This window comes from Paracoccus sp. J55, assembly GCF_000513975.1.
GTDB lineage: Bacteria > Pseudomonadota > Alphaproteobacteria > Rhodobacterales > Rhodobacteraceae > Paracoccus.
The window spans coordinates 1-55,591 of sequence record NZ_AZVA01000030.1; the positions used below are offsets into that span (position 1 = coordinate 1).

Sequence of the window (55,591 nt, forward strand, 5' to 3'; positions counted from 1 at the left end):
GGATCAAGCTTTGGCCGCCTGACCTCGGCCGTCCGTCGGTAGCCCGGTGGCACCGAGAAGGTCATCATCTTCGCAACCGTGTCACGCGAGATGTTGAACACCCGCGCCGCTTCCCGCTGGCTCATGCCTTCCGCGCAAGCCTGGCGAACTCTCAGATATAGGTCCACGCTGTAAATCCTCACGCCCTCCCTGCCGCCGCAGAAAGGGAATAGGTGGACGACTTTTACGCCGCCCGCAGCAGCACCAAGCCACCGCTACCGTGGACGAATTTCTCACCGCCGTTCTCACCCGCCCCGGTCTGTTTAGCTGGCCTCGCGCAGGGCCTGCCGACGCTGCATGCGGCGCAGGTCCCATCTCCACATGTGCGCGTCATCCTTTGCCTTGGCGTGAGCCCACCGCAGTTCCGTCCACGCCTTGTCCGCCGCGTCGTATTCGGGACCCCTCGGGGCCTGCCGCGCCACCCTCCGCGCCGCTTCGACCTGAATCTTGAGGGCTTTCTGACGTGCCATCGCCTCGTCGAGTTTTGCCTGCGTCCTGTGCATTTCAGTTCCCTTTCTTGATGGCCCGCGCGCCTGCGCGGATGGTGATAGCAGTGATCCGCACAAAGGCGGTGATGATGATCATGCTGACGGCCAGACCGGCGAAGAGCGCCCCGCTGATTGCTTGGTTGTTGCGTTGTGCGTCCCGCAGCATCATGCCAGCGCCTCACCGATCCGTGTGGAGGTCTGTTTGACTTGCGTCAGCACCACCCCCAAGGCTTTGATCTGGACCGGGTTCAGAGTGCCCTTTGCGTTGCAGGCCCTTGCGATCTGGTTGAGATTAGACCCAACCCGATTCAAGGCCGCTACGGCCTCGGCATCGACGCCCGCGCGCCGGGCGGGCGGCTCTACGCCCAGAACGACCGACCGCATATAAGCTGCGACGGGCAAGCCCAAGGCGTCGGCCCGGCCTTTGATCTCGGCCCGTTCCGGATCAGTCAGAGGCACTTGCAAAATCCGGTCCCGTTTCATTTTATGCGCGATCATTTCTTTTCCTTCGGAGCGTTTACGCGACAAACCCAGCTGTGGTTCGGATTAAGTCTTTGTGTATGTAATACATAAAAGACATTGCTTGCTTATTAGGCTTTCTTTTCTTATTTATAATATATCACGTAGTAGATACGTATCAAGAAAAAGGTGTAATAATGGCGGATAAATCCACCCACTACTCCGTGATCCGGGATCACCTCAACGCCCTGATATTGGCCGGAAAAATTATTACCATCCACACCCGTAATCGTCCCGATGATATGCATCAAGCCATTAATGGCATGTCGTTTCCGGGTCGATCCATTCCTAGAATAGATGTGTATTATCCATTAAATGGGGGTGATACGCGCGAGGACGTTATTGCTCATGAGTGCGCTCATGTTTGCTATGCCGATATGACGCTGGATAAAATTAATCCGGAAATTGAAGCGATAAAAATTATCCAAGATTTGGAGCCGGAATTGTTGGACCTTTACGCGGGTCGCAATGATATCGGAGAAGAGTGCGTTGTCCGTCTGGCGGATTTCAGGCGGCAGGGTGTGCGGCTTCCGCCGATGTCGCGCCGCCTGTCAGCGATTGTCCGCACCCTGTCAAAACCCAAGCCGGTGCGGGTTGGCATGTGGGGCTTGATGCTGATTGCGGGCATGTCTGCTGTGGCGGTCCCCCTGTCCGGAGTCCTGTCATGATCTTCCGCATCTGGCCCCGGCCCATGCGCCTGTCACCGCTTGGCATGGTGACGCGCACCAGAGTCGTCCGGAAAGGGTCAAGCGGCGGCAAAAAAGACCCGGAATCCGGTTCGGAAACCCGCCCTGCAAAGGGTCTCCGGGTCCTGTTTGGGGGTGACGATGGGCGGCGGCAGAAGGTGCTGGACCAATGGCGCGCGAGCCGCCGCGTGGATTCCGGGAAGGGAAAGAAAAAGGGCGCTGTAGCGGCCGCGTTGGCGGGTGGGGGAAAAGCCCTTCGCGCGGACTTCGATGTAACTGCTGATATGACCCGGAAAGTGTATCGCGACCTCAAAAAACCGATGGCTTCGGGTTGATGCTGCCAGAGGCAGGCGGAAAGAAGATGTTGACGCGAACCAGATCGCAAGATGATGGGGACAATCCACCGCCGGGCACCGGCGGCGGATTGGCGCCAGAGGCGCCAGCGATATGGGGCGGGTCAAACGTAGGGGAAGGTTCCGCGCACCCAGACCGAACGGCCCGGATTCGGGCAAAAATGCAGGCAAGTGACTGCATTTTTAGTTTGGTCTGGGGGACAGATTTTTGCCAGGACGGGCTTGCCCGGCCTAGCGGAAATCTGGGCGTGGAATACCCGGAGAGGACATCTTGTTTCTGCCTGCCGGAAGGTCCGCGATGCGTATAAGATACGTAGGTTATCCCCAAAATTGCGACATTCGGTCTATTTCCGAGCGATTTTGGGGGTCGGGATTTTCCGGATTGCGACATATTCTCATACGCATGAGCAATCGCCCCGCCGCCTTTAAGCAAGCTGATCTGACCCGCGCCCTGAAAGGGGTCGCGGCGGCTGGCATGCAGGTGGCGCGGGTGATTGTCCGTCCGGACGGAGGGATTGAGATCATCCCTGCGGGCGTTCCGGGTGCCAGCGGGGGCGGCAATCCGTGGGATGAGGTGGCGGCATGAGCGCCGGGCGCAAGGGCGCGGCACGGTGGCCGCTGGCAAGGTCATATAAGGACCGGCACGGCAAGCGCCGCTGGCGGTTCCGGTCTGGCTCCTTCAGCAGGGAACTCGGGACGGATTACGGCTCCGAGGATTTCGCCCGCCGGTATGAGGATGCGGCGCTTGAAATGGCCGGGGAGAAAAAGGCCGGGGCGGGTGCATCCCGGACCGTCCCCGGTTCGGTCAATGACCTGATCGCGCGCTGGTATCAGTCGCCCGATTACCGAAACCTCGCGCCCCTGACGCAATACGGATACCGTGGCGTCATTGAGCCGTTTCGGTCAGAGCATGGCGACAAGCCGGTGAAGCTGCTGGCCCGTCGCCATGTGGCGGCGATCCTTGCCAAGAAGGCGGACACCCCGGCGGCGGCGAACAATCTGCGGAAACGCCTGAATCAGGTGTTGGACTACGCAGTCTCGCTGGACTGGATCACGGTAAACCCGGCGCGCCTGACCAAGCCTTACAAGGTCGATGGGGACGGGTTTCATACCTGGACCGAAGATGAAATCGCCCGGTTCTTCGCGGCATATGAGCCGGGAACGCTGGCGCACAGGGCGGTAACGCTCATGCTCTATACGGGCGCGGCTCGTGTGGATGCGGTCGCTATCGGGCCGATGAACATCAAGGGCGGGCGGCTGGAATACCGTCGCCAGAAGATGCAGGGCCGCGACGGGATGCTGATAAGCGTCCCGCTGCATCCGGACCTTGCGGCGGTCCTTTCCGATCTCCCGAAGGATCGGCCATATCTGGCGACGGCTTATGGCAAATCCCGTTCACCGAATGGGCTTGGCAACCTCATGCGCGAATGGTGTAATGCGGCGGAATTGCCTGACTGCTCGTCGCATGGTCTGCGTAAGGCTTGCGCTCGCAGGCTGGCTGAGGCCGGGGCAACGGCGCATGAAATCATGTCCGTCACCGGTCATAAAACTTTGGCTGAGGTGCAGCGATACACCGAAGCCGCATTGCGGGAAGGTCTGGCCGATTCTGCTTTTGAAAAGCTATTGGCAAGGCCGAACAGGGAAAAAACGGCGGTGAACCTTGCAGGAAGGTTCACCGAAAAAACGGCCAAGTGACTGAAAGGAAACGGAAAAATGATGGGGTTTGGTAGGCCCGGAGGGACTCGAACCCCCAACCAAGGCGTTATGAGCGCCCTGCTCTGACCATTGAGCTACAGGCCCTGACCGGCGACACCATTGATCGAGCCGGCCGCCCGCGTCAAGGATCGGATCGCCCCGGCCAGCCGGAAAATGCCGCAACCCGCGCCTTCGGCAACCCCCTTGATCCGGCGCAGCACCTGTGGGCTGATAGCGCATGAAGCCGCAAGCCGCGGCCCGCCCGCAGCCCGAAACCGGAGTTCCGATCATGTCAAGAACCACGCCGCTGTCCCTGCTCGCCCTTGCCCTGGCCGCCACGCCCGCCCTGGCCGAGGACCCCGCCAGCTGCCGCACGGTCCGCTTCTCGGATCCGGGCTGGACCGACATCACCGCCACCAATGGCGTCGCCACCGCCCTGCTGCAGGGACTGGGCTACCGGCCCGATATCCGCACGCTCTCGGTGCCCGTGGGCTATGAGGCGCTGAAGAACGGCGATACCGATGTCTTCCTGGGCAACTGGATGCCGGCTCAGCAGAGGTTCCGCGACGACCTCGAAGCCTCGGGCAAGACCGAAGAGCTGGTGCAGAACCTGGAAGGCGCCAAGTTCACCCTGGCGGTGACCGATGCCGCCGCCGAGCTGGGCGTCGCGGATTTCGCCGATCTCGATGCGCATAGGGAGGCCTTCCAGGGCAAGATCTACGGCATCGAACCCGGCGCGCCTGCCAACCAGACCATCCAGGCCATGATCGAAGCCGACAAGTTCGGCCTCGGCGACTGGGAGCTGGTCGAATCCAGCGAACAGGGCATGCTTGCCCAGGTGCAGCGCAACGATGCCGCCAGGACGCCCTCGGTCTTCCTGGCCTGGGCGCCGCATCCGATGAATGTCACGCTGAACATCACCTACCTGTCGGGCGGCGACGAGGAGTTCGGCCCGGATTACGGCGGCGCCACCGTCCACACCCTGGCCCGCAAGGAATGGATCGCCGCCTGCCCCAATGCGGCGAAGCTGTTCAGCCAGCTGGTCTTTACCGTCGATCAGGAAAACATGCTGATGGCCAAGATCCTCGACGAGGGCGCGGATGCCACCGCAGCCGCAAAGGACTGGATCAGCCAAAATGCCGAGACGGTGGCGAAATGGCTTGACGGCGTGACCACGCTGGACGGAAAACCCGGTGCGGAAGCAGTCATGGCATCGGTGAACTGATTGAAGAAACCTAATATTCTGGTCGTCATGGCCGATCAGCTGTCGGGGGTGCTGTTCCCCGACGGCCCGGCCGAATTCCTGCATGTGCCGCATCTGCGCCGGCTGGCGGAGCGTTCGACACGCTATGCCAACTGCTACACCGGCAGCCCGCTTTGCGCGCCCGGACGCGCCAGCTTCATGTCCGGGCAGTTGCCGCGCCGCACCCGGGTCTATGACAACGCGGCCGAGTTCTGCTCGGACATCCCGACCTATGCCCATCACCTGCGCCGGGCCGGCTATCACACCTGCCTGTCGGGCAAGATGCATTTCGTCGGCCCTGACCAGCTGCACGGTTTCGAGGAACGACTGACCACCGACATCTACCCGGCCGATTTCGGCTGGACCCCGGATTACCGCAAGCCGGGCGAGCGCATCGACTGGTGGTATCACAATCTGGGTTCCGTGACCGGCGCCGGCGTGGCCGAGATCACCAACCAATATGAATATGACGACGAGGTCGCCTATCACGCGACGCGCAAGCTCTACGACCTCGCGCGCGGCGGCGACGACCGGCCCTGGTGCCTGACCGTCAGCTTCACCCATCCGCACGACCCCTTCGTCGCCCGGCGCAAATATTGGGATCTCTATGAGGGCATCCCGGAACTGGAACCGCCCGAGGCGATCCCCTACGAGCGGATGGACCCGCATTCGCAGCGGCTGATGGATGCCAGCGACTGGCGCGGCCTCGAGGTCACGCCCGAGCATGTCCGCCGCGCCCGCCAGGGCTATTTCGCCAACATCTCCTATATCGACGACAAGCTGGGCGAGATCCTGGACGTGCTGGAGCGCACCCGGCAGGAGGCGATCGTGGTCTTCCTCTCCGACCATGGCGAGATGCTGGGCAGCCGCGGCATGTGGTTCAAGATGAGCTTCTTCGAGGGCTCGGCGCGGGTGCCCTTGATGATCGCGGCCCCTGCCATGGCACCCGGCCGCGTGGACACGCCGGTCTCGACCATCGACGTTCTGCCGACGATCTGCGACCTCGCGGGGATCTCGATGGCCGAGGTCGCGCCCTGGACCGACGGCCGCTCGCTGGCGCGGGGCGCCGAGGGGCGCGGGGCGGTGGCGATGGAATACGCGGCCGAGGGCAGCATCGCTCCGCTGGTCTGCCTGCGCGACGGCGACTGGAAATACATCGCCTGCGCCGCCGACCCGGAAATGCTCTACAACCTGGCCGAGGATCCCGAGGAACGGCAGAACCGCGCCACCGACCCGGCGGCGGCCGAGGTGCTGGCACGGATGCGCGCTATGGCCGGCGAACGCTGGGACCTCGCCGCCTATGACGCCGAGGTGCGCGAAAGCCAGGCCCGGCGCTGGGTGGTCTATGAGGCGCTGCGCAACGGCGCCTATTTCCCCTGGGATTACCAGCCGCTGATGAAGGCTTCGGAACGCTACATGCGCAACCACATGGACCTGAACGTGCTTGAGGAATCCAAGCGATTCCCGCGGGGCGAATGATGGTCCCGCTCTCCTCCGGCCGCTATGCCACGATCCGCCTGCGGCCGGGCGAGGACCCGCTGGCGGCCCTGCGCGCCCTGCAGCGCCGGATCGGGGCGCCGGCCATGGCGCTGGTCACCTGCGTCGGCAGCCTGACCCGCGCCATGATCCGCCACGCCAACCGGCCGGGAGGCACCTGCCACCAGGGCCATTTCGAGATCACCGCGCTGACCGGCACCATCGACCCGGCCGGCCAGCACCTGCACCTGACCATCGCCGACGGCGAGGGGCGGGCTTTCGGCGGCCACCTCCTGCCGGGCTCGGCGGTCCATACCACGGCCGAGATCGTGGTGCTGGTCCTCGACGACCTCACTTTCAGCCGCGCGCCCTGCCCGCTTTCCGGCCATGACGAGCTGGTCATCCGGCCGGCCGCCGGACAGGAATAGCCGCCGCGGGCCAGGACCCCGGCATGGCTGCGCTTCTTTCTTGAGAAATATCCTCGGGGGTCCGGGGGCAGACGGCCCCCGGACCGGCGGTTCAGGCAAGGACGCGGGCGAAATCCTGGCGCAGCAGATTCTTCTGCACCTCGCCCTTGCTGTTGCGCGGCAGTTCCACGCCCGGCCAGCAGCGCCATCAGGGCACCCTAAAGCGGAATGCCCATTACCGGCTTCCTCCCTGCCTGTCCGCCCCCCCCCCGTTCCGGCCAAGGCCCGCGCGTAAGGCCGTTTCGTGACCCCGCGTCGCGGCGGGAACCCGCCAGCCCGCGCCGGCGTTGCGCCCCGTCATCAGTCAACAAGGATCCCGCTATGTCCGACCTGCTTGTCATCGCCTTCGACGACGAGGCGACCGGCTTCGAGCTGCGCACCGAACTGGTCAAGATGCAGAAGGAATACCTCATCGAGCTCGAGGACGCGGTGGTTGTCACCCGCCCCTCGGCCGAGGACATCCAGCTGCATCAGGCCGTGAACCTGACCGCCGCGGGCGCGCTTGGCGGCGGCTTCTGGGGCACGCTGGTCGGGCTGATCTTCCTCAATCCGCTCTTGGGCGCCGCGGTGGGCGCGGGCGCCGGCGCCATCGCCGGCAAGCTCTCGGATATCGGCATCAACGACGATTTCATGCGCGATCTGGGCCAGTCCATCCCGCCGGGCGGCTCGGCCGTGTTCATCCTGGTGCGCAAGATGACCGCCGACAAGGTGCTGGCGCGGCTGGAAGGCTTCCACCTGCGCGGCCGGGTGCTGCAGACCTCGCTGCCCGAGGCCGAGGAAGAGCGCCTGCGCGAGGCCTTCGCGGGCGGCAGGCTGGGCGCGGCGCTCGGCGTGCCGCAGATCGATCATCCCGCGCCTGCGGGCACGACGGCGCCCCCGGGCTCGGCCTGACGCTTGACGCAAGGGGCATGGGCGTGACAGGACGCCCCCATGCCCCGACGCATGGAAACCCTTGACGACCCCGAGGCGCTGACCGAGCCGCCGACGACCCGCGCCCGCCGGCGCTGGCGGCCGCTGCGCCGCGCGGCGCTGTGGCTGGGGTCCTGGCTGCGCTGGATCGGCTTGCGGCTTCTGGGGCTGATGGCCGTGCTGGTGCTGCTGTTCTCCTTCGTCAACCCGCCGACCACCTGGACCATCATCCAGGGCCAGCGCGAGTTTCCCGGCCGGGCGGCGCGGCAATGGGTCGATCTGGGCCGCATCTCGCCCCATATGGTGCGCGCCGTGGTCGCCGCCGAGGATGCCAATTTCTGCAACCACTGGGGTTTCGACATGGTCGAGATCCGCCGGGTCATCGCCTCGGGCTCGTCGCGCGGCGCCTCGACCATCACCCAGCAGACGGCCAAGAACGTGTTCTTGTGGCAGGGGCGCAGCTGGCCGCGCAAGGTGATGGAGACGGTCTACACACCGATGATCGAGGCGCTCTGGTCCAAGCGCCGCATCGTCGAGGTCTATCTGAACATCGCCGAATTCGGCCGCGGCGTCTTCGGCATCAAGGCGGCGGCCGAGCATTACTTCCAGACCACGCCCGACAAGCTGACCCTGCGCCAGTCGGCGGCCTTGGCCTCGATCCTGCCGGCGCCGCGCACGCGCAACCCGCAGACCGGCTCGGCCCGCACCCGCTCGATCGTCAGCGGCGCCGAGACGATCCGGGCGGATGGCCGCGATTTCTGCCTGAGGTTGCCGCGCTGATCCGCCCATGCCCGCCATGGCGGTTGAAACCGGGCGCCCCGGGGCGTATCAACCGGAAGCCCGAGAACGAACCGGTTTTCCCCTGATGAACACGCCCTCGCCCAGTTCCACGATCCGCCTTTACCATGTCGCCCTGTCGCCCTTTTGCCGCAAGGTCCGGCTGGTGCTGGCCGAAAAGCGCATCGAGGTCGAACTGGTCGAGGACCGTTTCTGGGAACCGGGCTCGGAAATCATGCGCCGCAACCCGGCCGGCAAGCTGCCGGTCCTGCGCATGGACGGGCGGCTTCTGGCGGAAAGCCAGGCGATCTGCGAATACCTGGACGAGATCCAGCCGCAGCCCTCGCTGATGCCGTCCCTGCCGGCCGAGCGTTACGAGGTGCGCCGGCTCTGCGCCTGGTTCGACGACAAGTTCAACGCCGAGGTGACCCGCCCGGTGATGACCGAACGGGTCTGGAAGAAGGTCATGCGCCTGGGCTACCCGGACAGCCGCACCGTCAAGGCCGGCCTGTCGGCGATCCGCTATCATCTCGACTACATGAGAAGCCTGCTGGAACACCGCCGCTGGCTGGCGGGCGACGTGATGACGCTGGCCGATTTCGCCGCCGCGGCGCATCTGTCCTGCCTCGACTACATCTCGGACGTGGACTGGACCCATTCGGCCGAGGTGCAGGAATGGTATGCCAAGATCAAGTCGCGGCCGGCCTTCCGCAGCCTGCTGGCCGACCACCTGCCGGGCGTCCACCCGGCGCCGCATTATGCGCTGCTCGACTTCTAGGCCGACCGACCCGGCGGAGATCCGTTCCCGGCTGGAACAGCAGGCGCGGGCCGAGGGTTTCTCGGCCCTTGGCATTTGCGTCCCCGACGCCAACCCGCAACTGCCCGAGCGGCTGGCCGCATTCCTGGAACGGGGCCGGCACGGCCAGATGGGCTGGATGGCCGAGCGCGCGCATTGGCGCGCCTCGCCCGCCAGCCTCTGGCCCGAGGCGCGCTCGGTCGTCATGCTGGCCGAGCTCTACACGCCCGAGCACGACCCGATGGAGGCCATCCGCCGCAAGGATCGCGGCGCGGTCAGCGTCTATGCCCAGGGCAAGGATTATCACGACCTGGTCAAGAAGCGGCTGAAGCGCCTTGGCGGCTGGCTGGTCGGGCTGACCGGCTGCGAGATCAAGGTCTTCGTCGACACCGCCCCGGTAATGGAAAAGCCGCTGGCGCAGGCGGCAGGGCTGGGCTGGCAGGGCAAGCACACCAACCTGCTGTCGCGCGAGCTGGGCAGCTGGTTCTTCCTGGGCGCGATCTTCACCACGCTGGACCTGCCGAAGGATGCGGCGGAACGCTCGCATTGCGGCTCGTGCCGGGCCTGCCTCGACGCCTGCCCGACCGGGGCCTTTCCGGCACCCTATCAGCTGGACGCGCGGCGCTGCATCTCCTACCTGACCATCGAGCACAAGGGGCCGGTGGACCCCGAGCTGCGCCCGATGCTCGGGAACCGCATCTATGGCTGCGACGATTGCCTGGCCGCCTGCCCCTGGAACAAGTTCGCCCAGGCCGCGACCGAGCTGCGCTATCACGGCCCGCACGGCGCCCCGGCGCTGGCCGAGCTGGCGCAGCTTGACGATGCGGGCTTCCGCGAGCGTTTCTCGGGCAGCCCGATCAAGCGCATCGGCCGCGACCGCATGGTGCGCAATGTTCTTTACGCCATCGGCAATTCGGGGCTTGCGCATCTGCGGCCGCTGGCCGAATCCTTGCAGCATGACCCCGACCCCGCCGTTGCCGATGCGGCACGCTGGGCCTGCGAACGATTGCCATGATCCACACGCACCCAAGCCCGCTGCGCGGCATCCTGCTCAAATGCCTTAGCGTGCTGGTCTTCACCATCATGGCCTCGATCGTCAAGGCGACCGCCGAGGGCGGCTTGGGCGTGCCGCCGGGCCAGCAGGTCTTCTTCCGCTCGTTCTTCGCTATTCCGGTGATCCTGCTCTGGCTGGCCTTCCGGCATGAGCTGGGCGTGGGGCTGAAGACCTTTCGGCCGATGGGGCATTTCTATCGCGGCATCATCGGCACCGCCGCGATGGGGCTGGGCTTCTGGGCGCTGGCGCTGCTGCCCTTCCCCGAGGTCACGGCCATCGGCTATGCCGCGCCGCTGCTGACGGTGATCTTCGCCGCCATGTTCCTGGGCGAGGACGTGCGGCTGTTCCGCCTGTCCATGGTGGTGCTGGGACTGGTCGGCGTGGTCATCGTGCTATCGCCCCGGCTGAGCTTCGGCGCCGACATGGGCTACAAGGAAAGCCTGGGCGCCATGGTGACGCTCTCCGGCGCCGCCTGCGCGGCGCTGGCGCAGATCTTCGTGCGCAAGCTGGTGCAGGAGGAGCGGACCTCGGCCATCGTCTTCTGGTTCTCGGTCACATCGACGCTGCTCGGACTGCTGACCATTCCCTTCGGCTGGGTGATGCCGGATGCCGGGACGGCGGCGCTGCTGGTGACCATCGGCCTTCTGGGCGGGCTGGGGCAGATCCTGCTGACCTCGGCCTATCGCTATGCCGACGCCTCGCTGGTGGCGCCCTTCGAATATGCCTCGATGCTGCTGGCGCTGCTGATCGGCTGGTCCATCTTCGACGAGGCGCCGACGCTGGTCATGCTGGCGGGCGCGGCGCTGGTCATCACCGCCGGCATCCTGATCATCTGGCGCGAGCGGCAGCTGGGGCTGGAGCGCAACCGCCAGCGCAAGGCCATGACCCCGCAGGGCTGATCAGGGCGGGGCCGGGTCAGGGCGGGGCCGGGTCAGGGTTGGCCGCCGAAGCCGAAGGCGACGTAATCGCGCAGATAGGCCTTCTTCGCCGCGCCGCGCAATTCCTGCTCGTTCAGGAAGTCCGGGAAGGGCTCCGGGTCGGGAAAATCGGCCGGTGCCTTGATCCCGGCGCTGGCGGCAAGCCAGGACAGGTCGCGCGGCAGGTCCGATTCGCGCAGCAGCATGTCGGGGGCGCCGAAGCGTGCGAAACCCGCCAGCACCTCGGACTGGCTGGCCCAGCCGGGAAAGGTCGGCAGCGTGGTCTGGCCGTTCAGGTTGCGGCGCAGGAAGTCCAGGAAGGCCGCAAACAGCTCGGCCTTGCGGCTCTGGTCCAGCGCGCCCAGCTCCGGATCCGGCGGCAGGGCGACGCGATGGATCTGCCGCATCAGCTGGCGCAGCTCGGCATTGCGGCCGCCGATCAGCGATTCGAAGGCCGCCCAGGCGCGCAGCAGCGGGTGGCGCAGCACGGTGAAGCTGCGATGGCCGACATGCTGGCGCTTCCATTGCCGCAGGCTGTTCTGGTTGAAGTCGCCGACGACCTCGCCCATGGCGCGCAGCCAGCGCGTCACGCTGTCCGCAGGCCCGCCCTTGACCGGCATGAAGATCAGCCCCCTGCCCGCCTCGGCCCCCAGGAACGAGGGCACCGCCGGGCCCTTCCTCGGCTCGAAATTCGGGATCTTGCGCAGCATGAACGGGTCGAGCCGCGCCAGTTCCGCCTGCATCTCGTCGAAATTCTCGACCTTCTCGGACAGTTCGCGCGGGTTCTGCGGCACCTGGTCGCTGGCCGGCTCGACCCGTTTCAGGTCGGTGCGGCCCAGCCAATGCAACAGGCCGGTCATCACCTCGGCATCGCGCAGGTCCTCGTAGCCCAGCCAGAAACCGGCCTGGCCGGTCACCTGCAGCCGGTGCATGACCTTCAGCTGGAACTCCTCGATCTCGCCCGCCACCTGCCGGAACTCGGCGCCGTCGAAGCGCACGGCGGCGGGAATCGGCGTCTCGGTCTCGTTCAGCTTCCACTGGTTGGTGGCCCGCGCCAGCGCGGTCGAGACATAGCTGTCCACCGGGTTGCGGGTCAGGATGATCTTGGCGCAGGCCCGGTCCTCGATGATCGCGTCGAAGACCCGCGGGTCGTGGTCGTGGAAATAGCGGAACCCCGGCAGGTGGTTCGGCTTGTCGAAGATCGCCGCCAGCAGCCGGTGCGGATCGGCCTCGCGCTCGGCCATGGTGATGCCCTTGAGCTCATCCTTGTCGGGCCAGCCCATCATGTAGGGGTTGAAGGCCTCGCCGAAGCAGGTGACGCGCTTGATGGCGTTCAGCGTCGCCTCGAGCAGGTTCGAGCCGGTGCGCATCTCGGCGAAGATCACGAAGCTGCGGAAAGACTGGGTCATGGCGCGGTTCTTTCATGGACGGCGGCGGTCGGCGGGTCGGGATCGGTGGCGGGGAAATCCCCCATCAGCTGCGGGCGCAGCCCGGCATTGCGCAGCCTTTGCAGGAACCGCCCCATGCCGGCGATGTCGCGCATCGGCGGCAGGTCGGCCGCGGCCTCGGGCTCGCCGCCCAGCCGCTGCAGGATGCTGCCCAGCACGGCCGAGGGCCGGGCGCAGAAATCGGCCAGGTCCCAGATCTGCGTCTGCGCCTTGAGCCAGACCGAATTCAGCGCCTCCATCTGCGCCAGTTCGGTGCGCTGCAGGATGGCCGCGACGCGGCGGATGTCGTCAAAGGGCATGTCGGAATGCAGAAGCGGCACCGCCCAAGCACCGGTGACCACGAAGATGCGCGCATTGGGATCGGTGGCGAGGAACCAGTTCATCTCCTGCCCGTCGCGCGGGCTGAACTGCCAGACCTGCATGCGCGTGGCGATGCGGATCAGGTTGGCCAGAAAGCCGCGCTGGTCCAGGTCGCGCAGCGGGGCGCTGTCCGAAAGCGCGCCCGGCCCGATCGGCCGGCGGCCGGCGAATTCCACGCCATGCACCGCGAAAAGATGGCCATGCACATCGGCGTCGATCCGGCTGGCCAGCCAGGTTTCGAAGCCGGGGAACAGGTCGGTGAAGCCCTGGAACATGGCATAGGGTGCCGAGGTCTTGCCGTTCTCGCGGTCCTTCAGCGGAAAGCGGCTCTGCATGTAAAGCCCGGGCCGGCCCAGCCGGCGGCGCGCGACTGCATGGCTGATGATGCGGTCCACCCGCTCGGGGCGCGGCTCGGCGGCGGACGGTTGCGCGCCGTCGCCATGGGGGAAATGGTCGTGCAGCCGCCCGGCGCCGCGCCAGATCTTGCGGGCGACGAAGCAGCGCGATTGCTGCAGGATCTCCAGGTGGTCGTCGTAGAAGATATAGGGCTTGCCCTGGTTGTCGAACTTGGCCAGCGTCAGCGAGCGGCTTTCGATCCTCATCGAATGCCGCCGGGCAAGGGTCTGGAAATAGCTCTCGTCCGGGATCCAGACCCGGGCGAAATAGCGGTCGAACTCGGCCCGGCGCGGGTCGGTCAGGATGGCCTGCAGCGTGGCGCGGGTCAGGCACCACCATTGCGAGCCCAGATGCGGCACCAGCCCCTGCGGGATGCGCCGCCTGTAGCCCAGCCGGCGCTGCAATTCGACATAGCGGTCGAACAGCTTGCGCCGGCGCCGGAACGAGAAGGGAAAGCGCAGGGTGAAGCGTTCCTCGTTCAGCCCGCCGACGGTCCAGCCGACATCCTCGGCGGTGACGCTTTCGATGAAGTCGCGCGTCGGATGCAGCGCCAGATAGGCGCAAAGATCCTGCACCGGCCGCAGGGGCAGGCAGGCGCCCGAGACGACCAGCACATGCGTGACCTCGCGGAACCTGTCCAGCAGCAGGCCGGCGGCGTCCTGGGTGGCGCGCACAAGGCTGAAGGTGCCCCATTCGCAGGGATGGCGCCGGCTGAACAGCACCTGCCGCAGGTCGGCAAGGTCGGCCTGCATGGTCTCGACCGCGTCCGCGGGCGCCTTGGCATCGACATGGACCGCGACCGCCGCCCCGCCCTGGGCCCAGACCCGGGCCATGCGCGCAGCGATGGGCAATTCGTCATGGCACAGCATGACCACGCCCAGCCTGACCGGCCCGCCGCTCATGCCCAGTTCCCCTTGGAGATCAGCCCCAGATCCTCGAGCTGGCGCCAGTCCTGCAGCTCGCAGGATTCCTCGCACCAGAAATCCGGGTCGTCCCGCAGCCCGGCGTGATAGGCCAGGTATTCCTGGCTGTTGGCGTAATGCTGGCGCCGGGTCAGTTCCTCGGCGGATTTCTCGACGAAGGTCGACAGGAACTTGGCGTGCAGCAGGCAGCCCGAGGCCTTTTCGCCGCCATTCTCGTCATAGACCATGTTCAGCGAGCGCGGCAGCAGCATATGGGTCGAGCTGACATAGGCATGCCCCCTTTCCCAGCGGACCAGCGGGATCTTGTTCAGCGCCGGGGCGCTTTCGGGGTCGTCCCGGAAGAAAGCCCGCGCCCGCGGCCCGCCCTGGATCCAGAGATTGCCGTATTCGCCGTTCTTGCGGATGGCGTAATTGGCCGGATCGAACCAGCGCGCGATCTGGAACGGGTCCTGCCCGGCGCGATAGGGCTGCGCGGCCAGCGAGCCCTTGGGATACATGTCCAGCAGCATGGCCGAGAACGAGCGGATGTTGCTGGCATCCAGCCAGTCGGTCAGCGCCTGCAGGGGCCGGGTGTCGTGATGCGGATAGACCAGGAACTCGTCGGGATCGACGGTCAGGCACCAATGCCCGCTGCCATGCCGGCGCAGCAGCCCGTTCATCCAGTCCATGCCGAAGCGCGAGGCCTTGTAGCTGGCGCGGGTCAGCCAGACCGAGACATCCTCCTGCTGGCCCAGATAGTCGCGCCCGCCATCCTCCGAGCCGTTGTCGACCACTAGGAAATGCCGGACACCCATCGCCCGGTAGTAGTCCAGGAACCAGGGCAGGCGCGGCGCCTCGTTGCGCATGACCATGAACAGCAGGATATCGCCCGGCCGGATGCGCGCGGTGCGGTCCCATACCGGCCGCAGCCGGCGGCGACGGCGAATCGCGCGCCCCAGCAGCCATTGACGGCGGGCGCGAAGCATCAGCTTTCGCCTGATAATCCTGAACGGGCGCGGCACGGACCTTCTTTACCTTTTACCGGCGTCACATAGCGGCAACGGTCAGGTCGCGCAATGTGTGACACAACCCAGCGTAGCAAAGCCGGAAATGCCCTTGCCAGTCCGGCACCGGCAGGGGCGGCAGCCGCCGGGCCGGCGCGCCGGCCAGCCGCGCCACCTCGGCCGCCCAGTCGGCCGGAGCGTCCGGGGACAGCCAGGTCGCGTAATCGCCCAGCATTTCGCGCGCCGCCGGCAGGGGGCTGGCCAGGACCGGCACGCCGCGGCCGGCGGCCTCGGTCAGGGGCAGGCCGAAGCCCTCGGCCCGGCTGGGCATCAGCAGCCCGTGGCTGCGGCCGATCAGCGCGGCCACCGCGCCGTCGTCCAGGTCGCGCAGCTCGCGCACCGGGCCGCCGGGCGGCAGGCGGTCGAGCCGGGCAAAGACCTCGCGGTTCTCCCAGCCGCGGCGGCCGATGATGAACAGCTGCGGCGGCCGCGCCTGCATCTGCCAGGCGTCCAGCAGCAGCGCGTGGTTCTTGCGCGGCTCGATGGTGCCCAAGGTGACGAAGAACGGGCGCGACAAGTCCAGATCCGCCGGCAGCCCGGCGGGGTCGGGCGCCGCCAGCCGGGTGCCGATGGGCGCGGCGATGATCTCCGCGTGCCCCGGCAGCCCCAGCCGCTCGCGCCAGCGCAGCACGTCGGCGCGCGTCGCCGCCGAGACGGTCAGGATCAGTTCGGCCTGTTCCAGCGCGGCGGTGAAGCGGGCGCGGAACTTCTCTGCCTGCCCGGCGCGGGTGAATTCAGGATGATCAAGCGGGATGGTGTCGTGGATCAGCACCGCCCGCCGCAGAGGGCGCAGGTTCGCAAGCAGGCCCGGCAGCAGATTGGCATGGCCGACATTCGCATAGGCGGCCGGCCCCAGATGCGCCTGCGCCGCGCGGCCAAGGCCCCTGCCCTGGCGCCCGGCCCGCACCAGCGCCATCCGGCGCAGCGCCGCCTCGGCCCGCGCGGGCAGGGTGCGCCGGCCGCGCAGCCGGTCCAGCAGGTCCGGCGGCGGCAGGTCGTCCAGCGCCCCGCCCAGCCAGCGCAGGATCGCCGCGCCGGCGCGGGGCGGCAGCAGCAGCTGGCCGCGCCGCACCCGGCACAGCAGCAGATGCGGGCGGTCCTGCAGATGGGCCAGCCATTCGGCCTCTACCCGGTCGATGCCCGTCGCCGGGCCGCCGCCAAGCCGCGAGATCAGCCGCGAGACATCCAGCACGATCGCCGGATCAGGCCTCATATCCGCCGTTCTGGTGCCAGCGCCAGGCGTCGCCGATCATCTGCGGCAGGGTCGAGCGCGCCGGGTTCCAGCCCAGCACCGAGACCGCCTTCTCGCTGCCCGAGACCAGCTTGACCGCATCGCCGCCGCGGCGCGGCCCCTCGGTCAGCGGCACCGCGCGGTTGGTGACATGCCGGGAATGGTCGATCACCTCGCGCACCGAAAAGCCGTTGCCGGTGCCCAGGCAGAACACCTCCTGCCCGCCATCGGCGACCTTGCCGTCCAGCAGGTATTGCAGCCCCAGCACATGCGCGTCCACAAGGTCCATCACATGCACATAGTCGCGGATGCAGGTGCCGTCCGGCGTCGGGTAGTCGGTGCCGTGGATGGTCAGCGCCGCGCGCTTGCCGTCGATGGCGTCGAGGATCAGCGGGATCAGATGCGTCTCGGGCTGGTGGAACTCGCCCACCTCGGCATCCGGGTCGGCGCCGGCCACGTTGAAATAGCGGAAGATGACCGAGCGCAGCCCGTCCGAGGCGCCGAAATCCTTCAGCATGTCCTCGATGGCGCGCTTGGAGGCGCCATAGGCGTTAAGCGGCGTCTGGGGCGTCGTCTCGTCCAGCACCACGCCGTCATGGTCGCCATAGGTGGCGCAGGTCGAGGAAAAGACGAAGTTCCGCACCCCCGCCGCCAGCGCCGCCTCGATCAGGTTGAGCGAGGCGCAGACATTGCCGCGCCAATACCTGCCCGGCTCGCGCATGGCCTCGCCGACCTGGCTCAGCGCCGCGAAATGCATCACGGCGACAGGGTTGTGACGGGCCAGAACCTCGTCCAGCCGGGCACGGTCCAGCAGGTCGCCCTGCTCGAAAGGCCCGAACTTCACCGCCTGGCGCCAGCCGGTGCAGAGATTGTCGTAGGTCACAGGCTCGAAGCCCGCCGCCCGCAACGCCTTGCAGGCGTGCGAGCCGATATAGCCCGCGCCGCCCGTCACCAGAACCCTGTCGGCCATTCGGGTTATTCCGCCGCCTTGCGCATCGCCAGGACGTCGGAAAGATAATCCGCGAATTCACCCTTGAGGTCGTCGCGCGCCAGGCCGAAGGCCACGGTCGCCTGCAGGAAGCCGGCCTTCGAGCCGCAGTCGAACCGCTGGCCGCGGAAGCGCAGGCCATAGACGTCGCGGCCCTCGGCGATCTCGTCGGCGATGGCGTCGGTCAGCTGGATCTCGCCGCCCGAGCCCTGCTTGAGCTTGTTGAGGTTGGCCAGCACCGACGGCGCCAGGATGTAGCGGCCGATCACCGCAAGGTTCGAGGGCGGGTTTTCCTTGGGCTTTTCCACCATGCCGCGGGCGCGGACGATGGCGCCCATGTCCTCGGCCACGTCCAGAACGCCATAGGCCTGGGTCTTTTCGGCCGGCACTTCCATGGTGGCGACCATGCTGCCGCCGGTTTCCTGATAGGCCTCGATCATCTGCTGCAGGCAGGGCGGCTCGCCCATGATGACGTCGTCGGTCAGGATGACGGCGAAGGGCTCGTCCCCGACCAGACGGCGGGCGCACCAGACGGCATGGCCAAGACCCAGCGCCTTGTGCTGGCGCACATAGGCGATGGCGCCCGAATCCATGTTGGTCGAGCGCAAGATGTCCAGAAGCTCGGTCTTGCCGGATTTCTTCAGGCTCGATTCCAGCTCATGGGCATGGTCGAAATAATCCTCGAGCGCGCCCTTGCCGCGCGAGGTGACAAAGATGAACTCCTCGATCCCCGCGGCGCGCGCCTCGTCGATGGCGTATTGGATCAACGGGCGATCCACCAAGGTCATGATCTCCTTGGGAATGCTCTTCGTGGCGGGTAGAAAGCGGGTGCCCAGTCCAGCCACGGGGAAGATGGCCTTGGTGACTTTGCGCGTCATGAATTCGGTCTCCTGATTTCTGCGCCAACGGCTCGGAGGTTATCCCTCTTTGTCGACGCCTGCGCAACAAGCGCCTGGTTGGCCCAGTCGTTCCTAAAAAATGTTAAAGCGAGTCAATTCTGCCGTTTGCGGCAATATTCTGCTTGTTCACCCCCGGCGTCTAGGCAAATTTCCCCGCTCGCGCAAAATGCGCGCGGTCTTGCTCAGAAATATGACAGGCGAATCTCCGGGGCGCGACGCCCCCCAAAGCCCGCCGCGCTGCTCCCACCAGCCGCCCGGGACCAGAGTCAGCCGATGCGGCAGGAAACTGGGCGTCAGCAGCAGCAGCGCCGCCAGCCGCCCCTCGGCCACCGCCCGCGCCGCGCGGGCACGCAGGGCGCGGGCCTGCCAGTGCCAACCGGCCAGGAACAGCGGCTCCTCCGCCAGGCCCGCCGCCACGCGGGGCATCGGCCGGAAGGCCGGCGGCGCGGCCCGGTCCCAGACCGGCGGCGCGGGCGCCGGCCCCTGCCCCTCGGCCAGGCCGCGATCCAGCGTCGCCAGGATCGTCCGCACCCTGAAGGGATCGAGCCGCCCCGCCACCATATGCCGCAGCAGCCGCCGCCGCTGGCTGTCGCGCAGCCAGCCCGGATCGCCGCCATGCCGCGCGGCGAAAATCGCGGCAGAGCGGCCGATGGCGGTCAGGTCGCACGGCACGCCCGCCTCGCCCCGGTCCGCGCCGGGCGCGACGCCATGGATCACCTGCGCCGCCGGGACCACCGCCGTCAGCCCCTGCGGAAAGCGCGCCGCCATGCGCAGGTTCACGTCGCTTTCGTCCAGATGATAGGCAAAGGCCGGGTCGAAGCCGCCGATGGCGACCAGCGCCTCGCGGCGAAAGCCGCAATTGGTGCCGATGGTGCTGACCGGGCAGCCGTCCTTCGGCCCGAGCAGGGCGGTTCCGGCAACTTCCAGCGGCAGGGCGCGGCCCGAGGGCGCGATCCGTTCGGCCCGGACCTGCCAGCGCAGGCCGTCGGGGCCGCGGGTGAAGCCGGTGGCGGCGATCACGCGCGGATCGGCAAGGGGCGCGGCCAACGCCTCGGCCCAGCCCGGCTCGGCCAGCGCGTCGTCGTCGATGAACAGCACCGCTTCGCCCGCCGCCAGCGCCAGCCCCTCGTTGCGGGCCGCCGAAACATTGGCGCGGTCGAAGGCCAGCCGCTTCAGCGGCAGGTCGGGGCGGATGCCGGCCGCGGCCGGATCGGCCACCAGCACGATCTCGAAATCCGGGTGGGTCTGGCCCGCCAGCGCGGTCAGGCAACGCTCCAGCGCCTGCGGCCGGTGGCGCGAGACGACGACGATGCTGGTCCTGGGCGCCCGGCCGGGCCGCTGCGGCATCAGGCGATGCCCATGCGGCTCATCATCGCCTCCAGCTTGGGCACGTCCGAGGGGTTGTTCAGCTCCCAGAACTCGCGGCCCTTCGCCTCGACCTCGACGCAAAGGATCCGGCGGCCGCGCTCCAGGAAGCGCAGTTGCTCCAGCCCTTCCAGCGCCTCCAGCCGGCCCTCCTCCCAGGTCGGGTATTCGGCCAGCGCCCCGGGGCGATAGGCGTAGACGCCGACATGGTGATAGACCGGCGTCGGGTCGCTGGGACCAAAATCCGCGCCGGCATAGGGGATCACTTCCTTCGAGAAATACAGCGCCCGGCGGTCATGGCCGAAGACCGCGGTGGTGCCGCCGACGCGGCCCGCCACCCGGTCGGCGATCAGATCCGAGCGCATGGCCCCCGAGCAGCGCAGCACCGGGGTCGCCACGTCGGCGCCGGGATCGGCCTTGAGCCCGGCCACCAGCTCCTCGACGAACCAGGCGGGGGTCAGCGGGGCATCGCCCTGCAGGTTCACCACGATCTCATGCGTCAGCCCCAGCTTCGCCACCGCCTCGGCGCAGCGTTCCGTGCCGTTGCGGGCGGCGGTCGAGGTCATGGCGACCTCGGCCCCGAAGCCCTCGGCATGGTCGCGGATGCGCTCATCATCGGTGGCGACGATCACCCGGTCGATGCCCCGGACGGCGCGCGCCGCCTCCCAGCTGCGGCGGATGAGTGACTGCCCCTCGCCGGTGGCACCGCGCAGCTCGACCAGCGGCTTGCCGGGATAGCGCGTCGAGGCGTGGCGGGCGGGAATGACGATGACGACCGACATGGGGATCAGTCCTTGACCAGCAGCACGCCGGGGGCGAAGGCGATGAAGAACGGGTTCTCGAAGCCGGGCTTGCCGTATTTCAGCGCCGTGTGGTCGTCGAAGCGCACCACCTCGCCGCCCGCGCCGCGCAGCACCGCGTCGCCGGCGGCGGTGTCCCATTCCATGGTGCGGCCGAGCCGCGGGTAGAGGTCGGCCTCGCCCGTCGCCACCAGGCAGAATTTCAGCGAGCTGCCCGCCGAGGTCATGTCGCGCACCCCGTAGCGGGCGATATAGTCGTCGGTCGCGGCGTCGCGATGCGATTTGGAGGCGACGGCCATCAGCGCCCGGTTGTCGGGCGTCGAGTTGACGCCGATCGGCGTGACCTCGCCCGGCTCGTCGCCGAAGGGACCATGCTCCTCGACCGAGCCGCCCTCGGCATTGGTATAGAACAGCCGGCCCTTGGCCGGGGCATAGACGACGCCAAGCCGCGGCACGCCGTCCTGGACATAGGCGATGTTGACGGTGAAGTCGCCGCGGCGCTGCACGAATTCCTTGGTGCCGTCCAGCGGATCGACGATCAGGAAGGTGGACAGGCTCTGGCCGTGGGTCTCGGCCTGCTCCTCGGTCACCAGCGGGATGTCGGGAAAGGCGGCGCGCAGCCCGGCCGAGATCAGAGCGTCGGCGGCCTCGTCGGCCTGGGTCACCGGCGAGGCGTCGGATTTCGCGCGCACGTCGAAATCCTCGGCGCCATAGACCTGCATGATCTCGTCGCCGGCCCGCAGAGCGAGGCGGCGCATTTCGGCAATCATTCGATCGAATTGCATGGTTTTTCCTTTCCGTCCCGAAGCCTCGGGGATGCGGCGCCGATTGAATACGGCTGTCGGCTTCCTTATGATGCGGCGGATCGCGCAGGGCAAGCGCCCCGCGAAAGCCGCAACAGAAACCCCCGGGCCCCTAACCCCTGGGCAGGAACCGACCCGCCGATGTTCACCCAGCGCCGCAACCGCAACATGGTCGAGGCCGCGTTCACCACGCTGTCGCTGATCTATCATGTCACGGTGAACAACCTGCGCAAGGGCCAGCGCAACGCGGTGGTCGGCCTGATCATGACCGTCACCCAGGCCATCGCCATGATCGCGGGCTTCTACCTGATCTTCGCCATGATGGGGGTGCGCCGGGCGCCGATCCGGGGCGACTATATCGTCTATATCATGTCCGGCATCTTCATGTTCATGGCCCATTCCCAGGCCATCGGCGCGGTGGCGGGGGCGGGCAGCCCCAGCAACCAGATGATGAAGCACGGGCCGATGAACACCGCGGTGATGATCTCGGCCGCGGCGCTGGCCTCGCTTTACCGGCAGACCTTCTCCAGCATCGTGGTGCTGACCGGCTATCACTACCTGATCCAGCCGATCCAGATCGACCGGCCGCTGGCCTGCTATGCCATGCTGCTGCTGGCCTGGTTCTCGGGCTGCTGCATCGGGCTGATCTTCCTGTCGATCCGGCCGTGGTGGCCGCAGGCGGCGCAGGTGCTGACCCAGTTCTACCAGCGCATCAACATGGTGTTCTCGGGCAAGATGTTCGTGGCCAACATGATGCCGACGGTGATGCTGCACATGTTCTCGTGGAACCCGCTGTTCCATGTCATCGACCAGACGCGCGGCTTCGCCTTCATCAACTACTCGCCGCGCAACTCGTCGCTGGACTATCCGCTCTATGCCACGCTGACGCTGCTGATGATCGGGCTGATGGCGGAATTCGTGACCCGCAAGGCGGTCTCGATCAGCTGGTCGGCCGGCCGGTGAGCGTGTCCCGCCCCCCGCCCCCTCTGTGCCCGCGCGCGGCGTTCCGCCCACCCTGGCGCAGGCATGCCAAGCGCAGGCGCAGGCGGGATGTTTTCTGCCATCCGGTCTGCTTGCAGCCCGCCAGACCCCTTCCTATATAGGCCCATGAAGCTCGGAGGGCCCTGAACAGGGTCCCTTCGGTCAATCCAGGGATCGGGCTTTCGGGGGCCGATTGAGGACCCAAGGCCCAGAATATCGCCGCAAGAAAGGTTATTGCATGTCCAAAGTCATCGGCATCGACCTCGGAACCACCAACAGCTGCGTCGCCATCATGGATGGCAGCCAGCCCAAGGTCATCGAGAATTCGGAAGGCGCGCGCACCACGCCCTCGATCGTTGCCTTCACCGACAGCGAGCGTCTGGTCGGCCAGCCCGCCAAGCGCCAGGCGGTGACCAACCCCTCGAACACCATCTTTGCCGTCAAGCGCCTGATCGGCCGCCGCACCACCGACGCGGAAGTCGAGAAGGACAAGAAGCTCGTCCCCTATGCCATCGTCGACGGCGGCAATGGCGACGCCTGGGTCGAGGTCCGGGGCGACAAGTATTCGCCCAGCCAGATTTCCGCTTTCATCCTGCAGAAGATGAAGGAAACCGCAGAATCCTACCTGGGCGAACCGGTCACCCAGGCGGTGATCACGGTGCCCGCCTATTTCAACGACGCCCAGCGTCAGGCCACCAAGGACGCCGGCAAGATCGCCGGGCTGGAAGTGCTGCGCATCATCAACGAGCCGACCGCGGCTGCGCTGGCCTATGGCCTGGACAAGAAGGACAGCAAGACCATCGCGGTCTATGACCTTGGCGGTGGCACCTTCGACATCACCATCCTGGAAATCGACGACGGCCTCTTCGAGGTGAAATCCACCAACGGGGACACGTTCCTGGGCGGTGAAGACTTCGACATGCGCATCGTCAACTACCTAGCCGATGAGTTCAAGAAAGAGCATGGCGTCGACCTGACCAAGGACAAGATGGCGCTGCAGCGGCTCAAGGAAGCCGCCGAGAAGGCCAAGATCGAGCTGTCGAGCTCCAGCCAGACCGAGATCAACCAGCCGTTCATCTCGATGGACAAGGACTCGGGCACGCCGCTGCACATGGTGATGAAGCTGACCCGCGCCAAGCTGGAAAGCCTGGTCGCCGACCTGATCAAGCGCACCATGAAGCCCGTCCAGGACGCGCTGAAGGATGCCGGCATGTCGAAAGGCGACATCGACGAGATCGTGCTGGTCGGCGGCATGACCCGGATGCCCAAGGTGGTCGAGGAGGTGACCGCCTTCTTCGGCAAGGAGCCGCATAAGGGCGTGAACCCGGACGAGGTCGTGGCGCTTGGCGCCGCCATCCAGGCCGGCGTGCTGCAGGGCGACGTCAAGGACGTGGTGCTGCTGGACGTGACGCCGCTGTCCCTGGGCATCGAGACGCTGGGCGGCGTGTTCACCCGGCTGATCGACCGCAACACCACCATCCCGACCAAGAAGTCGCAGATCTTCTCGACCGCCGAGGACAACCAGAACGCCGTGACCATCCGGGTCTTCCAGGGTGAGCGCGAGATGGCCGCCGACAACAAGCTGCTGGGCCAGTTCAACCTGGAAAACATCCCGCCGGCGCCGCGCGGCATGCCGCAGATCGAGGTGACCTTCGACATCGACGCCAACGGCATCGTCTCGGTCTCGGCCAAGGACAAGGGCACCGGGAAAGAGCAGAAGATCACCATCCAGGCCTCGGGCGGGCTGTCGGACGACGAGATCGAGAAGATGGTCAAGGACGCCGAGGCCAATGCCGAGGCCGACAAGAAGCGCAAGGAACTGGTCGAGGCCAAGAACCAGGCCGAAAGCCTGATCCACACCACCAAGAAATCGCTGGAAGAGCATGGCGACAAGGTGGACGGCTCGACCGTCGAGGCGATCGAGCTGGCGGTCGGCGCGCTGGAAGAAGCCGTCAAGTCCGAGGATGCCGGCAAGATCAAGGGCGGCATCCAGAACCTGATGGACGCCTCGATGAAGCTGGGCGAGGCCATCTACAAGGCCAGCCAGGCCGAGGCGGGCGCCGGCGATGCCGAGCGCGAAGCCGGTCCGCGCGACGTGGATGACGAGATCGTCGATGCCGATTTCGAGGATCTCGGCGAAGACAAGCGCAAGTGAGCGCGATGTAAACCCACCGGCCGGCCCGCTGCAGACCCGCACGGGCCGGTCCTGTCTTGAAAGACCCCGGACGCGATCGACATGGCGAAACGTGACTATTACGAGGTGCTGGGCGTTGCACGGGGCGCCTCGGCCGACGAGATCAAGAAGGCCTACCGCGCCAAGGCAAAGCAGCTGCACCCCGACCGCAACAAGGATTGCAAGGTCTCGGAGGCGGCGTTCAAGGAAGTGAACGAGGCCTATGACTGCCTGAAGGACGACCAGAAGAAGGCCGCCTATGACCGCTTCGGCCATGCCGCCTTCGAGAATGGCGGCGGCGGCTTCGGGCGCGGCGGCAACGGTCATGGCGATTTCGGCTCGGCCTTCGCCGATGTGTTCGAGGACCTGTTCGGCGACATGATGGGCCGCCGGCCCGGCCCGGGCGGCCGCTCGCGCGCCAGCCGCGGCCAGGACCTGCGCTACAACCTGCGCGTCTCGCTGGAAGAGGCCTATGGCGGCGTGCAGAAGACCATCACCGTGCCCGGCTCGGTCGCCTGCGGCGCCTGCAACGGCACCGGCGCCGAAGGCGCGGTCGAGCCCGCCACCTGCCCCACCTGTTCCGGCATGGGCAAGGTCCGCGCCACCCAGGGCTTCTTCACCGTCGAGCGCACCTGCCCGACCTGCAACGGCCATGGCCAGATCGTCAAGAATCCCTGCCAGGAATGCCGTGGCGCCGGTCGCGTCCAGAAAGAACGCACCCTGTCGGTGAACATCCCCGCCGGCGTCGAGACCGGCACCCGCATCCGCCTGGCCGGCGAGGGCGAGGCCGGGATGCGCGGCGGCCCGGCGGGCGATCTCTACATCTTCATCGAGGTCAAGGAACACCCGATCTTCCTGCGCGACGGCCGGATGCTGGCCTGCCAGGTGCCGGTCAGCATGGCCACCGCCGCGCTGGGAGGCGAGATCGAGGTGCCGACCATCGACGGCGGCCGCTCGCGCGTCAAGGTTCCGCCGGGCACGCAATCCGGCAAGCAGCTGCGGCTGCGCGGCAAGGGCATGCCGCCGCTGCGCCACGGGCCGGGGATGAACGGCGAATCGGGCGACATGCTGATCGAGCTGACGGTCGAGACGCCGGTGAACCTGACCGCGCGGCAGAAAGATCTTTTGCGCGAATTCGAGGCGATCAGCGCCGACAACAACCCGCAGACCCAGGGCTTCTTTCACAAGATCAAGGGCTTCTGGGACGAGATGAAGGGCTGAACCGGCCAGGGCGGCGCCCCTGGCCACCTTGGGATCTGGGTATTTGGACAACAGAGAAGGCCGAGGAGGGCGGGGTCGCGCGCGTTAACCCGGTCTTTACCCCTGCTGTGCCAGTCTGGCGGCATGGAACCGAATCGCGCCTTTCACGAAGCACCGCTGCCGCTTTTCGCCCCCGCCCCGACCGCCGCGGGGGACGAGGCGCCGCTCGCCGGGACCGCCTGCCCGGCGCGCGGCAACCGCCTTCCCAGCTACATTGCCGATCACCGCGCCCGGCTGCGCGACCGCTTCATGCAGGGCGGCGCCGGGGCGATGCCGGATTACGAACTGCTGGAACTGGTGCTGTTCCGCGCCATTCCCCGGCAGGACGTGAAGCCGCTGGCGCGGCGGCTGCTCGACCGTTTCGGCGATTTCAATCGCGTGCTCTCGGCCCCGCCCGCCCGGCTGGCCGAGGTTCCGGGCGTCGGCCCCGCCGTGGTGCAGGAGCTGAAGATCGTCGAGGCCGCGGCGCAGCGGCTGGCGCGCTCGCGCGTCATGCACCGCCCGGTGCTGACCAGCTGGGACGCGCTGCTGGACTATTGCCACACCGCGATGGCGCATCGCGAGATCGAACAGTTCCGCGTGCTCTATCTCGACCGCAAGAACGTGCTGATCGCGGATGAGGAGCAGGCGCGCGGCACTGTCGACCACGTCCCGGTCTATCCGCGCGAGATCATGCGCCGGGCGCTGGAGCTGACGGCGAGCGCACTGATTCTGGTCCACAACCACCCCACTCATTGAGGATGATCACGAACGATCCCGCTCAATCACGTTGAAACACTGGGGATTTTGGCACTTTTCTGCGTTGCGTAGTGGGGGCGGTTATGGCAAATTGGGGGCTGTAAAAGGGGTAGAAAACGGCCTCCCGATCCCACCTAGCGATCCCCGTTTCTCCCTGACCGATCCCAGCTGCGGAACAGGAGGAAACACCATGCCTGCCCTGACCGACACCACGATCCGCCACGCGCTCAAGCGGGTCGAGACGAGCCAGAAACAGGAAAACCTCGCCGACGGCGAAGGGCGCGGCACCGGCCGCCTCCTTCTCGTCCTGAAGCCCATGCCCCAGCGCGTCACCGCCGACTGGATGGCCCAGCAGTGGCGGGACGGCAAACGCACCAAGAAGAAGATCGGCTCCTATCCCTCGATGTCGCTCGCCCAGGCGCGCGAGATCTTCAAGCGCGATTTTGCCGACGTGATCCAGAAGGGCCGGAGCATCAAGATCGCTACCGACACCCGCCCCGGCACCGTCGCCGATCTGTTCGAGGGCTATGTCGCCGCTCTCAAGGAAGCCGGGAAGCCCTCCTGGAAGGAGACCGAAAAGGGCCTCAACAAGATCGCCGACACACTGGGGCGCAACCGTCTCGCCCGCGAAGTCGAAGCCGAAGAAGTCATCGAGCTGATCCGCCCGATCTACGAGCGGGGCGCGAAGTCGATGGCCGACCATGTGCGCTCCTATCTCCATGCCGCCTTTAGCTGGGGCATGAAGTCCGACAACGACTATCGGCAGCAGTCCCCCCGTCGCTTCCGCATCCCCTTCAACCCGGCGTCGGGTATCCCGACCGAGCCCAAGGTGAAGGGCACGCGCTGGCTCGACGAGGACGAGTTCGTCCGGCTCTACCGCTGGCTCGAATGCCCCGACACGCCAGTCCATCCGCCCTATACCCGCGCGGTCAGGCTCATCATGCTGACCGGACAGCGGGTGCAGGAGATCGCCGGCCTTCACATCGATCAGTGGGATGCCAAGGAGAAGATCATCGACTGGTCCAGGACCAAGAACGAACAGCCCCATGCCGTTCCGGTGCCCTCGCTTGCGGCGGAGTTGCTCGCCTCCATCAACGTCAACGAATACGGCTGGTTTTTCCCATCGGCCCAAGATCCGTCGAAGCCCGTCAGCCACGGCACGCTTTACTCGTTCATGTGGCGTCAGCGGGACCGCGGCGTCATCCCCTATGTGACGAATCGCGACCTGCGCCGGACCTTCAAGACGCTGGCCGGCAAGGCGGGCGTTCCGAAGGAAATCCGCGACCGGCTGCAAAACCACGCCTTACAGGACGTCAGTTCCAAGCACTACGACCGCTGGAACTACATGGTCGAGAAGCGGGCCGGAATGGCGAAATGGGATAAATTTGTCCGGACGATGCTTGAGAAGAAGCACCTGAAGGCAGCCGCGTGATCTCAGACCGCTCAAGCCTCTCAGTAACCGCGCGAAGGTCATGCCAAGCTTTTGACGGTCAGCCGCCGGCAACCCCTTGGCTGCTTAATCTACGGAGGTTGCCATCAAGCTGGCGCTGCACCGTGTCGATGGGTTCTGACCAAATCTTCGATAGCGCTTCTACCGCTCGGTTTGCATCCCACGGCCATGCCGCTCGCCCATCAACCTGTGCGAAAGGGCCATCCGTCTCGGTAAGGATTCGGTCCCGTGGCATCTTGGCCGCCAGTGCCCTCCCCTTGTCACCGGCCAACATGGCCGGGCCAACGCTGAACCAGCACCCCAAATCGACCGCGCGCGCAAGCTCCCTTTGTGTTCCCGAAAACCAGTGAAGGATCGCTATGCCAGCACTGGGCTCCGTCACCAGCGCGTCAAGAACCTGCGTGGATGCGCGACGGCTATGAATACTCATGACGCGGCCCCCGACGCGAGCACAAAGACTGAGCACACGCGTGAAGACATGCTCTTGGTCCAGCCAATATCGCCGGTATTCTGGACCACCATCGAGGCCAATTTCGCCAACATACCGAACCTGCGGTAACAGGCGCTCAAACAGCGGAAGCTCGCCTTTACGTTCATGCGCGATTTGCGGATGCAGTCCGAGCGCTGTTCTAATACGCGGCGCATCCTTTGTCAGCGCCGCCGTTCCGGACCACGCTGACGGTGTTGTCGTGACAGAAAGAACATAGAGATCGCGAACGACGCACTCGCGCGCTACGGTGTGTGGATCAGGATAAAGGTCTAGGTGCGCGTGGAAATCGATCATTTGACGCCGTAAGCCTGATGAAGCGCGCGAAGCTCTTCAAGACCGCGCTCAAGCATACCGACAAGAGCCGGTCGATCAGCGATGAACGGGGACGCCAACGCATGACCGAGCCACGCCTCAATGCCATCTGCCTTGATGGCCGCAAGCGCGATCGCGACTGAGCGCACGTCGTCGAACCCCGAGTGATCTGCATCATCCTTTCCGATCGGTTCGTAGACGTAATCTGTCGTATCTTGGCTGGCGTCCCACGCGAGGAACGCCGCCCGTCGGACCTGACACGGAACGCATCGCCCGCATTGACGATAGTTGAACCGTTGGAATCGACCACAGCTCGTCGAACGTGCAGCCTCGGCGCCAAGCAAATTCTGGTCGGCGCACGCTTGGAGCATTTCGCCCTTGGTCTTCGTGGCATAAGGGTTGGTGATCTTGACACGGAGACCAGCCGCATCCAGCACCTTTTGCAGACGAGCCAGGAATTCCGGATGTGCCGTGCGAGTGCTGAGGCTTCCGAGCCGCCCGCCAGTCAGAGGCGGGTTAATGGCGATGAAGCCGTTCTCGCACACGAAGAGTGGCACCTCCGCGACCTCCCGATAGGCTTTGAGGGCCGTGGCAGCGATCACGCCAAAAGTGATGAAAACAAGCGACCTCGCCCGTTGCGAGGCTTCTTGCACACCCGGCGTATGTGCATTGTGGTTTAGTTGCAGGTGTCCGAGACCGCCCCCGATCTTTGCGGCAAAGTCGACCTGCTTGTCCGCGTCGCCTCGAACTGTCTGGCTGATTGCGAATGGCTTGTGGCCCGCCGCGGTTAGGTCAATCGCTCCGATCAAACTGTCTAGCCCGCCGGACAGAAGTACCACACAGCTCTCAGGCGGCCGGACTGGTTCACGAGGCGGCGTGGGCAGCATCCCACCCTCGTGAAATCGCAGGGTCCAGCGGTCGGTCGTGAGGAATGCGAGCGCTTCGGCCAAGGCCCGGGCCTGCCCGTTCCAGAACGGCGCGTCCGCCACGGCAATGTCGAGTTCGATCTCTCGTGTCCACCCGTCCGGGCTCTTGTCGCGCAAGACTGCGAAATCTGCAGTCACGACACTCAGCGCGATCGATAACAAGTCCCAGGCCCGCGGGGCCGGGTCAAATCGTCGGCGTTGGATCTCGGATCTCGCCGCATCGCCAGCGCTTCCTTGTCCTTCGGCCCGCGGCTGGCCGTAAAGGACCACGCGCATGATACCTTCACCGCCGGGCAGATCCGCGCCGTCTGGACCGCAGGCCAGCCTCATTCCGCGTATCCTTCAAACACCTCAAATGTCTCCCTCAGAGCATCCCTAACAACCTGACTGATGCGACCACTGGTGAGGCTGCGTCCGGCATCGCGCAGCTTGCGGAATGCCGCTGCCACGCTCTGCTTCACATAGTCCCGCACTTCCTTGAGCCGAGACAGAGCTGTCACCGCACTCGGCGCCTTCTCAACGATGGTCTTGCCGACATCGAGTTCAAAGCGACGGAAGACGTCGATTGCCGTGAAACGCTCGATGGCGAAGGCGCGCTGCTCAGGGTCGAGATTTAGCAGATCCGCATCTGGGAACCGGGTAAGAAGCTCGGTCAAGGCATCCCGAATTGCCGCGCGCTCAGCTTCTGCGTCCTGCGTCCCGTCGACCGGCCGAACCGCCTCCACAACGGCGTTCATAACTTCCTGCACATTGCGGCCGGCGAGGAGTGCCGGATCAAGCGGGCTGCCTGGCTCGGCCGGCTGTCCCGCTGCAACCCGCGCCAGCGCTCCGCCAAGCGCACCGGCGGTTGCCGCCGTACCTCCGAAGCGCCGAGTCGCTGTTGCCGATCCGCCATAGCCGGTCCGGACGTAGTGACCCATGCTGCGCCGCATGTCCCCACCATCGCCTGATTTTGCGAACTCGCCTAGCGCACGACGCGCACCGCGGAAGCGGGCTGGTGGGGCAAGTGGTGCGGGCGCCGGCGGCACCTGGGGGGCCGCAACACCGTCATCGGCTGGAGCGTCCCCGCCTTCCGCCCCATTGCCAGACGCCTCTCCCGTGGGCGGGTCCGGGGTCCAGGGTGGCACCATCGAGACGCCGCTGCCCGGGCCTCCACTAGATTGTGACGTTCCCATTTTCCCTCTGCCTCTTGATCGCCGCCTTAACCGGTCTGGACACCTGCCCCCGATCCCAGTTGTCGAAGACCCCCTTCGACCATGGCTGGTCCCCGATCTTCGGTACGATATTCGCCTGGATCTGCGCGGCCGGACGCTCGCCCAAGAAGGCGGCAAGCCTCGCACCCTGCGGCGGGTCGGCGTCGGCCACGACAAGGCAGGCTTCCAGAACTGCTGGTACGCCCCATTCCTGCTCCTGCCGCGCACGATCCAGAAGCCGGTCCATGATCACGGTGGTTTCGGTCCGAGGCACCCGCAGAAGTCGGTCTTTCAGACTCGATGCCATCTCCGGATGTTGCAAGAGCGCCGTCAAAAGCTCGGCTGCCTCCGAGGAAAGGCGGTCCTCGGGCGTGATCAGCGGCGCATGTTCACGGCTCACATACAGGGCTCCCCGCAGGTCCGTATCAGCGAGTGTCGGCGGCAGCGTCAGCCACTCCGCGAAAAAGGGCTCATCAAAAGGTGCTGCCAGAGCTTGTTCCTGCCCCGCGATCGCCTTCTCTTCCCATTCGGCGAGGAAGACAGGCTTGCCGGTGTCGCTTGCGCTCACCTGTGCCATCAATTCGGCAAATGCCTTCGCGTTGCCGAGCCGCTCGAACAACAGCAGCTTGGCCAAGACCGCCTCATCGACGCCGACGCCCTGCGCGTTGGAGATCGTCATGCGGATAGCAAGCGCATTGAGGAATCGTTTGATCAGGCGTGGATTGCCCAGAATGCCCGACGCTGTCGTCATGAGCGGGGCCAAGCGGTCCGCAGTATCGAAGCGGCCGATCAACTCGGCAGGCAAGGAACCGTGTAGCGACTGCACAAACGCGCGGTCGACGCGCTTGCCTGCCCAAGTCTGTCGTAATTGGGCGACAACTCCGCTACGGATCTTCTCCTTTACATCATCCGCAAGGTCGCTGTTCTCGACGAACAAGAGCATCATGTAGGCGCGCACTTCCTGGGTGCCCAAGGGCGGCACACGGATTGGCACCTGAATCAGCTTGTCGAAGTAGTTTGTGACGAGAAGATCATCGGGGACACCCTCAAAGTGCCGTCGAACGGCATGTTTGATCATGTCATTGTCGGCGGCGATCACGAAGGCGGTGTTCTTCAGGAACAGGAACAGCCGGATCGCCTCAAGCGTCGAGATCGTCGTTTCGGGCAGGCATCGATCGAGATCGTCGATCAGCACCACCAGCGTGACGCCGAGTTCCTCAAGCGTTTCCTCGAAGTTGTCCCGGAGCGCCTGAATTTCCTTGGGCGGCGATGTTTCCTCCTTTGGATTAAGCAATCCGCTCGCCGTCTCGGCGACCTCACCTGCCTTGCCCTTCGCCTCCTCGATCAGTTCGCCATCGATGCCGCCTGACAAGAAGCGCTTGCCCAACCCCCATACCTCGCCGAGCAATCCGGTGGGCGCCAGGCCGAGCGACATCGCCGCCGCCGAGCCTGCAACAAGCTTGGCGACCCGCAGCCAGCTCACGCGCTTTACCAGTGCCTTGGCCTTATCGACCGCTTTACCACGCGCCTTGGCCTCGTGCTCAAGCTTGGTTGCGATCACATCCATGAGCGCGGCGCGCGCATCGTCGTAGCCCTGATAAAGCCAGGCATTGAACTCGACGAACACAAATTCCCGCTCGCCTTCCTTGCGGGGCCGCGCAGCCAGCGACGCCTGAGTGAGCTTGATCAGCGAGGATTTACCGATGCCCCAAGCCCCGGACACACCAATAGAGATCGGCCGTCCTCGCGCCTGAACGATGATCTCCGCCACCGTGTCTGCTACGCCCGAGAAATTCAGGAAGTCCCGTTCAGTCTCATTGTCGGGCCACATCGGTTCAGGTTAATCCTCTGCTCGCGCCGAATCGCGCAACTATTTTGTCCGTTTACTTAAAGTTAGACAGGAATTGCTTCCAAAGCGAGCGTTGCTGACTTGGCCCCCAGGTTTTGTCCAATGCCTGCTACACTCGCTCGGAGAACCGTTCATAGGCCGTAATCCTGGAAGGTTTCAGGTCAACGTCGCGCTGATAGATTTCCTTCTTCAGAAAGGCCAGTTCTGCTTCTCTCTGTTCATCCGCAACATCGATGTACCAGGCACGGGGGCGGCCGTTCTCCTCTCCGTTCCAACGATACCCCCGCGACTTGAGCTGATCCTTGAACTCGAAGGGCGAGCCTTCGGCCCAGATACGCCATGTCGGCAGGCGAGCACGCGCGAGCAGGTGGGCAAGTGCGTTGACGCCGGACTGTCAATCGGCATCCAAACGGCCCCCCCGATCGGCGCCCAAAAGTGACCCCTTTGGCGCGCGGTTGAGCAGGCCCGTGGCGGCGTAGCTTTCCAGCTGGCGCAGCCGACGCGGGCCTGCGTTTCGGAGGGGGTTCAGGCTCGGGTTTTGATGCGCCAGCTGTCGTTGCCGGTCTCGACTATATCGCAGTGGTGGGTGAGGCGATCGAGCAGCGCGGTGGTCATCTTCGCGTCCCCGAAGACGGTCGGCCACTCGCCGAATGCGAGGTTGGTGGTGACGATGACGGAAGTCTGCTCGTAGAGCTTGCTGACCAGATGGAACAGCAACTGGCCGCCGGACTGCGCGAATGGGAGGTATCCGAGTTCATCGAGGATGACGAAGTCGAGCCGCATCAGATGTTCTGCAAGCCGGCCCGCCCGTCCAGCACGGGCCTCGGCCTCCAGCCTGTTCACCAGGTCGACGACATTAAAGAACCTGCCCCGGGCACCATTGCGGATGACCGCACGCGCGATCGCCACGGAGATATGGGTCTTGCCGGTCCCCGTTCCGCCAACCAGCACGACATTGCGCTGTTGGCTGAGGAACTCCCCGCTGGCTAGATCACGCACCAAGGTCTCGTTGATCGGGGTGTCATCGAAGGTGAACTCCTCGATCTCCCGGGCATAGGGCAGCTTGGCGGTGGTGATCTGGTATTTGACCGACCGCGCTTTCTTCTCGTTGATCTCGGCGGCCAGAAGATCTCCAACGATCTGGCGGGGTTCATGCTGGCGGCGCACAGCCACCGCCATGAGTTCATCATAAGCGGCGCGCATCCCGTAGAGCTTCAACTCGCCCATTGCGGCCATGATGTCAGCACGATCCATCAGCTGACCCTCCGCAGCAGGTCATAACGGGCGCAGTCCGCCACCGGTTCATAGGTCAGGCGCAAGGCCGGAGAGGTCAGCAGGAGAGGCGGCGGTTCCGGATCGCGCCTGCGAGACAGGATATTGAGGATCACATCGGCGGAGTGAACGCCCTGCGAAAGGGCTTCGGCGCATGCCTTTTGTACCGCAGGCATCCCTTCCGTCAGCACCGCGCCGAGGATCTTCACCATCTGGCGGTCGCCATCCGAGGAACCCTGCAGCTTACGGCGGATCTGTTCGAGCGCTCCGGGAAGAACCCAGTCCTTGAACGGTGCGCCGTTACGCAGCGCTCCGATGGCTTTCGAGCCTACGCAGACATGGTTTCGGAAGATTTCGAGCGATACTTCAGTGAGTTAACCGAGTATTTCGTCTGCATGGACGGCACACGGCTTGCCGTGTTCGAGCGAGCTCAGGAAGTGTCGAAGACTCATCAGGCATTCTGGAAGCGCGCAAATGACCTCGGGGTGGCTGAAAAGGCCGCGGCCAATTATCCCGATGCCGTTGAAGAACGCCGGTAATGAGCTGGCGCGTCGGCATTATGCAGCAGGAGCTTCTGACGCGGCGGCGCCGGCGAGGGCGCGATAGACGGTCATCCTGGATACGCCCAGGTCGCGCGCTACAGCTGCCTTCGACTGGCCTTCGGCCACACGCCTGCGAATTTCGGCGTCATGGACCGCTTTCTTGCGGCCTTTGTAGACCTGTCGCTTCTTCGCTGCCTCGATGCCGGCGCGCTGCCGGTCGCGGATGAAGCGCAGTTCCATGTCCGCCACCATGCCGAGGATCGTCACCACCAGCCGGCCGAGATCGCCGGCGGTGGACACATCAGGTTCCAGGACGCGGAGCGCGGCCCTCTTCTCATCGAGGTCATGCACCAGGTTGAGAACATCGCGAGTGCTTCGGCCGAGGCGATCGAGCCGATGCACGACCAACTCGTCACCTTCCCTCATGAACTGCATGATGGTTTCTAGTTCAGTCCGGCCGGCGCGGGTTGCCCCGCTGCCGATTTCTGTCCGGATGATCTCGCACCCGGCGCCGGCCAGGCGCTCCTTTTGAATCTCAAGGTCCTGGTCAGCGGTGCTGACGCGTGCATATCCGATCCGGGCCATGTCCGTCTGTCACAATAGGGTGGATGCAATGACGCTACTGTAACTTTGCTTGATCTGATAGGCAAATGTTACAGATGATAGACCGTATCACGATCTGTCTTTCAAGGTGTGCCCTATTGTTACGCATTGGTGCTGAACGCGAGTGCGCTTCGCGGGTTCAGGAAGGCCAGCGACGCATCGACGCGAAGGCTGCGGCGCATCGCGACGTTCCACGGCTTGTGGCTTCAGCTGTCTCAGCCGAACGGGCCAACGCACATGATCTCCGTCAACAGGGCGATGGTCCACTTGCCAGTAGACACCCAATGAGTTTGCATTTTTTGCCCAATTGGTTGGGCTTTCGCGGATCTTCGCACCACTTCGCATCCGGGGTCTTCCGACGTCCTCCGATGTCTTCCGCCTTAGTGCAGATATTCGTGTCACACAACATCGGTCGCCGCGCCGCGGGCTGAGGCTTCGGCGCCGGCTCAGCCGGGCTGGCAGACGAAGGCCTCCAGCGTCTCGGGGTCGATGGGCTTGAAGAGGATCTGCAGCCCGGCCTGGCCGGCGGCGCGCCGGGTTTCGGGGCTGCGGTCGGCGGTGATGATGCGGGTCGGGCGCAAGCCGAAGCGGCGGTGCAGCGCCTGCGCCGTCTCGACGCCGCTGGGGCCGTCGCCCAGCTGCTGGTCCAAGAGGTAGATGTCGGGGATGACGCCCATCTCCTCGACCAGGGTCAGCGCCTCGCTGCCGCTGGCGGCCTCGACCACCTCGACGCCGCGGCGTTCCAGCAGCTGCGCGATGGCGCTGCGCAGGTCTTCGTCATTCTCGACCAGCAGCACAATGCGGTCCATGCCCGCCTCGGGCGGGGGCGTGGCGGCGGGGGCCTTGCTGCCGGCGCGGGGCAGGTCATGCGCCAGGGGCAGCTCGACCGAGAAGCGGGTGCCGCGGCCCGGCACCGAATGCAGCCGCAGCCGGTGGTCCAGCAGCGCGCAGGCGCGCTCGACGATGGCCAGGCCCAGCCCCATGCCGTGCGCGGCCGAGGCGGTGCCCTCGACGCGGTGGAACTCGCGGAAGATCGCCTGCTGGTGCTCGGGCGCGATGCCGGGGCCGGTGTCGTGGACCTCGATGCGCAGGCTGCCGCCCTGGCGGCGCACGCCGACCAGCACCCGCCCGGCTTGCGTGTAGCGGATGGCATTGCCGATCAGGTTCTGCAGGATGCGCCGCAGATAGGCCGCGTCGCTTTCCACCGCCAGTTGGCAGGGCATGATGCGCAGTCCCAGGCCCTTGGCGGCGGCAAGCGGCGCGAATTCGTCGGTCAGCTGCGCCAGCAGCAGCTCCATCGACAGGGGCGCGATCTCGATCTCGGTGCCGCCGGATTCCAGCCGCGACAGGTCCAGCAGCGCTCCCAGGATGCCCTCGACGCTGAGAAGCGCGTTATGCGCCTTTTCCAGCGTGGCGCGCAGGGCGCTGTCGCCGGCATCGTCGCGGGCCGAGGCGACGAAGAGCTTGGCGGCCGAGAGCGGCTGCAGCAGGTCGTGGCTGGCCGCCGCGACGAAGCGCACGCGGGCGGAATTCGCGCGCTCGGCATTGGCCAGCGCCGCGGCCAGCTCCTCGGTCCGGGCGGTGACGCGGGCTTCCAGCGTGGCCTTGGCCCGCAGCATGGAATGGATCGCCAGCCGTTCGCGCGTGACATCGGTAAAGGACATCACGAAGCCGCGCTCGGGCATCTCGCGGCCATGCACGTCCAGGATGACCCCCGAGGCGTGCCAGAGCTCGAAGGACAGGGGCAGGCGCGCGCCGCGCATCCGCACCCATTCGCGCAGCTGCGAGGCCGAGAAGCCTTCGTTGAAGCGGGCCTGATACAGCATCCGCACTGCCAGCCGCTCGAAGCTCAGCCCGCGATGCATCAGCGCCGCGGGGATCTCCAGCAGGTCCGCGAGCCGCTGGTTCCAGCCGATCAGCGCGCCATAGGCGTCGAAGATGCCGACGCCCTGGTTGATATGCTCCAGCGTCGCGCAGATCATCCGCGCCTGGTTGTCCAGCAGCTTGCCATGCTCGATACGCTCGGTGCGGATGATGCGGGTCACGTCGGTATGCAGGACCACCGTGCCGCCGTCGAGCGTGCGCTGCTCGCTGACCTGGATCCATCGGTCGCCGGTCAGGCCGATGTTGAAATGCTGCGGCTGCTCGTGGCGCCGCATCCGCTGGGCGATCCAGCCGTCGGCGGTCAGCCCCTCGGGCAGCAGCACCTGCCGCGACCGGCCCAGCAACTCGACATAGGCCGCGAAGCCGATGCCGGGGACAAGCGCCGGGCGCACATCCGGCAGGTCGGCGCAGAAGCGGCTGTTGCACAGCACCAGCCGGTCCTCGGCGTCGAACAGCGCGAAGCCTTCCTCGATGGCCTCGATGGCCTGCGACAGGTCGCGGCGGGCGCGCTCGGCGGTGGCATTGGCGGCGTTCAGCCGCTCCAGCGTCGCCTCGAGATCGCGGGTGCGCTGGCGGACGCGCTCCTCCAGCAGGGCGGCGCGGCGGAATTCCTCGAAGGCGGCGTTGTTCTCGTCCCGGCGCTCCTCGGAATGGCGCATCAGCGCCTCGGCGATGACCAGCAGCTTCTCCAGGTTCTGCCCGGCATCGTCGTTACGGTCGATGAGCCAGTCCGAGATGCGCGCCATCAGCCGGGCTCCGCCAGCCGCGTCCCCGGCGGGTAGATCGCGCAGCCGGTCAGGGTGTGGTTGACATGCAGCGGGCCGAATTGCTCGCCATAGGTGGAAAAGCCCCAGACGCGATGCCGGCGCAGCACTTCCGAAACGGCACCGCCCAGCTGCTTCTGCTCGGCCTCGATGCGGCGCAGCACGCAGTCGAAGCCCAGCACCGCCACCGGCGGCACCGGCCCGGCCAGCTGCGACAGCCGCCGGTCCAGATGCGCGGGCAGGTCCTCGGGCTCGGTCAGCGCCAGCACCACGCCCGCGTCGATGGCCGAAAAGAACAGCAACTCGCCCGAAGGCAGCACGCGCTGCACCGCCCGCACGTGATAGCGGCCGCCGACCCGCACGGCGAGCGGATGCGCGGCAAAGGTCAGGTAGTCGATCAGCGCCGGATCCTTGCCCAGGATGCGGGCGTATTCCCGCGCCGCCGGCTCGGCATTGATGCGCTGCACGATGCGGGCGGCGGGGTCGGCCCGGGTTACCACCATGCGCCGCTCGGTCGGGTGCAGGTGGTCCATGTTCAGCGCCCGCACCGGGCAAAGCCCGCGCAGCACCGACAGCACCGCCGCGTTGCGCAGCGCCCGGCCGCGATGCAGGACCAGCGTTTCCCGGAATCGCAGCCCGTCCCCGGCCGATCCGCCGATCAGCGGCACATGGCCCGAGCCGGCCGCCAGTGCCGAGGCCAGGTCGTCCTCGCAAAGCGACAGCCCGTCGACCAGCAGCAGGGCGAATTCATGCGGCAGATGCGCCTGCGCACCCGCGAGATCCTGGCGCAGTTGCAGGAAGGCCGCCGCCGCGGCGCTGCGCGACAGGCGGTCGAGGTCAGTCAGCTCCAGCACTTCGGCCGCGAAAAGCCGCGAGGGGAAACCCAGCGCCAGCACCGCGCCCTCGTCATAGCCCGCCTCCGAGATCTCGCCGGCGGTGGTGCAGCCGACGACATGGGCGGCGGGCAGGCGCGCCGCGGTCTCGGCAGCGATGCGCGCGACGTCGGCCCGGGGCGAGACAAAGAGCACGACCAGCGCGAAGGGCCCGGGACCAAGGCCCCGCGCCAGCCGGCCGGTCACGTCGGCGTCCTGCGCCGGCGCGTTGGCCCGCGCGATGCAATCCTGCGCTGCGCTCACCCCGGCCTCCCTTCCGCTGTCGCGCCTCCTCCGTCAGGCTTAGCGGTTCACTCCCTCGCTGTCATGGCCTGCGATCTCGGCCCCCGCCTCGGCGGTCATGGCGTTGAAGCTGATGTCCTGGGCGAACAGCACCGCCTGGGTGCGGGTCTGCACCCGCAGCTTGCGCATGATGGCAGTGACATGCGCCTTGACCGTGGTTTCGGCGATCGACAGCTCATGCGCGATCTGCTTGTTCAGCAGCCCGGCGCTGATCAGCTGCAGGATCCGCGCCTGCTGCCGGGTCAGCGAGGCGAGCCGCGCCAGCGCCTCCTCGGCCAGGCTGGGGGTGGCATTGTCCAGCGCCAGCCGACTGGCATGCACCTCGCCGCGGGCGATGGCGGCGAAGGCCTCGCGGAAGGCCTCGCGCGGGGCGTGCTTGGGCACATAGGCGCTGACCCCGGCCAGCAGCGCGCCGCGCACCACCCGGCGCTCGTCCATGGAGGAGACCACGATGATCGGCCGCTCGGCCGCCGCCTGGCGCATGCGCACCACGCCTTCCAGCCCGTTCACGTCGGGCAGGTGCAGGTCCAGCACGATCACGTCCGGGACCGGCTCGCGCGCCATGCGGTCCAGCGCCTCGGCCAGGCTGCCCACGGCCTCGACCCGGGCGATGCCCACCGGGCCGGTCAGCGTCATCGACAGCGCGTCGCAGAACAGCGGGTGATCGTCCACGATCAGCGCCGTGTTCAGCGGCCGGATCGGCGGCGGGGGTTGCTGGGCTTGTTCCATGGTTCTGCTCATCTGGCTGCCTCGGCTGGAATGGGTCGAGTCTAGGGGCGGGCGGCGGGGCCGTGAAGCGCGGGATGCCGTCACCCCGGGTCCTCCAGCCGGATCAGCCAGCCGCCCGAGGCATTGACCTGGATGCCGTAGCGCCCCGGCCTCTCGATCAGGAACGAGCCCGAGCCGGCCCCGGCCTGATGCAGATTCTGGATCACCGCGCCCGATGCGTCCAGCAGATAGACCACCATGATAGCATCCATGCTTTCGAAGACCAGCCGCGCCGGTCCGTCCAGGTCGAAGCGCGGCAGCACCCGGTTGCCGGCGCCGCGATGCTCCAGCGCCGGCTTCCGCGCGGCGAGCCGGTCATAGCAGGCCAGCCGCAGGGCTGCGTCCGGCTCGGCCCGGCAGGCGCGAAGCGCGTCGGCCAGGTCGAGCCCCGGCGCCGGCGTGGCCGCCAGAGCCGCCGAGGCCAGGATCACCAGTCCACGGGGCATCCCGAGCAGTTCTCCATATGCACCCCCTCCCAGATGGCATAGGGGGCGTGGTTGCCCTCCAGCAGCGCCTCGGCGAAATCGGCGTTGTAGAACTTGCTCTCCATCAGGTTCGCGCCGATCAGCTTCGCGCCGACGAATTTCGACTTGGGCGCCATGGTCGCTTCGAGCGTGGCGGCGGTCAGGTTCGCGCCCGACAGGTCGGCGCCGGCCAGCCGGGTATAGTCCAGGTTGGCGCCGGTCAGGTCGGCGTCGCGCATGACCACGCCCTGCAGCTGGGCCATCTGCAGGTTCGCCCCTCGCAGGTCGGCGCCGGTCAGGTCGGCGCCCTTCAACTCGGCCCCGAACAGGTTGGCGCGCATCAGGTTCGCGCCCTTCAGGTCGATGCCGTTCAGCTTCAGCCCGCGCAGGTCGGCGTGGCGGAGGTCGGCGCCGGGGCAGGCGGCGCCGGCGCGGATCTCGCAGGTGCCGATGACCAGCGGCCCTTCGCGCGGGGTCGGTTCGTCGACGATGACCGGCCAGCCGCCGCCGGTCTGTTCGGAATTGGCCGCATGGACCCCGGAGGCGAGGGCCAGGGCGGCAAGGATGGTCAGGCTTCTGAGCATGGGATTTTCCCTCGGTTCGGGGTGTGGGGACGGGCAGGGACGACCTGCCCGGCCGGTCAGTTGCCTGTCACTTCGAGGCGGTCAGCAGCTCGTCCGGGATCTCGAAGACCCAGAACGAGCCGCCTTGGCTGACCTGGGTCGTCAGCGTCGCCATGTCGCCGCCCCAGAGTGGCACCGCGCCGCCATAGCCCGAGGCGATGCCCAGGTATTGCTTGCCGTCCATTTCCCAGGTGATCGGGGACGACACGATCCCCGAGCCGGTGTTGAACTTCCACAGCTCCTCGCCCGTTTCGGCGTTGAAGCCCTTCACGAAACCGTCCGAGGTGCCGGTGAAGACCAGGTTGCCGGCCGTGGCCAGCGTGCCGGCCCATAGCGGGAATTCCTCCTTGTGCTCCCATTTCTTCTCGCCGGTGGTCGGGTCGAAGGCGCGCAGCGTGCCGATATGGTCGTCGTAAAGCCGCTTGATGCGGAAGCCCTGGCCCAGATAGGCGGCGCCGGCCTGATAGGTGACGTTCTCGGTCCAGTAATCCTCGGTCCAGTGGTTCGCCGGGACATAGAACAGCCCGGTCTTCTGGCTGTAGGACATCGGGTTCCAGTTCTTGCCGCCCAGGAAGGGGGGCGAGACCTCGATGCTGGCGCCCTTGCTCTCGCCCTCGGCGGGCAGGGGCGGGCGCTGGCCCTCGTTCTCGATCGGGCGGCCGGTCTTCAGGTCGATGCCCTTGGCCCAGGTGATGCCGTCCACGAAGGGAAAGGCGTTGAGCAGCGCCGTCGGCCGGTTGATCTCGCCGCCGCGCTTCGACAGCGCCTCGATGTCGGTGACATAGAAGAAGCCGTTGCGGTCGGCATGGGCGCCGGCGCGATGGGTCTTGCCGTCCTTGTCCTTGTAGTCGAACAGGATGATCTCGTTGTTGCCGGAAAAGTCCCAGGCGTCGTTCGGCGTGTGCTGGTAGAAGCCGACCAGCTCGCCGTTCGAGGGATCGACATAGGCCTGGCCCGAGGTATACAGGCTGTCGCCCGGCGTGCGCGCCCAGGTGTTCCAGGGCGCGGGGTTGCCGGCGCCGACGACGATGGTGTTGGTCTCGGGGTCGTAGCTGGCCGATTGCCAGGGCGCGCCGCCGCCGTGGCTCCAGGCCTCGACCTTGCTGCCGTCGGGATTGTTCGGCCAGCTCGGCGCGGCCGGATCGCCGGTGACGGTGCCCTCCGCGCCAGCCAGCGTGCCCTTGTGCCCCTCGACGAAGGGCCGCATCCAGATCTCCTCGCCGGTCTCGACGTCGCGGGCATAGAGCTTGCCGACCACGCCGAACTCGTCGCCCGAGCTGCCGTGGATCAGCATGACGCGGCCGGTCTCCTTGTCCTTCACGATGGTCGGCGCGCCGGTCATCGTGTAGCCGATCTTGTGGTCCTCGAACTTCTTGCGCCAGACGACCTTGCCGGTGTCCTTGTTCAGCGCATAGATGCTGGCGTCCAGCGTGCCGAAAAAGACCTTGTCGCCATAGATCGCCGCGCCGCGGTTCACCACGTCGCAGCAGGGGCGGATGTCCTCGGGCAGGCGGGCCTCGAACTTCCACAGCCGCTTGCCGGTCCTGGCGTCCAGCGCCCACATCCTGGAATAGGACCCGGTGACATAGATCACCCCGTCATGCACCAGCGCCTGGGTTTCCTGGCCGCGCTGCTTTTCGTCGCCAAAGGAAAACGACCAGGCCGGGCGCAGGTGCTTGACCGTCTCGGCATTGATCTGGTCGAGCGCGGAATAGCGCTGCGCACCCACCCCCAGCCCATACATCAGCACGTCGTCGGTGGTCTCGGCGTCGTTCAGGATGTCCTCCCAGGTGACGGGGCTGGTCTCGGCATGGGCCATCGCCGCGACGCAGGCGAGGGCCAGAACACTGGCCGAGGTCAGTTTCAGAAAGCGATTCATGCAGTCTCCTCCATATACATGAACGACGGGTTGCCCGCGTCTGATGCCTTGTCGGTCCTTGCTTCAGGCGCCGCCGACGACTGGCAGCGCCAGGGTTTCATGGTCGCCGAAGCGGCGGACGACCGAGCGCAGGTATTCCTCGGGATTGGCGCCCAGCCCGGCGAATTCGGGGACGGGGCCAGCGGCCATCGCCTCGATTGGCGTCAGCCCCAGATCGGCGGCCATCGCCAGCCGGTCGCGCGTCGCCCGCAGATAGGCGCGGGTCTGCGCGATGCCTTCGCCCGCGCGGTGGAAGCGGCCATGCCCCGGCACCACCCCGGCGGGGCCGAGCCCTTCCAGCCGGTCCAGCGCCGCCAGCCAGGTCGCGAAATCCGCGTCTGGCAGGCTGGGCGCGCGGTCCAGGAACACCAGATCCCCGGCGACCAGCACGCCGGTCGCCTCATCGAGGATGGCCAAATCGGCGGCGGTGTGGCCGGCCAGCGGGATCATCCGCAGGGTCCGGCCGCCGATGGCGCGCGGGCCGGCCTCGACCTCGCCGGTCGCGGGCATGGTCCGGGTCCCCGAGATCCAGCTGCCGAGGATCGAATACAGCGTCTCGGCATAATCCTGGGCATATTCGCGGCAGGTCGCGGATGTCGCCGCCAGCGCCAGAACCGGCCGGTCGGCCAGCGGCGCGTTGCCAAACCAGTGGTCCGGGTGATGGTGGGTGTTGATCGTCGCGACGAGCCCGCCCAGCCGCTGGTCGGCAAAGGCGCGAATCTCGGCCCCCATGGCGGCGGTCGAGCCGCTGTCGACGACCAGCGCGCCCTGATCGGTCGCCAGCAGCGCCACGTTGACGATGTCGCCGCCGTTCTCGCGGGTGAAGACCTCGCGCCGGCCCTCGATCATCCATATTCCGTCTGCAACTTCGACTGGCTGCAGGCCATATCTGCGCGGCTGCGCGAAGATGGGCAAGGGCAGCGTCAGGACGGCGGCCCCGGCCAGCAGCGCCCGGCGGGAAAGGCTCATGGCGCGTCCTCCACCCGGCCCGCGAAGGCATAGCCCAGGTTGTCGCGCGCCCGGATCGCGACCGGCCCGCGCGCCAGGTCGAGCGGCAGCAGGAAAGTCAGCGCCGGGTTCTCCTCCAGTGGCTCGTGCAGCTCCAGCGCGGCGATCTCGGCCCCGGCGGCGTCGAGCAGAGCCAGTTCGGTCAGGTGATGCGCCGGGATGCCGTCCGCCAGGCCGGTGTCCTGCGGATGGCGCAGCCGTAGCCGCAGTCGCCCGGTTTCGGCCCAGAGCCGGGCGCGCAATTCGCCGAAGCCCTGCTGCCAGTCGGGTCGGTGGTGCGCAGCGGCGGGCGCGCTGCATCCGCCGCCAAGCGCGCTGACATAGGCCGCGCCGACCAGCCATTCGCCCGCCCCCGTCTCGGCCCCGGTCTCGGCCGAGGCGCGCAGGGCGCCGCCGACCTCGTATTTCACGCCGAAGCCCAGCAGGGGCAGGGCGCGGCCGGGGCGAAAGACGATGGCCTTGGGAAAGGGGCTGTAGTCGATGGTGACGACGATGCGCCGGATCGGCTGCGCGACGGCGGTGGCGTCGATCAGGAAGGGCACATGGCGGGAATCCTCGGCCGCGCGCGGCGCCAGGACGGCGACGGCCGGATCGTTGCGCCAGGCCGCGGGGTCGCCCAGGAATTCCTGCCGGTGCGACGGCCACATGCCGCTGTCGAACGCATCGCCCCCCACGGCGGCCGGCCCGGTCCTGCCGGTCAGCAGCGGGGGCGAGGCGGCGCCGGGCAACCTGTCCGTCAGCAGCGCCATGGCCCTAGTTCCTCAGCACGCCATGGATCAGCTCGGCGGCCGCCGGCGCATGCGAGGCGCCGCTGCGCAGCATGTGCGCCGCCTGGTCCAGCACGGTCACGGCGCGCGGCGCGCCCGAAAGCGCCTCGAAGCCGCTGCCGGCGCTTTCCAGCTCGGCGGCCAGCGCCTGGGCCTGATCGGCCCCGGCATCGAGCGGCAGCGCCTTGACCTTGTCGTAAAGCGCCGCGATCTCGGTGCTTTTCTCCGCCAGCGCGTCGGCATCGGGGCGGGTCTCGATATAGGTGCGGATCGCCCAGATCGCCTGCTGGTTCAGGATGCCCTCGAAGGGCGGCATCTTCACCGCGCCGTTCTGCTCATAGCCGTGCAGGATGCGGTCCAGATACCATTCGTCGCCGAAGGCGCTGGCCTCGAGGAAGCGCAGGTCCGGCGCCAGCCCGCCCGAGATCGCCTCGAGCCCGTGGCAGCGCGCGCAATTGCTGTTGAAGCCCTTGGCACCGATCTCGACGGCCTTGAACAGCACCGCGCCGTCCGCCTCGCGCCAGGGGTTTTCGCTGGCCATCTCGGCCGGAAGTTCGGGCAGGCCGGCGGTGTCGACCGCCTGCGGGGCGGTGTCGCCATGGCCAAGCGCCATCGATGCCCAGAGAGCGAGTGAGACGGCAAGAGGAAAGGTCTTGCTTATCCTGCGGGTCATGTTCCAAAGTCCTTCGCGCGTATCCGTTGTGCGTTGCGTCCTGGTCAAATTTCCTTGAGATCGAGAAAGGGTAAATTGTGCCATGGTCGTATTGCGCACCCTCCGCAGGGCCCGGAGCCTGCGGTCCCGCCCCGGAATCGGGGCATTTCTCCTGCTTCTGGCGGGGGTTTTCCCCTTGGCCGTCGCGGCCGAGCAGCCAGTGCTGTTCGACGAAAGCGGCTATCGCCTGGACGGCTATCGCGCCCCGGTTCCCGAAGCGGTGCCGGGGGCGAGGACGCTCGACCTTGCGCAGGTGCGGGCGCTGATCGGCCAGGGCTGGATCCCGGTCGACGTGATGGGCGCCCGGGTTTTCGGGATCGGCGCCGACGGCACATGGATCCTGCCCGAGCGGCACCGCTCGATCCCCGGCGCGCGTTGGCTGCCGGTGGTCGGCTGGGGCCGGCTGGAGCCATGGCAGAGCGATTATCTGGATGCGAGCCTGGAGCGGATCACCGGCGGCGACCGCAAGGCGGGGCTGATCCTGTTCTGCAAGTCGGATTGCTGGCTCAGCTGGAACGCCGCCAGGCGCATCGCCGGGCGCGGCTATGTCAACCTGGGCTGGTTCCCCGGCGGGGTCGATGCCTGGGCGGATGCCGGCCTGCCGCTGGTCGAGATCCGGCCCGAGCCGCATCGCGGCAGCTGGTCGCGCTGATCGCCGCCGCCCGGCGGGGGGTCAGCCATGCGCGGCGGTCACGGTCTTGAGGCGGGTGAAGCCGTAGAGCGCCTCGAAACCCTTCTCGCGGCCATGGCCGGATTTGCCGACCCCGCCGAAGGGCAGCTCGATGCCGCCGCCGGCGCCGTAATTGTTCACGAAGACTTGGCCGCTGCGGATCTTGCGCGCCAGCCGCAGCTGGCGCGCGCCGTCGCGGGTCCAGATGCCGGCGACCAGCCCGTATTCGGTACCGTTGGCGATGCGGACCGCCTCGGCCTCGTCCTGGAAGGGGATCAGCACCTGCACGGGGCCGAAGATCTCCTGCTGGGCCAGCGCATGGCCGGGATCGACCTCGGAAAACAGCGTCGGCAGCACGAAATGCCCGCCCGGCGCGGCATCGGGATGCAGCCTGCCCTCGGCCGCCAGGGTCAGCTCGGCCTTGCCGCGGTCGATGAAGCCTATGAGGCCGAGGGCGGGCGCGTCACCACCGACCTCTTTGCCGACCAGTCCTATTTCGAGGACGTGGCCCTGCTGCACGAACTGTTCACGGCCAAGCTGGAAGCTCACGCCGGCACCATCATTGCCGATGGCTGGAAATGGGCCGAGCCGATCCGGGACAGCTATGTCGGCTATTACGAGATCGAGCAACGCAAGCTGGATCGCATCTATGCGCAGGAAGGCGAACTGTCCGAAGCCGAGGCCGAGCGTTATGATGAACTGGCTGAACTGGCGAACGGCGACGTCCTCGATGCCGAGGGCGAGGCCGAACTGGCCGCGCTGCAAGCCATTCTGGACGGCGGCTTTACCGACGAGCAAAGGGCCATGTCCGGCGTCCTGTTCTATGTGGATCAGAGCGGTGCCCTGAAAACCCTCGAAGGGCTGGTGACGCGCGAGGACCGCGCCGCCGCCATCGAGGCCGGATTCCTGCGCCCATCGGTTCAAATCGAGAGCGGCAGCGACACCCCGAAATCGCCCATCAGCAACGCGCTGCGCGACGACCTCGGCCGGGTTGCCATGGGCGCGCGGCAACATGCCATCCTGCGCGATCCCGACCTGCTGCTGGACCTGCTGGCCTATCAGTTGAGCCATGGCCTGCAGTGGCGCAAGCCGTTCGGCCTTGCCGCCGAGGCCGTGCCGAACTGGCCCACTACCGAGGCGGAAGGCTATGATCTCGACGAGCGGCTGGCGGGAAAGGAGCCGCGCGAGATGTATGGCAAGGACCTGGCCAAGTCCTTCCGGGCCTTCCGTCAGAAGGGGCAGGATCACACGCGCGGCGAGTTGATCCGCTGCCTTGCCGCCCTGTTTCGTGGCGGCGACGAGCAGCTTTCCGCCCTGATCGACAAGGCCACAGCCCCGCAAATCCGCGAAGTCTGGACCCCGACCGCCGCCAATTTCTTCAGCCGCGTCGGCGGGCCTTACCTCAATGAACTCTGGCGCGACCTGCTGGACCTGCCGGAAGATCACCCGACCGCAACAACCTTCGCCAAGCTGAAAAAGGCCGAGAAGGCCGCGAAGCTGGAAGCCCTGTTCGGTGACGATGCCACCCGCAGGGCCCACGGCGTCACCGAGGCGCAGGCCGCGCGGATCGACGCTTGGCTGCCCGAAGGTATGGAGTGACCGAGGCGCGGGGCGCGATTGCGCCCCGCCCATCGAGGGAGACAGACATGCGCTTTATCAGGTATCCCCGCCACCCATTCACCGATACCAGCCGCAAGCGCGCTGCGCTGCGCCGCAAGCAGCGCCTCGAACGCGAAGCCCTGCCCCTTTTTGCCGAGCAGATCGCGGCAGCGCAGCCCGGCGAGGATGAGGTCATGCAGGCCCGCGCCGTGCAATGGGCGGAATCGCAGGCCCGAACCCGGTCCTGGCGCGCGGCCCGCTGGAGCGCGGCCCGGCGCAGGCTTGCCGCCCTGACCGCCAATGAGCGCGCGGTCCTGCTGGCCGCATGGAACCGCGCGCCCTACCCCGCCGATCCCACATATCTGCTGGATTTTCTGCACGGCTATAGCGTCGGGCGCTTCACGCTGGACACAATCCCCTTCGACCAAGTGCCGCGCAACAAGCACGGGCACCGACAGCACGAGCATCAGGAAAGGACGTAAGACATGGCCGATTTCACCATCCATCGACACCCGGTCCTCGCCGTTGCCTGCCCGGCCTGTGGCGCGGCCGCCGGCACCTGGTGCCGCCGGCCGAGCGGCCACCGCGCGGCCGATCTGCACCGCGCGCGCGGCATCGAGGACAATACCGACACGATCCAGCTGATGAACCTGGGCGTCACCACCTTCGCCCAAGCTCGGACCCATGCCACGCAGAACGGTGCAGATGTGGTGTTCGATTTCGGTAGCGGCGACACGTTGACCGTCCGCAACACGACGATCAACGCCCTCGCCGACGATATGATCTTCAGCTGAGCCATGACCAGCCCCGCCCGCAAAGGCGGGCGGAGGCACGGGCTTGGCCCTAAGCCTTAACCCCGCTCGAAAAAGCCTGGGTGCGGTGCGTTGATACCATAGGTGATCGACCCGTCACCGAACCGGGCATTGATCTGATCGACCGCGGCCGAGACGCGCTCGCCGCGCGTCTTTTCAGCCGGGGCCAGAGGTTTGAGCAAGTCCCCTTGGCGCTCGGCCAGCAGCGCAACATCCCCCAACTGGACGCCAACCGCGATCACATGGCCCGGGCGCCCATCGCGCCACAGGGACCGCCAAAGTGCACGGTGCAGGCGAAGAAAGAAGGCGGTATCCTGGTTTGGAAAGCAAGACACGCCGCGCGACCAGACCGGGCCGGCCAGCATCGAGACTGACAGGCTGAACCTCCCGGCTACGCGGCCGTCCCGGCGCAGTCGGGCCGTGGCTTTCTCGACCAGCCAGCGCCCGACACGATAGGCCCGTCGCGGGTCGCGAAATTCCGGTGACAAGATCTTGCTGTTGCCAAACCCACCCCGCTGCGTCGGCATCAGCGGAATATCCATGCCTTGGAGCATCCGCACGAACCGTTCGCCTTCGACCGATCGCCAGATCATGCGAGCGTGGCGTGGATCGAGTTGGCAGAGCGTCACCACGTCATAGACGCCGGCTCGCATTAATCGGTCCTTCATCGCCCGAGAGATGCCCGGCAAATCATCCAGCACTAAGTGTGCGATCTTGCTCGACACGTTCTCAGAATCAAGATATTGAAATCCATTAGGTTTTTCTAGTTTTCCGGCCAATTTGGCCAGTAGATGGTTCGGTCCAACGCCAGCAGAGAAGCGCAGACACGGGCCTGTTCTGTGGCACATAGTTTTGCCTTTTCTATCAGGCAGTCTGCCTCTCGGGCTTGCCAGCTTGACGAAAGCGGACGGTCAGCTAGGTTCAGATGGGGTATTCGCCGAGGCCGAAAGCTGGCGAATGCAGGTGCAGCGTAAGCGGACGGGCCTTACCGGCCTCTCAGCTGGTGTTCTCCACATTCCCCGGGCAAGTCCAAGACGGCCGTCAGTATCGAGCGCGCTTCTCGCGCCACCTTACTCCTGGATCATTTCCGGATGGATTTGCTTCAGGATATCGACGGCGTGACGAGCAATACCCGCGAGCCGGATCCTGACGCCGACGTCCCCTTCGGGCAAGTCGGGATCGCTCGAGGCGGAGGCCCAGTTGAGGCTGGTAACGGTGAGGTCGTCGTCGTCCACCGCCACGAACTTGCCGTGGATCGGTATGGTTTTGGTCTTGATAAGGCGAACCCCATTCGCAGCGGCTTCCTCGGCGAGCTTGCGGGCGTGGCGGTTCTTCAGCGGCCCGGACGCGATCGAGTACAGGAGCGTGACCTCGACCTGGGCGCGCTGCGCCGCGGCCTCGCCCTGCATCACCACGCCTGGGCGGGCCGTCGATCCCAGTCGGTTGCTGCCGATCACGAGGCGATCCGTGGCCTGGCCGCTCACCTCGCGCATGACGGAGTCGTGGCCGTCGCCGACCAGCAGTGTGATCTCGGCGGGGCCGGGCCGGGCCGGCATTCTCCGGAGGTCGCGGGAGAGGATGCCCATCTCGTTGGCTATGTCGTCGGCGAGGCCGCGGCGCCCTACGAGGCGTTGGAGAATTACTGCCACGTCTGCGACGACGGCGGGATCGCGCAGGACGGCCGTGACCTCGGTCGACCGGAACGGCGATGAGAGCCAGTTGCACGACCCGACCGCGGCCAGCCAGTCGCCCTCCGCTGTGTCGACGAGGAGGAGCTTGGCGTGGGAGCGGGTGCTGGTCATGTGCAGTCGGAACTTGCCGGCGAGGTCCTGGTCGCCACGGATGGTCTTGGCGATCTCCACCGCAGCGGCAGTGTTCCGCGTCTCGACCTCGTCGATGGTTTCGGCCCCCCACATCAGGTCGAACACCACGCCCCGGGCACAGGCTGCCCTGATCTCCGGGAGCAGGTCCTTGAACCGATTGTGGTCAAGGAACGTCGAATGGATGACCGCGCGGCTCTGGGCGTGCGCCATCATTCCCCTGAGGCATTCGACCTGGTTTGAACCGCCGATGACAAGATCGGCGGGATCGAAGTGGCACCGGTGCGCGGCGAGTTCGGGTGTCGCCTCCCCGGCGGGACCGGCGTAGCCAATGGGGATCTGCGAATTCGGCATGGTTCGGGACGCGACATCGTCGATGATAGCGCGCAAGGCTTCCGAGGCGCTCTCCGGCACGTTGCGGGGGACCCCATCCACCACCCGGATGACCATGAACTCATGTCGGAGCGAGGCGGTGCGACCGTCGACCAGCGCGACCTGTTCCTCCCAACCCCTCGCCGCGATCTGCGAGAGCTTTGCGAGCATGGCTTCGTTGGAGACGGGAGGTCCGCCCTGGACGACAAGGACCCGGATGTCGGGGTCCGTCTCCTTCTCGAGCGCGAACTCGGATCTCACCCGCACCTGCCCGGACGGGAAGAAGCCGCCGGTCGCACGCTCTATGACGAAGCTGACACGACGCAGTTCGCGCTTGGGGAAGAACGGCAGCGGGCGACCGCTCTCGACGATCTCGCGGCCGTACGCGCTCGTTTGGAACTTAGCGCTGTTGTCCTTGATCGTCAGCTCGACGAGCCGGAACCTCATCATCCTCGCGATGGACGCGACGACGATCTGCCGCGGGAGGTTGGATTCGGCCGAGAGCTGCGCGATCGAGCGTGGCTTCGCCGCGGTGGCCCAGAGCATCATCTCGTCAACGATGCTCCAAGCGCGTCCTCTATCGATCCCGACCTTACAGGACAGGCGGAAGACGGGGATCGCGATCAGCACGGCGTCGCCCCCGACAGTTTCGCGGGTTCAATCGATGCCGCGCAAGGCGTCCCGTCCGGCCGCCGCTCCTGCTTGAGCTGGTCGACCGTGTCGGCGATTGCGTCGATGAAGGAAAGGTCGTGTTCGCCGGCGTCGGGGTTGACGCCCCGTACCGCCTCGACGAGAAACGAAGGGCTTCCGACGATCACCAGCTTCGACTTCGCGCGGCTAAGCGCGACGTTCATTCGTCTCCGGTCCCGCAGGAAGCCGAGCGCCCGCGCGCCGCTGCCGGCGTTGTTCCTGACGAGCGACAGGATCACGAGGTCGGCCTCGTTGCCCTGGAAGCCGTCCACGGTGCCGACCCATCCGCCGTCCTGCATTGCGGGGGCGAAGCCCGCCAGGTGCGCAAGAGCGCCGGCCCTGGTCTCGACCTCGATGCGCTGCGCCAGCTTCTCAACCTGCGCCGAATAGAAGGAGAGGACCGCCAGGGTGGGGCGCTCCCCGCCCTGGCGGGCGCGCACGTGTCGCAGGACGTCGATCACCGCCTGGACCTCACCAGGGTTGTGCCACCTCGGGTTCCCTCGTTCGGCGTGAGCCCGGTCGCCGGTGGTGCTGACGTGCTTGAACTCGACCGCGACGACGGGGGAGGGCGGCAGCGGCGCGAGCACGTCGAAAGGGGGTGGCCGCGTGATCGCCTCCTCGGTACGGCCGGGCGTGGTTGTGAGCCTGTCGTGGTAGAAGGCCCTCGAGACGATTCGCGCGATCGCGGGATCCATGCGGCGTTGGGACGTGAGTGTGGAGGAGATTGGCCGGTGTCCCGGATTTAGTCGTGCCCGGCGCTCGTCCTCCTCGACAAACGTGCGAAAGGGCTCGAACAGCCGCAGCGCGGTGTCCGCGACGTCGCGCAGCGTGTCAGGGTTACCCGCCAGCGCCTCCAGTTCGGCGATCTCTCCGTCCCGCATAAGGGGGCCGACGTACTGGTCCGCCATCTCGATCGCCTGGACCACGGCGCTGTGGTCGTGGAGGAGAGCCACAAGCCGGTCCGCCTCGAAGGGCGGCAGCTGGTGGTGGTCGCCGATCATCAGGCGCCGGCCTGAAAGCATCAGAGCACCGACCAACTCGGGTCCGGTCGCCTTCGCAGCCTCCTCGACGATGACCCAGTCGAACTGCTCGCTCGCCTCTACGAGCCGTTCGACGTCGGCCGAGTTGGCGGTCGAGATGACGATATTGGCCGCGTCGAGGATGAGGCTCGACAGGGCGTTGAGGGCGACCCGGTCTTCCTTCTCAACGGCGTCCTTCGAGCGTGCGAGTCGTCCGGACGCCGCCGCTAGTGCGTTCACCCGGTCCCGGAGAGCTGGAGGCGCATCACGCGACAATTCGCTCTCGGAGAGCAGGGCGAGGTACTCCCGGCCCGTCTTGTGCAGATCCTCGTCGCTCGTCGATCGGCGGTCCGGGGTCGTGGAGCGGACTACGATGACGTCGTCTTGACCGCCGGTCGCGAGAGTTCTCCTGATGGCCCTCTGTAGGTGGTCGAGCGCGTCATGGCCCTGCGCGGTGACGAGGAGCCGCGAAGACCGGTCGTCCTCGAACCGCCGCCGCACGACCTCGGTCGCGAGACGGGTTTTGCCGACGCCCGGTGGCCCCACGACGTTGTAGGACGGCGACGTCGACCAGGCGCCGAGCAACGCCTGCTGTTTCGGTGGGTCAAGGTCTAGGAAGTGCTCGTCCTTCTGCCCCGCCTCGTCGATCGTCTCCCGGCTGGATCGTCGGACCCGCCAGGGATCGTCCAGCATTTCCGACAGGTCGACGCGGTTCGAAAGCGCCTTGATGTTCTTCAGCCTCCTGGTGATGGCGTTCTCGGTGCCGGTGTCGCGCTCGGGACGCAGGAAGAGCGGGGATCCCTGTGGCAGCTCGTCGTCGACCTCGAACCTGAGCGCGTGCCGGCCCCTGTGCTGTACGACGTCGAGGAAGGTGGCGAGCACGTCGTTCTGGCGGCCCGAGCCGAAGCTGGCCGCAAGTGACAGCCGCCATTTCGCGTCGGCGTCGCGTTGGTCGTCCTCGAACAGTCGTCGGAGCGCCCGCTCGGTATCGGGAAGGCGAAGTTTGGCAGCCGCGCGGTCCCGTTCATTCCTGGGTTCCGCGCGCAGCACTGCGAATCTGCGCCCCTGGTCTAGTTCGACATGGAGGACCTCGACCGGATAGACTTCCAGTGCCTTGATGACGGACTCGACGATCTGCACCAGGAGGAGCGCCTGGCGCACACGGTCGCCCCGCCCCAATGGAGCCGAAGAGGCACCCGGCTCGGCGAAGCCGGTCCAGACGAGTGCGTCGGGCCCAAGCCGTGCCCTGACCTCGGTTGCGTGCTTGACGGATGTCGCGATCTCGACCGGTTGCCCCAGTTCGTGTTCGTCCTGGTCTCCGATGCGGAGGGTCTCGCCGCGCGGCGAAACGTGCGAGCAGACCGCCACGTCCCACGCAGCGACGCCGTCGCTCCACATTGGGGTGAGATCGTAAACCAATGTCGACGACACGAGCTGCAGCTTCCCGGTCGTGGAGTCGAACACACGGGGCACGAGCAACGTGGCGCCGCGGTCGAGGTCGGCCCGCACCCAGTCCAGCTGCCTCCTGTATTCGTCGTTCGGTATGTCGCCGCCGGTGATGTCGTAGACGACGTCCCCGAGCCCCGAATTCTGCGAGAACATGAGGATGAACGTGCCAGCTCTCGACGACCCCGCGTGTCCGGCCTCCACAACAATGTCGCTTATCGCCCTCGCGATTGAGCCTGCCTCGAGATTGTCGAGGCGCGTCGGCGCCACTAACCTTCTCAGGAGGGCCCGCTCGGAGTTTGAAATCGAGACGAGCTGGCCCCCCGGCGTCACCGGCGCGATCTCGCCGGAACTCCTGACGGTGACCTCGAGGCAATGGGCCGCTAGCCGTCCGAACGAACGCCAGTCCTCAGCGAATGAATATCGGTCCGACCGGACGGCCTCCGCATTGGCGTTTAGGCGGGCATACGACCGGTCGGCCTTGCCCGCGGAGAGCCATAGGCTCCATTCGAATCCGGTCAGCTGGAAGTCCGGGGCCTCCGCGCCCTCCGTCATCACGGCGTCGGCGTCGATGCGGCCGTGGACAAGGCCCTGGGCGTGGACGATCCCCAACGCGATGGCGATCCGGTGCATGTTCTGCCAGAAGATGACCCTCGCGCGCGGCGCGCCAATGTTCTTGAGCCAGTGCTGCCGCGGCACGCGGCGGAGCTTGGCGGACAGCGGCTGTCCGGCATGTTCAAGGAGAACGCCGAACTCCTCCTCGTCCTCGACGAACTCCAGGATGTCCACGATGACCTCGCGCGCTCCCGCGTACGACATCACCCGCTGGACCTGTCGCATTTCATGCAACCAGAGCTGCCTGAGGTCCTCATCCGCCGACGTGCCGGTCTTTCTCCAGAGCTTGAGGCTGCGATCCTGCCCGGTCCTCATGTCCGAGACGTCAAACTGGGCGGAACGAAGCGCCTTGCGGTTGCCCGGGGAAACCGCATCGCCGAGGAAGACAAAGCGCTTGGAAAGCGGCAGAAAGCGCCTTCCTCTCCGTTTCTGCGCCTTGTCCTTCGCCATGCTTTTCCTGGGTCCGACCGGGTTCAAATGTCGATGATCGCGTCCCGATCATGCATCGTCAAGCTACTGCCGGCCGGGCGTCGCTGCCACTCGTGCTTGCGCTCGACATCGCGGTGCTGTCCCGTGTCCGGTTCGCCCAGAATTGGCTTGGGAGCCAAAGCAAGAATTGAACGGATGGCCGAGTTGGGGACGAGCAGAGAGCGGGTTAATGTCTGCCTTTGGGCGTAGCGGCTGCGACGGGAAGCCGACCATGTCAACGGCGGAGCAAAAGTCGGCCGGGGCGGCGGCGTAAAGTCCGGCCAGTTGGGGGGTGCGCCATGGCGCGCGCGCTGGCCACATAGCTGGCGCGAGCCATGGCGCACTGGCCCCTTAGGGCCAATCGTGGGTAGATATTTTATGGTGATCAGCGCTGTTTACGGGCTGTGCTGTTGGCGAGGCGATAGCTTTCGCCGTTCATCTCGATGATGTTGACGTGGTGGGTCAGTCGGTCGAGCAGCGCGCCGGTGAGACGCTCGGAACCGAAGGTTTCCGTCCATTCATCGAAGGGCAGA

At 66.6% G+C, this 55,591-nt stretch carries 50 protein-coding genes, 1 tRNA gene and 3 pseudogenes; 20 read left to right on the forward strand and 34 right to left on the reverse strand.

What is annotated here, in order from left to right; all coding sequences use genetic code 11:
* Positions 1-302: 302 nt before the first annotated feature.
* Genes PARJ55_RS0116485 through mobC form a run of 3 tightly spaced genes read right to left on the reverse strand, consistent with a single transcriptional unit; the run spans position 303 to position 1,025 of the window.
* The gene (locus tag PARJ55_RS0116485; RefSeq protein ID WP_028714030.1) at positions 303-542 is read right to left on the reverse strand and encodes a hypothetical protein; all 240 of its coding nucleotides are present in this window, start codon (positions 540-542) and stop codon (positions 303-305) included.
* Position 543: 1 nt separating this feature from the next.
* The gene (locus PARJ55_RS24070; protein ID WP_156929515.1) at positions 544-696 is read right to left on the reverse strand and encodes a hypothetical protein; all 153 of its coding nucleotides are present in this window, start codon (positions 694-696) and stop codon (positions 544-546) included.
* Positions 693-1,025: a plasmid mobilization relaxosome protein MobC gene (mobC, locus tag PARJ55_RS22345; protein WP_036714364.1), complete on the reverse strand. Its 333-nt coding sequence runs from the start codon at positions 1,023-1,025 to the stop codon at positions 693-695. The genes PARJ55_RS24070 and mobC overlap by 4 nt, the downstream gene beginning before the upstream one ends.
* Before the next feature lie 158 nt (positions 1,026-1,183).
* Between mobC and PARJ55_RS24075 the strand changes: the two genes are divergently transcribed.
* The 3 genes from PARJ55_RS24075 to xerC all read left to right on the forward strand — a co-directional run bounded on the left by PARJ55_RS24075 (position 1,184) and on the right by xerC (position 3,780).
* Positions 1,184-1,714 (forward strand): hypothetical protein, encoded by a 531-nt coding sequence (locus PARJ55_RS24075; protein ID WP_156929516.1) that lies wholly within the window; start codon positions 1,184-1,186, stop codon positions 1,712-1,714.
* Positions 1,711-2,067, forward strand: a complete 357-nt coding sequence (locus PARJ55_RS24080; protein WP_156929517.1) for a hypothetical protein — start codon at positions 1,711-1,713, stop codon at positions 2,065-2,067. The genes PARJ55_RS24075 and PARJ55_RS24080 overlap by 4 nt, the downstream gene beginning before the upstream one ends.
* Before the next feature lie 600 nt (positions 2,068-2,667).
* Positions 2,668-3,780 carry a tyrosine recombinase XerC gene (gene xerC, locus PARJ55_RS0116510; protein WP_051416316.1) on the forward strand — a complete coding sequence of 371 codons (1,113 nt, stop codon included), beginning with the start codon at positions 2,668-2,670 and terminating at the stop codon, positions 3,778-3,780.
* Between the two features lie 29 nt (positions 3,781-3,809).
* Here the strand turns inward: xerC and PARJ55_RS0116515 are convergent.
* Positions 3,810-3,885: transfer RNA gene (locus PARJ55_RS0116515), tRNA-Ile, on the reverse strand.
* A 184-nt stretch (positions 3,886-4,069) separates the two neighbouring features.
* Here PARJ55_RS0116515 and choX point away from each other — a divergent pair.
* The 8 genes from choX (at position 4,070) to PARJ55_RS0116555 (ending at position 11,401) form a co-directional block, all read left to right on the forward strand.
* Complete coding sequence (gene choX / locus PARJ55_RS0116520; RefSeq protein ID WP_028714033.1) at positions 4,070-5,005, forward strand: choline ABC transporter substrate-binding protein; 936 nt, start codon at positions 4,070-4,072, stop codon at positions 5,003-5,005.
* Positions 5,006-6,502 (forward strand): choline-sulfatase, encoded by a 1,497-nt coding sequence (gene betC, locus PARJ55_RS0116525; RefSeq protein ID WP_028714034.1) that lies wholly within the window; start codon positions 5,006-5,008, stop codon positions 6,500-6,502.
* Positions 6,502-6,927 (forward strand): PPC domain-containing DNA-binding protein, encoded by a 426-nt coding sequence (locus PARJ55_RS0116530; protein WP_198019374.1) that lies wholly within the window; start codon positions 6,502-6,504, stop codon positions 6,925-6,927. The genes betC and PARJ55_RS0116530 overlap by 1 nt, the downstream gene beginning before the upstream one ends.
* Positions 6,928-7,287: 360 nt before the next feature.
* Positions 7,288-7,857, forward strand: coding sequence for a DUF1269 domain-containing protein (locus tag PARJ55_RS0116535; RefSeq protein ID WP_028714036.1), 570 nt, complete (start codon positions 7,288-7,290; stop codon positions 7,855-7,857).
* A gap of 39 nt (positions 7,858-7,896) precedes the next feature.
* Entirely contained in the window at positions 7,897-8,655 is a 759-nt protein-coding gene (gene mtgA, locus PARJ55_RS0116540) for a monofunctional biosynthetic peptidoglycan transglycosylase (protein WP_028714037.1), read from the forward strand.
* Positions 8,656-8,740: 85 nt separating this feature from the next.
* The gene (locus PARJ55_RS0116545) at positions 8,741-9,430 is read left to right on the forward strand and encodes a glutathione S-transferase family protein (RefSeq protein WP_028714038.1); all 690 of its coding nucleotides are present in this window, start codon (positions 8,741-8,743) and stop codon (positions 9,428-9,430) included.
* Entirely contained in the window at positions 9,411-10,463 is a 1,053-nt protein-coding gene (queG, locus tag PARJ55_RS0116550) for a tRNA epoxyqueuosine(34) reductase QueG (protein WP_051416317.1), read from the forward strand. The genes PARJ55_RS0116545 and queG overlap by 20 nt, the downstream gene beginning before the upstream one ends.
* The gene (locus tag PARJ55_RS0116555) at positions 10,460-11,401 is read left to right on the forward strand and encodes a DMT family transporter (RefSeq protein ID WP_028714040.1); all 942 of its coding nucleotides are present in this window, start codon (positions 10,460-10,462) and stop codon (positions 11,399-11,401) included. Before queG ends, PARJ55_RS0116555 begins: the two co-directional genes overlap by 4 nt.
* Before the next feature lie 32 nt (positions 11,402-11,433).
* Here PARJ55_RS0116555 and PARJ55_RS0116560 read toward each other — a convergent pair whose 3' ends face one another.
* The 9 genes from PARJ55_RS0116560 to cysQ form a co-directional block, all read right to left on the reverse strand.
* Positions 11,434-12,828 carry a hypothetical protein gene (locus PARJ55_RS0116560; protein WP_028714041.1) on the reverse strand — a complete coding sequence of 465 codons (1,395 nt, stop codon included), beginning with the start codon at positions 12,826-12,828 and terminating at the stop codon, positions 11,434-11,436.
* Entirely contained in the window at positions 12,825-14,525 is a 1,701-nt protein-coding gene (locus PARJ55_RS0116565; protein ID WP_028714042.1) for a beta-1,6-N-acetylglucosaminyltransferase, read from the reverse strand. Before PARJ55_RS0116565 ends, PARJ55_RS0116560 begins: the two co-directional genes overlap by 4 nt.
* A complete protein-coding gene (locus PARJ55_RS0116570) occupies positions 14,522-15,511 on the reverse strand; it encodes a glycosyltransferase family 2 protein (RefSeq protein ID WP_036696963.1) in 990 nt (329 codons plus the stop codon). The genes PARJ55_RS0116565 and PARJ55_RS0116570 overlap by 4 nt, the downstream gene beginning before the upstream one ends.
* Before the next feature lie 61 nt (positions 15,512-15,572).
* Positions 15,573-16,802, reverse strand: coding sequence for a glycosyltransferase family 1 protein (locus PARJ55_RS0116575; RefSeq protein WP_028714044.1), 1,230 nt, complete (start codon positions 16,800-16,802; stop codon positions 15,573-15,575).
* Positions 16,792-17,790 carry a UDP-glucose 4-epimerase GalE gene (galE, locus tag PARJ55_RS0116580; protein WP_028714045.1) on the reverse strand — a complete coding sequence of 333 codons (999 nt, stop codon included), beginning with the start codon at positions 17,788-17,790 and terminating at the stop codon, positions 16,792-16,794. The genes PARJ55_RS0116575 and galE overlap by 11 nt, the downstream gene beginning before the upstream one ends.
* A 5-nt stretch (positions 17,791-17,795) precedes the next feature.
* Positions 17,796-18,686 carry a UTP--glucose-1-phosphate uridylyltransferase gene (locus PARJ55_RS0116585; protein ID WP_028714046.1) on the reverse strand — a complete coding sequence of 297 codons (891 nt, stop codon included), beginning with the start codon at positions 18,684-18,686 and terminating at the stop codon, positions 17,796-17,798.
* Between the two features lie 147 nt (positions 18,687-18,833).
* Positions 18,834-20,054, reverse strand: coding sequence for a glycosyltransferase family 2 protein (locus tag PARJ55_RS0116590; protein WP_028714047.1), 1,221 nt, complete (start codon positions 20,052-20,054; stop codon positions 18,834-18,836).
* On the reverse strand, positions 20,054-20,854 hold the full coding sequence (locus PARJ55_RS0116595) for a 3-deoxy-manno-octulosonate cytidylyltransferase (RefSeq protein WP_028714048.1): 801 nt from the start codon (positions 20,852-20,854) through the stop codon (positions 20,054-20,056). The genes PARJ55_RS0116590 and PARJ55_RS0116595 overlap by 1 nt, the downstream gene beginning before the upstream one ends.
* A gap of 5 nt (positions 20,855-20,859) precedes the next feature.
* Positions 20,860-21,657, reverse strand: coding sequence for a 3'(2'),5'-bisphosphate nucleotidase CysQ (gene cysQ / locus PARJ55_RS0116600; protein ID WP_028714049.1), 798 nt, complete (start codon positions 21,655-21,657; stop codon positions 20,860-20,862).
* A 159-nt stretch (positions 21,658-21,816) separates the two neighbouring features.
* Here cysQ and PARJ55_RS0116605 point away from each other — a divergent pair, with 159 nt between their 5' ends.
* From PARJ55_RS0116605 to PARJ55_RS0116625, 5 genes and pseudogenes are all read left to right on the forward strand, one after another.
* Positions 21,817-22,638 (forward strand): ABC transporter permease, encoded by an 822-nt coding sequence (locus PARJ55_RS0116605; protein WP_028714050.1) that lies wholly within the window; start codon positions 21,817-21,819, stop codon positions 22,636-22,638.
* 256 nt (positions 22,639-22,894) lie between these two features.
* On the forward strand, positions 22,895-24,811 hold the full coding sequence (gene dnaK, locus PARJ55_RS0116610; RefSeq protein WP_028714051.1) for a molecular chaperone DnaK: 1,917 nt from the start codon (positions 22,895-22,897) through the stop codon (positions 24,809-24,811).
* Between the two features lie 81 nt (positions 24,812-24,892).
* Positions 24,893-26,050 carry a molecular chaperone DnaJ gene (dnaJ, locus tag PARJ55_RS0116615; RefSeq protein ID WP_028714052.1) on the forward strand — a complete coding sequence of 386 codons (1,158 nt, stop codon included), beginning with the start codon at positions 24,893-24,895 and terminating at the stop codon, positions 26,048-26,050.
* Positions 26,051-26,173: 123 nt separating this feature from the next.
* Positions 26,174-26,821 (forward strand): annotated as a pseudogene (locus PARJ55_RS22350) (RadC family protein); the annotation flags it as partial.
* A 196-nt stretch (positions 26,822-27,017) separates the two neighbouring features.
* Entirely contained in the window at positions 27,018-28,259 is a 1,242-nt protein-coding gene (locus PARJ55_RS0116625; protein WP_028714053.1) for a site-specific integrase, read from the forward strand.
* 58 nt (positions 28,260-28,317) lie between these two features.
* Here PARJ55_RS0116625 and qatD read toward each other — a convergent pair whose 3' ends face one another.
* The 16 genes and pseudogenes from qatD to pedF form a co-directional block, all read right to left on the reverse strand.
* Positions 28,318-29,061: a Qat anti-phage system TatD family nuclease QatD gene (gene qatD / locus PARJ55_RS23435; RefSeq protein ID WP_084637890.1), complete on the reverse strand. Its 744-nt coding sequence runs from the start codon at positions 29,059-29,061 to the stop codon at positions 28,318-28,320.
* Positions 29,058-30,335 (reverse strand): Qat anti-phage system QueC-like protein QatC, encoded by a 1,278-nt coding sequence (gene qatC / locus PARJ55_RS0116635; RefSeq protein WP_028714054.1) that lies wholly within the window; start codon positions 30,333-30,335, stop codon positions 29,058-29,060. The genes qatD and qatC overlap by 4 nt, the downstream gene beginning before the upstream one ends.
* The gene (gene qatB / locus PARJ55_RS0116640; RefSeq protein WP_198019375.1) at positions 30,332-30,937 is read right to left on the reverse strand and encodes a Qat anti-phage system associated protein QatB; all 606 of its coding nucleotides are present in this window, start codon (positions 30,935-30,937) and stop codon (positions 30,332-30,334) included. The genes qatC and qatB overlap by 4 nt, the downstream gene beginning before the upstream one ends.
* Before the next feature lie 223 nt (positions 30,938-31,160).
* A complete protein-coding gene (locus tag PARJ55_RS0116645) occupies positions 31,161-33,029 on the reverse strand; it encodes a P-loop NTPase fold protein (protein WP_028714056.1) in 1,869 nt (622 codons plus the stop codon).
* Positions 33,030-33,572: 543 nt separating this feature from the next.
* Positions 33,573-34,301: an IS21-like element helper ATPase IstB gene (gene istB / locus PARJ55_RS0116650; protein WP_028714057.1), complete on the reverse strand. Its 729-nt coding sequence runs from the start codon at positions 34,299-34,301 to the stop codon at positions 33,573-33,575.
* Positions 34,301-34,636 (reverse strand): annotated as a pseudogene (locus PARJ55_RS24605) (IS21 family transposase); the annotation flags it as partial. The gene istB and the pseudogene PARJ55_RS24605, both read right to left, overlap by 1 nt.
* A gap of 240 nt (positions 34,637-34,876) precedes the next feature.
* On the reverse strand, positions 34,877-35,446 hold the full coding sequence (locus tag PARJ55_RS0116660) for a recombinase family protein (RefSeq protein WP_028714058.1): 570 nt from the start codon (positions 35,444-35,446) through the stop codon (positions 34,877-34,879).
* Between the two features lie 464 nt (positions 35,447-35,910).
* Positions 35,911-38,094: a PAS-domain containing protein gene (locus PARJ55_RS0116670; RefSeq protein WP_084637891.1), complete on the reverse strand. Its 2,184-nt coding sequence runs from the start codon at positions 38,092-38,094 to the stop codon at positions 35,911-35,913.
* The gene (locus PARJ55_RS0116675) at positions 38,094-39,248 is read right to left on the reverse strand and encodes an FIST signal transduction protein (protein WP_028714060.1); all 1,155 of its coding nucleotides are present in this window, start codon (positions 39,246-39,248) and stop codon (positions 38,094-38,096) included. The genes PARJ55_RS0116670 and PARJ55_RS0116675 overlap by 1 nt, the downstream gene beginning before the upstream one ends.
* Positions 39,249-39,287: 39 nt before the next feature.
* A complete protein-coding gene (locus tag PARJ55_RS0116680; protein WP_028714061.1) occupies positions 39,288-40,016 on the reverse strand; it encodes a response regulator transcription factor in 729 nt (242 codons plus the stop codon).
* 80 nt (positions 40,017-40,096) lie between these two features.
* Positions 40,097-40,501 (reverse strand): hypothetical protein, encoded by a 405-nt coding sequence (locus PARJ55_RS22360; protein WP_051416319.1) that lies wholly within the window; start codon positions 40,499-40,501, stop codon positions 40,097-40,099.
* The gene (locus tag PARJ55_RS0116690; RefSeq protein ID WP_028714062.1) at positions 40,483-41,103 is read right to left on the reverse strand and encodes a pentapeptide repeat-containing protein; all 621 of its coding nucleotides are present in this window, start codon (positions 41,101-41,103) and stop codon (positions 40,483-40,485) included. Before PARJ55_RS0116690 ends, PARJ55_RS22360 begins: the two co-directional genes overlap by 19 nt.
* Positions 41,104-41,170: 67 nt before the next feature.
* On the reverse strand, positions 41,171-43,021 hold the full coding sequence (locus tag PARJ55_RS0116695; RefSeq protein WP_028714063.1) for a PQQ-dependent methanol/ethanol family dehydrogenase: 1,851 nt from the start codon (positions 43,019-43,021) through the stop codon (positions 41,171-41,173).
* A 63-nt stretch (positions 43,022-43,084) separates the two neighbouring features.
* Positions 43,085-44,029, reverse strand: coding sequence for a quinoprotein relay system zinc metallohydrolase 1 (locus tag PARJ55_RS0116700; protein WP_028714064.1), 945 nt, complete (start codon positions 44,027-44,029; stop codon positions 43,085-43,087).
* Positions 44,026-44,817 carry a quinoprotein dehydrogenase-associated SoxYZ-like carrier gene (locus tag PARJ55_RS22365; protein WP_036714371.1) on the reverse strand — a complete coding sequence of 264 codons (792 nt, stop codon included), beginning with the start codon at positions 44,815-44,817 and terminating at the stop codon, positions 44,026-44,028. Before PARJ55_RS22365 ends, PARJ55_RS0116700 begins: the two co-directional genes overlap by 4 nt.
* Positions 44,818-44,821: 4 nt before the next feature.
* Entirely contained in the window at positions 44,822-45,508 is a 687-nt protein-coding gene (gene pedF, locus PARJ55_RS0116710; RefSeq protein ID WP_028714065.1) for a cytochrome c-550 PedF, read from the reverse strand.
* 175 nt (positions 45,509-45,683) lie between these two features.
* Here pedF and PARJ55_RS0116715 point away from each other — a divergent pair, with 175 nt between their 5' ends.
* Positions 45,684-46,199 carry a rhodanese-like domain-containing protein gene (locus PARJ55_RS0116715; RefSeq protein ID WP_051416320.1) on the forward strand — a complete coding sequence of 172 codons (516 nt, stop codon included), beginning with the start codon at positions 45,684-45,686 and terminating at the stop codon, positions 46,197-46,199.
* 21 nt (positions 46,200-46,220) lie between these two features.
* On the opposite strand, the pseudogene PARJ55_RS24610 reads toward PARJ55_RS0116715, so the two are convergent.
* Positions 46,221-46,637, reverse strand: a pseudogene (locus PARJ55_RS24610) (aldehyde dehydrogenase family protein); the annotation flags it as partial.
* On the opposite strand from PARJ55_RS24610, the gene PARJ55_RS24615 reads away from it, so the two are divergent.
* From PARJ55_RS24615 to PARJ55_RS0116735, 3 genes are read left to right on the forward strand one after another with little or no spacing between them, the layout of a single operon-like run.
* On the forward strand, positions 46,536-47,816 hold the full coding sequence (locus tag PARJ55_RS24615) for a hypothetical protein (RefSeq protein ID WP_371257433.1): 1,281 nt from the start codon (positions 46,536-46,538) through the stop codon (positions 47,814-47,816). The pseudogene PARJ55_RS24610 and the gene PARJ55_RS24615 overlap by 102 nt on opposite strands.
* Positions 47,813-48,298: a hypothetical protein gene (locus PARJ55_RS0116730; protein WP_232215729.1), complete on the forward strand. Its 486-nt coding sequence runs from the start codon at positions 47,813-47,815 to the stop codon at positions 48,296-48,298. The genes PARJ55_RS24615 and PARJ55_RS0116730 overlap by 4 nt, the downstream gene beginning before the upstream one ends.
* 3 nt (positions 48,299-48,301) lie before the next feature.
* The gene (locus PARJ55_RS0116735) at positions 48,302-48,610 is read left to right on the forward strand and encodes a hypothetical protein (RefSeq protein ID WP_028714069.1); all 309 of its coding nucleotides are present in this window, start codon (positions 48,302-48,304) and stop codon (positions 48,608-48,610) included.
* A 56-nt stretch (positions 48,611-48,666) separates the two neighbouring features.
* Here PARJ55_RS0116735 and PARJ55_RS22375 read toward each other — a convergent pair whose 3' ends face one another.
* From PARJ55_RS22375 to PARJ55_RS22380, 4 genes are all read right to left on the reverse strand, one after another.
* Positions 48,667-49,476: a UMUC-like DNA-repair protein gene (locus PARJ55_RS22375; protein WP_156929520.1), complete on the reverse strand. Its 810-nt coding sequence runs from the start codon at positions 49,474-49,476 to the stop codon at positions 48,667-48,669.
* 222 nt (positions 49,477-49,698) lie between these two features.
* Positions 49,699-51,450, reverse strand: a complete 1,752-nt coding sequence (locus PARJ55_RS0116745; RefSeq protein ID WP_028714070.1) for a phospholipase D-like domain-containing protein — start codon at positions 51,448-51,450, stop codon at positions 49,699-49,701.
* Positions 51,444-55,040, reverse strand: a complete 3,597-nt coding sequence (locus tag PARJ55_RS0116750; protein WP_028714071.1) for a DEAD/DEAH box helicase — start codon at positions 55,038-55,040, stop codon at positions 51,444-51,446. Before PARJ55_RS0116750 ends, PARJ55_RS0116745 begins: the two co-directional genes overlap by 7 nt.
* 403 nt (positions 55,041-55,443) lie before the next feature.
* Positions 55,444-55,591 (reverse strand): ATP-binding protein (locus PARJ55_RS22380; RefSeq protein ID WP_036714374.1); only part of this gene is annotated, 148 nt, incomplete at its 5' end.

Bases quoted from the DNA above. Each gene is read 5' to 3' on its own strand.
- qatD (WP_084637890.1), bottom strand. From the start codon at position 29,061: ATGATCGATTTCCACGCGCACCTAGACCTTTATCCTGATCCACACACC.
- PARJ55_RS0116570 (WP_036696963.1), bottom strand. From the start codon at position 15,511: ATGCTTCGCGCCCGCCGTCAATGGCTGCTGGGGCGCGCGATTCGCCGT.
- PARJ55_RS0116585 (WP_028714046.1), bottom strand. From the start codon at position 18,686: ATGACGCGCAAAGTCACCAAGGCCATCTTCCCCGTGGCTGGACTGGGC.
- PARJ55_RS24615 (WP_371257433.1), top strand. From the start codon at position 46,536: ATGGCCGGGATCGACCTCGGAAAACAGCGTCGGCAGCACGAAATGCCC.
- xerC (WP_051416316.1), top strand. From the start codon at position 2,668: ATGAGCGCCGGGCGCAAGGGCGCGGCACGGTGGCCGCTGGCAAGGTCA.
- mobC (WP_036714364.1), bottom strand. From the start codon at position 1,025: ATGATCGCGCATAAAATGAAACGGGACCGGATTTTGCAAGTGCCTCTG.
- PARJ55_RS0116485 (WP_028714030.1), bottom strand. From the start codon at position 542: ATGCACAGGACGCAGGCAAAACTCGACGAGGCGATGGCACGTCAGAAA.
- PARJ55_RS0116605 (WP_028714050.1), top strand. From the start codon at position 21,817: ATGTTCACCCAGCGCCGCAACCGCAACATGGTCGAGGCCGCGTTCACC.
- PARJ55_RS0116670 (WP_084637891.1), bottom strand. From the start codon at position 38,094: ATGGCGCGCATCTCGGACTGGCTCATCGACCGTAACGACGATGCCGGG.
- PARJ55_RS24080 (WP_156929517.1), top strand. From the start codon at position 1,711: ATGATCTTCCGCATCTGGCCCCGGCCCATGCGCCTGTCACCGCTTGGC.
- dnaJ (WP_028714052.1), top strand. From the start codon at position 24,893: ATGGCGAAACGTGACTATTACGAGGTGCTGGGCGTTGCACGGGGCGCC.
- PARJ55_RS0116530 (WP_198019374.1), top strand. From the start codon at position 6,502: ATGGTCCCGCTCTCCTCCGGCCGCTATGCCACGATCCGCCTGCGGCCG.
- qatB (WP_198019375.1), bottom strand. From the start codon at position 30,937: ATGCGGCGCAGCATGGGTCACTACGTCCGGACCGGCTATGGCGGATCG.
- PARJ55_RS0116560 (WP_028714041.1), bottom strand. From the start codon at position 12,828: ATGACCCAGTCTTTCCGCAGCTTCGTGATCTTCGCCGAGATGCGCACC.
- PARJ55_RS22360 (WP_051416319.1), bottom strand. From the start codon at position 40,501: ATGCCCCGTGGACTGGTGATCCTGGCCTCGGCGGCTCTGGCGGCCACG.
- PARJ55_RS0116575 (WP_028714044.1), bottom strand. From the start codon at position 16,802: ATGAGGCCTGATCCGGCGATCGTGCTGGATGTCTCGCGGCTGATCTCG.
- PARJ55_RS22375 (WP_156929520.1), bottom strand. From the start codon at position 49,476: ATGTGCCACAGAACAGGCCCGTGTCTGCGCTTCTCTGCTGGCGTTGGA.
- PARJ55_RS0116660 (WP_028714058.1), bottom strand. From the start codon at position 35,446: ATGGCCCGGATCGGATATGCACGCGTCAGCACCGCTGACCAGGACCTT.
- cysQ (WP_028714049.1), bottom strand. From the start codon at position 21,657: ATGCAATTCGATCGAATGATTGCCGAAATGCGCCGCCTCGCTCTGCGG.
- PARJ55_RS0116680 (WP_028714061.1), bottom strand. From the start codon at position 40,016: ATGGAACAAGCCCAGCAACCCCCGCCGCCGATCCGGCCGCTGAACACG.
- PARJ55_RS0116545 (WP_028714038.1), top strand. From the start codon at position 8,741: ATGAACACGCCCTCGCCCAGTTCCACGATCCGCCTTTACCATGTCGCC.
- PARJ55_RS0116695 (WP_028714063.1), bottom strand. From the start codon at position 43,021: ATGAATCGCTTTCTGAAACTGACCTCGGCCAGTGTTCTGGCCCTCGCC.
- PARJ55_RS24075 (WP_156929516.1), top strand. From the start codon at position 1,184: ATGGCGGATAAATCCACCCACTACTCCGTGATCCGGGATCACCTCAAC.
- mtgA (WP_028714037.1), top strand. From the start codon at position 7,897: ATGCCCCGACGCATGGAAACCCTTGACGACCCCGAGGCGCTGACCGAG.
- qatC (WP_028714054.1), bottom strand. From the start codon at position 30,335: ATGAGGCTGGCCTGCGGTCCAGACGGCGCGGATCTGCCCGGCGGTGAA.
- pedF (WP_028714065.1), bottom strand. From the start codon at position 45,508: ATGACCCGCAGGATAAGCAAGACCTTTCCTCTTGCCGTCTCACTCGCT.
- PARJ55_RS0116625 (WP_028714053.1), top strand. From the start codon at position 27,018: ATGCCTGCCCTGACCGACACCACGATCCGCCACGCGCTCAAGCGGGTC.
- PARJ55_RS0116735 (WP_028714069.1), top strand. From the start codon at position 48,302: ATGGCCGATTTCACCATCCATCGACACCCGGTCCTCGCCGTTGCCTGC.
- dnaK (WP_028714051.1), top strand. From the start codon at position 22,895: ATGTCCAAAGTCATCGGCATCGACCTCGGAACCACCAACAGCTGCGTC.
- PARJ55_RS22365 (WP_036714371.1), bottom strand. From the start codon at position 44,817: ATGGCGCTGCTGACGGACAGGTTGCCCGGCGCCGCCTCGCCCCCGCTG.
- PARJ55_RS0116645 (WP_028714056.1), bottom strand. From the start codon at position 33,029: ATGTGGCCCGACAATGAGACTGAACGGGACTTCCTGAATTTCTCGGGC.
- PARJ55_RS24070 (WP_156929515.1), bottom strand. From the start codon at position 696: ATGATGCTGCGGGACGCACAACGCAACAACCAAGCAATCAGCGGGGCG.
- PARJ55_RS0116700 (WP_028714064.1), bottom strand. From the start codon at position 44,029: ATGAGCCTTTCCCGCCGGGCGCTGCTGGCCGGGGCCGCCGTCCTGACG.
- PARJ55_RS0116590 (WP_028714047.1), bottom strand. From the start codon at position 20,054: ATGCCGCAGCGGCCCGGCCGGGCGCCCAGGACCAGCATCGTCGTCGTC.
- choX (WP_028714033.1), top strand. From the start codon at position 4,070: ATGTCAAGAACCACGCCGCTGTCCCTGCTCGCCCTTGCCCTGGCCGCC.
- PARJ55_RS0116565 (WP_028714042.1), bottom strand. From the start codon at position 14,525: ATGAGCGGCGGGCCGGTCAGGCTGGGCGTGGTCATGCTGTGCCATGAC.
- PARJ55_RS0116555 (WP_028714040.1), top strand. From the start codon at position 10,460: ATGATCCACACGCACCCAAGCCCGCTGCGCGGCATCCTGCTCAAATGC.
- queG (WP_051416317.1), top strand. From the start codon at position 9,411: ATGCGCTGCTCGACTTCTAGGCCGACCGACCCGGCGGAGATCCGTTCC.
- galE (WP_028714045.1), bottom strand. From the start codon at position 17,790: ATGGCCGACAGGGTTCTGGTGACGGGCGGCGCGGGCTATATCGGCTCG.
- PARJ55_RS0116535 (WP_028714036.1), top strand. From the start codon at position 7,288: ATGTCCGACCTGCTTGTCATCGCCTTCGACGACGAGGCGACCGGCTTC.
- PARJ55_RS0116690 (WP_028714062.1), bottom strand. From the start codon at position 41,103: ATGCTCAGAAGCCTGACCATCCTTGCCGCCCTGGCCCTCGCCTCCGGG.
- PARJ55_RS0116750 (WP_028714071.1), bottom strand. From the start codon at position 55,040: ATGGCGAAGGACAAGGCGCAGAAACGGAGAGGAAGGCGCTTTCTGCCG.
- PARJ55_RS0116595 (WP_028714048.1), bottom strand. From the start codon at position 20,854: ATGTCGGTCGTCATCGTCATTCCCGCCCGCCACGCCTCGACGCGCTAT.
- istB (WP_028714057.1), bottom strand. From the start codon at position 34,301: ATGGATCGTGCTGACATCATGGCCGCAATGGGCGAGTTGAAGCTCTAC.